Origin of the sequence: Rhodococcus sp. MEB064 (assembly GCF_000834565.1) — a bacterium.
Taxonomy (GTDB): domain Bacteria; phylum Actinomycetota; class Actinomycetes; order Mycobacteriales; family Mycobacteriaceae; genus Rhodococcoides.
In genome coordinates this window covers 115,344-156,822 of sequence record NZ_JXQS01000016.1, presented here as the reverse complement: position 1 = coordinate 156,822, position 41,479 = coordinate 115,344, and the positions used below count along the sequence as shown (strand labels likewise).

The window sequence follows — 41,479 nt, the reverse complement described above, 5'->3', positions numbered from 1 at the left end:
ACATCTGACGCCGCCCTTCATCGGGCAGGGGATGGGTGCCGGCCTCCGCGACGCCTACAACCTGACGTGGAAGGTGGCCGGTGTGCTCGGCGGCACGTTGCCCGACGCCGCGCTGGACACGTATGAACAGGAGCGACGCCCGCACGCGCAGGCCATGATTCGACAGGCTGTCTCCGTCGGGTGGGCGATGAACGGCGGCGGTGACCGGACCGCCGCCCTTCGCCGCCGAGCGTTCCCGGTGCTGACCCACGTTCCGGGTCTCAGTTCGACGGTGACCGACAGTGCCACACCGCGATTGCATCGATCGTTGTTCGTCCGCGGTGGGTCGGTGGCGCCGTGGCGACTCGAAGGAACCCTCTGCCCGAATGCGACGACCGACGACGGAACGCGGTTCGACCGAGTGGCGCCGTTCCGATTCACGGTCGTGACCACGGATCTTCCCGAACGGGCGCAGAGGCAGGAGATCACGCGTCGAGGCGCGGAAGTCCTGCTGGTGACCCCGGGTTCGGAGCACGGCAGATGGTTGCGTCGCGGCCGAGCGAGCGCAGCGATCGTCCGTCCCGATCGGACCGTCATGGCCACCGGGCGATCACTGTCGGCGCTGCACACCCTTGTCCCCGCGCTCGGCCCCTCCGATCTGGACCGGTGATACGACGATGACTCCCGACTCCTCCATACCTCGCTACGAGCCCGACATCTACTCCACCGCAGCCATTCTCGATCCGCACCCGCACTATGCGGAGTTGCGGGCACTGGGTCCTGTCGTGTGGCTCTCTCGTCAGAAGGTCTACGCGATCACGCGATACGCCGACTGCAAAGCGGTGCTGCTCGACGACAACACGTTCATCTCCGGTGACGGCGTGGCCCTCAACCCCGTCGCCAACAGGCTCGGTCGGGGAACGACGCTGAACAGCGACGGGGACGAACACGCGCTCAAGCGGTCGGTGCTCGCTCATCGCCTCACTCCGAAGGCGTTGCGGACGATGACGGCAGCGGTGCAGGACAAGGCCGAACAGATCGTGGAGGCAGCCGTCGAGAAGCGGTGGGTCGACGGCGTCGAGGACCTCGCAACGGCACTTCCGTCGTCGATCGTCCCCGATCTGGTGGGATGGCCCGAGGACGGGCGCGAGAATCTGTTGCGCTGGGCAGGAGCAACATTCGACTCGCTGGGACCGCTCAACCGACACGCGGTCGGTGCAACGAGGGCGGCAGCGGAGATGATGGCGTTCTCGAAGCGCGTCGTCCGCGAGCGTTCGGTGCTCCCGGGCAGTATGGGGTCGGACGTTCTGGTCGCCGCGGACGAGAACCGGATCGAACGGTCGCAGTGTCCCGCACTCATGATCGACTATCTGGCCCCCTCGCTCGACACGACGATCGGGGCGATCTCCGGTGCGCTGCAGCTGTTCTCGACTCACCAGGATCAGTGGGACGTGATCCGCAACGATCCCGGTCTCATTCCCAATGCCGTCAACGAGGTCGTGCGCTTCGAATCGCCGCTTCGCGCGTTCTCCCGTCGTGCCGTACGGGAAGTCGAGGTCGGTGGTTCGGTCGTCCCGCGTGACGCGCGCGTGCTCGTGGTGTACGCGTCCGCGAACCGCGATCCCCGCGAATGGCACGATCCCGACACCTTCGACATCACCCGCGATGCCACCCGTCAACTCGGTTTCGGCTCGGGTGTGCACGGGTGCGCCGGCCAGGGACTCGCTCGCCTCGAAACCCAGACGATCCTCCGCGCCCTGGCCGAACGTGTGGTCCGTATCGAACCGGCCGGCGTCCCCGGCCGGGCCGTGAACAACATCATCCACCGATTCGACCGGCTCCCACTGGAACTGGTCACCACCGAGAGGACAGAGTCATGATCGTCGACGTCGACTGGGACCGTTGCGAGGGACACGGCATCTGCGCCGAGCAGGCGCCCGATGTGTTCAGCCTCGACGACGACGGCGAACTGCACCACGCCTTCGACGGCGCCGATCTTCCCGGTGAACTCGAGGCCGGCGCACGCGCTGCCGTGGGGGTCTGTCCGGTCGCTGCGCTGCGCGAGCGCACATGAGCGAGACCGCACCGCGGATCGTCATCGTCGGCGACTCCATCGCGGGCTGTACCGCCGCGCGGGAGCTCCGCGCGTTGAACCACGACGGTCCGATCACCATGATCGGCGGCGACCCGGACGGGTGCTACGCGCGACCACCGCTGTCCAAACGTGTTCTCGCCGAGGGGCTCGAGACATCGGACGCGTGGGATCTCTCCGACCTGGACGTGACCGTCGTGAACGCCCGCGCTACCGGGGTGGACCCGGATCGCGAGCTGGTCGTGCTCGCCGACGGGGACCCGGTGCCCTACGACGCACTCGTCGTCGCCACCGGAGCCGATGCGCGACGCCTCGCGACGCCCGGTCAGCGCGGAGAAACGGTGGTGCGCACCCTGGCCGACGCGCGCGCACTGCGGACGCGGCTCGAGACCGCGACGTCCGCGATCGTCGTCGGTGCGGGCTTCCTGGGCATGGAGATCGCGAGTGCCTGTGCAGCACGCGGTATCCCGGTCACCGTCGTCGATGTGGACGCGCCTCTGATGCGCATTCTCGGACCGTTCCTGTCCGAGGCGATCACGCGACGGGCAGCCTCGACATCGGTCGACATCCGCCGTGCGAAGGAACCTGTGGAGCTGATCGGCGATCCGGTGGGTGGGGTCCGGATCGACGGCAGTGAGCTCACCGCGGACCTCGTCGTGACGTGCGCAGGAGAAGTGCCGGCCACCGGGTGGCTCGAGACCAGCGGGATCGGCGACAGTCGCGGTGTCGCCGTCGACGACCTGTGTGCGACGTCCGTCACCGGGGTCTACGCCGCCGGCGACGTGACCTATGTCCGTACCGCCGACGACCGTCGACCGCGAACGCCGTTCTGGTCCGCGGCTATCGCGCAGGGCAAGGTGGCCGCCGCGTCGGCGCTCCGGGTCACTCCGCGCTGCGAGCCGTACGACGACTACTTCTGGACCGAGGTGTTGGGGGTCTCGATCAAGGTCGTCGGTCCGCTGCCGTTGTCGGGGGCTCCCACAGTGCTCGACGGATCGGTCGAGGACGGCGCCGCACTCCTGTCCTGGACACACGACGACGGTCGCAGGACCGTCGTGGCGTACGGCATGAAGAAAGCGGTGGGGGCTCTGCGGCGTCTGGCCGCCGCGGAGTGACGCCGAGCGATTAGGGGACGAGGGTGCCGATCTTCGCGGAGACGGTGGACTGGAGCACCTTGGCCACCACGATCGCGAGACCGGGAACGACGGCGTCGAAACCGATCGTGTAGTCGAGTGACGTGCCGCCGTCGGCGGTGGGAGTGAGTCGCTGGGTACCCCAGTGTCCGCGCAGCGGTGAGCCCTTGGTGATCTTGTACTCGATCAACGTGTTGGGCTCCGCCACCGTGGTGGTCTCGTGGAACGCGGGCAGGGGACCGAGTTTCAGGGACCGCGTGGATCCGACGCCGTTGCGCGAGGTGTCCCCGTCACGCACCCGGGTGATGTTCGCACCGAACATCGGCCCGAGGTTCTCGTGTTCGGACAACGCCGCGAACACGACGTCCGGGGACGAGGTGAAGGTGTGGGTGACGTGAACGCGCGTGGGTGCAGCCATGGGGACGACTCCTCTTCGACGGGAGACACGATCATGTCAGCATGGTCGGCGAGCGTGCTCCGGTGTACCCCGCGTGTCAGCGCCGCCAGTGCTCGACAGCCTCGGCGAGTGTCAGGACGTCGGCGTACTTCGCACGGAGGTCCAGCAGATTGGACTCGTGCATGCCCGGTTCCCGATCGCCGCACGCGTCGGCCACGACCAGCGGCCGGAAGCCGTGCTGCAGCGCGTCGGTAGCACTCGCACGGATACAGCCGCTGGTCGTCAGGCCACAGATGTACAGCGTGTCGATGCCCTGTGCCGTCAGAGTCGCGGCGAGGGACGTTCCGAAGAACGCGCTCGCGTACTGCTTGGTCACCACCGTCTCGCCGTCGAGCGGCCGTGGCTCGGGCGGGAAATCGCCGAGCGGAGAGCCCTCCTCGAACACCGTGAGAGCCGGAATCTTCTGCAGGAACAAACCTCCGTCGGCACCACCGGGCCGGTAGCTGACGCGGGTGAAGACCACCGGAACGCCGCTCTCGCGCGCCGCTGCGACCAGGGACGCGGCGGCGGCGACGGCGCGCTCGACAGGAGCGCGGAGCGGAGAGGAGTCGACGAGGTAGGCCTGCACGACGTCGACGACCAGCACCGCCGCGCTCCTGCCGGGGCCGAGATCGCCGGCGAAGCCCGACGCCTTGTACGAGCCGAGGGTATCGCTCACGCGCGCACTGCCTTCCGCACGTTCACGGGCGGGCGGGGAGCCGGCAGCCCTGTCTCCTCCTCGCATCGTTCGAGGATGACGTCGAGCGACGGGCCCTTGTCGAAGACGGTGATCTCGCCCCGCTCGTCGGACATCGACGCGCGCAGACTCGTCGAGTCCCCGACGTTCACGGCGCCCGCGTCGTCGAGAACGACGCCGTACCCGGTGCGCGCGCCCTCCGCGCTCACCAGACCGCGGCGCACCTCCAGGGCGACGAGTTCGGAATCGCGTGCGAGCGGGTCACCCCACCCGCCGCCACCCCAGGTGACGAAGTGCAGGACGTCGCCGCGCCGTACCTCGACGTCGTGGATCTTGCTGGGTAGTACCTCGGTCTCGCCGGTCGCCCGGACGATCCACTTCGTCCCCCGCGCACCGGGTTTGCCGCCGTTGACACCCCACGGGTAGGTGAGCCAGCGATCGTCGTGAATGGCGATGGTGCCCGGCTCCTCGAAGTAGTACGTGACGTCGACGCCGTTACCGCCGCGGTGCAGACCGGCGCCTCCGGTATCGGTGACGGTCTCCCACCGTTCGATGCGCAGCGGGTAGTACGACTCGAGGTACTCGCAGGGGATGTTGACGAACGACGGCCACAGCGAGTGCCCGTCGGGTCCGTCACCCATCGGCCGACCGGGGATGCCCCCGAATCCGATGGAGTACAGCTGGAACCACTCGCCGTCGCGTGCGCCACCGTCGTAGTGACCGGAATACATGAAGTGTGGCGACGACGAGAAGCCGGCGGCATTGAGGATCTCGGGGTTGTTCTTGCCGAGCAGTCCGCCGAAGAGGTCGAACACCCGGCCGATGCCGTGGTTGCGGCCATTGAGTGCCGCGGGATAGCGCGGCTTCCAGAACGAGTCCTCGGGAATGGTGACGTCGATGAGCGGATAGAACCCGTCGTTCCACAGAATCTGCGGATCGGCCACGGTGATGACGTAGATACCGAAGAACATCCGGACGAGATTCTCGTTGATGAAGTAGTTGATCGGCCCGACCGCCTGGGGGGCGGCCTTACTGAAGTCGAGGTGGATCTTCTCCCCGTGACGGGTCAGGGTGATCGCGAGTTCGTACGGCCCGTAACCACATCCGTCATCGCAGATAAAATCGCTGAATTCGATGGTCTCCCCGTCCACGAACAGCATGGCGAGAAGAACCTTCATGGCCTGGTAGTTGCGCTCGAGCAGAGCATCGAGCGCCGATAGGTAGACGTCGACACCGAACCGGTCGCACAATTCGACGATGCGCCGCGATGCCGTCGTGCAGGCGGCGACCAGACCGTTCAGGTCCGCTCGGTTCCAGTCGGGCTTGCGTACCTGATTGAGGATGATGTCGAGGGCTGTCTCGTTCAGCTGCCCTTCGCTGTAGAGCTTGAAGGGCGGAATGATGACGCCCTCCTCGAAGATGGTGTGCGCGTCCGTCGGCATCGACGACGGCGTCTTGCCGCCCACGTCGGACATGTGGCCGAACATCGACGACCAGCCGACGACGCGGCCGCTGTGGAAGATCGGCAGCACGATGAGCCAGTCGTTGGCGTGGCTGATCGCGGCGCCGCAGGCATAGGGATCGGACGTGAGCAGGATGTCGCCCTCACCGACGGTGCCGTTGAAATTGTCGAGGAAGTCGGGCACGGACAATCCGAACTGCCCGACGACCATCTTGCCGCTGGGATCGGCGATGAGCGGGAACTCGTCGTGTTGCTCGCGGATACCGGGGGACAATGCGGTGCGGAAAAGCACCTCGTCCATCTCCGCGCGGGCGTTGCGGAGCGCGTTCTCGATGATGTCGAGCGTGATCGGGTCGACCGGCACCGTGGTGAACGGAGTCGTCGAGGTCTCGATGATGGTGGCCATCAGTTCTCCTGCGTTCGAGGGTGTTCGGGGGTTACGACTGGACGGGCGCGATGAGCAGGCACGCGCTGGGGTGCACCGTGGCGGCGTGCCCGGAGAGCACCAACGTCGTCGAGTCCATCTCGGTGATGACCGCGGGACCGACGACGACGTTGCCGGCAGTCAACTTGGAGCGGTCGTAGATTCCGGCCGGCGCGTACTTGCCGTCCATCCACACCTCGTTCGTCGACACGAGAGCGGCCGACGGATCCTCGGTGCCGACGTCGAGGGCTTGGAACGCGACGTCCGGCCGAGGACCGCTGACGGTCACTCGGAGGTTGATCACTTCGCGCTCGTTCTTCAGCAGGAACGAGAACAGTCGCTGATGTTCCTCGTCGAACGCAGTTCCGAGCGTGGAGAGCAGGTCTCCCGAGTCGAGGGCTGTCGCGTCCAGGTCGACCGGAATCTCGAACCCCTGGCCCTGGTAGCGGAGGTCCACCTGGTACTTCGCCGTCTGCTGATCGGCGGGTACGCCCTCGGTGGTCAGGCGGGCGGCGGCCGACTCCGCGAGTTCGGCCAGCGCGGTGCGTAATTCGGCGTCGTCGATGTCGGAGAACGCGCGGATCATGGTTCGTGCGCTCTCGTCTCGCAGGCACGTGGTCGCGTCGCCGTACGCGCACAGCACGCCAGGAGACGGAGGCACGATCACCGGCCACGAACCGGTCAGTCGACCGAGGGCATTGGCGTGGAGGGGGCCGGCTCCACCGAACGACACCAGGGCGAAATCGCGGGGATCGAACCCCTGCTGCACACTGACCAGGCGCAGCGCGCCGAACATGTTCTCGTTGACGATGTCCACGATTCCCGACGCCGCTTCCTCGGGGCTCCCCAGACCGATGGCATCGGCCACGGTGGCGACGGCCTTGCGGCTCGCGTCGACGTCGAGCGTCACCTCGCCGCCGGCCAGGGCGGCAGGCAGGTAGCCGAGCACCACGTTGGCGTCGGTCACGGTCGGCTCGGTTCCGCCCTTCCCGTAGGCCGCCGGACCGGGATCGGCTCCTGCGGATTGGGGCCCGACCCGCAGTGCACGGGTCAATTCCGGGACGTGGGCGATGGATCCGCCGCCCGCTCCGACCGTCCGCACATCGACGCTCGTCGCGCGGACGGCGAGATCGCCGACCTTGGTCTCGCGTCCGATGCGGGGTTCTCCACCGAGCACCAGGGCCACGTCGGTCGACGTGCCGCCCATGTCGAAGGTCAGGAAATCCGTGAAGCCCGCCTGCTCGGCGAACCACACGGCGCCGGTCACGCCACCTGCGGGACCCGACAGCAACAGCGACACCGGCGATTCGGCGGCCTTTGCCGACTGGACGAGCCCGCCGTCGCTCCGCAGGATCGACAGGGGAGCGGTGATCCCTTTCTCCTGCAACGAGTTGTCGAGGTTGCGGACGTACCGTGACACCTCCGGCTGAACGTAGCTGTTCGCGACCGTGGTCAACGTCCGCTCGTACTCGCGCATCTCGGGCAGGACATGGCTCGAGATGGAAATCGGAATGCCGGGCAGCTCTTCCTCGGCCCAGGCCGCGACCTGCGTCTCGTGAACGTCGTTCGCGTAGGAGTTGATCAACGAGACGGTGAGGGCCTCGATGCCGGCTCCGGCCAGACGGCGCAGTTGTCCACGGGCCTGCTCCTCGTCGAGCGCCCGTATCTCGGAGCCGTCCGCGCCGATACGACCGACGATCTCGACGGTGTTCTCGAGTGCCGCGAGGGGTTCGGGTTTGGGCCAGATGATCCAGCCGGCAAGACCACCCGGGACGTACGAGCGTGCGATCTGCAGGACCTGCCGGAAGCCGTCCGTCGTCACCAGGCCGACGCGGGCTCCGCGTCCCTGCAGGATCGCGTTGGTAGCGACGGTGGTGCCGTGCAGCACCTGGCCGATGTCCGACGGGTCGATGTCCGCCTCGGCACACACTTTCGCGATTCCGTTGAGAACTCCGACGGACTGGTCCGCTGGTGTCGACGGTGTCTTCGCTCGGTAGGTGGTTCCGGTCGTCTCCTCGAGTAGCAGCACGTCGGTGAAAGTTCCGCCGACGTCGACGCCGAGTCGATAGCGCATGGTGTTCTCCCGTGATGTGAGGGTGAGAGGAGCGAGGGTCAGATGATGCCGCGCTCCGCGAGCGCCACCCGGTCGGATTCGGTGACTCCGAGCAGACCGCCGTAGATGTCGGCGTTGTGTTCTCCCAGTTCGGGTCCCGCGTGATGAACGGATCCTGGACTGTCACTCAGCTTGGGTACGACTCCGGCCATCGGGATCTCCCCGAAATCGGGGTGTGCGAGCCGCACGATGGCCTCGCGCGCCGCGAAGTGCGGATCGTCGAACATGTCCCGCGCCGTGTAGATGCGTCCGGCCGGAACCCCTGCCTCGTGCAGGACGTCGAGCACGGTGTCGGTGTCGAAGGCCGATGTCCAGGCTCCGACGATGTCGTCGAGCTCGGTCATGTTCTTCCCTCGCGCCTCGTGGTCGCGGTAGCGGGGGTCCTCGATCAGGTCGGTGCGGTCCATCGCCGTGACCAGGCGTCCGAACACCGAGTCCTGGTTTGCGGCAACGAGAATCATCTCCCCACCCTTCGTGGGGTACACGTTGCTCGGCGCGATGTTGGGGAGTACCGATCCGGTGCGTTCGCGCTGGTAGCCACCGATCTCGTATTCCGGCAGCAGCGATTCCATCATGGCCAGGACGGCTTCGTAGATGGCCGAGTCGACCAACTGCCCTCGACCCGTCCGCTCCCGATGGTGCACCGCGGTCAGGACACCGATGGTGGCGAACACCGCGGCGAGGGAATCGCCCAACGAGATGCCGCTTCGCGACGGCGGCATGTCCGCATTGCCCGTCACGTAGCGAATTCCGCCCATCGCCTCGCCGATCGAACCGAATCCTGCACGGGGAGAATAGGGTCCGTTCTGGCCGTAGCCGGTCACCCGCGCCATGATGAGTCGCGGGTTGATCTCGCGCATCTCCTCGAATCCGAGGCCCCACCGTTCGAGTGTGCCCGGCCGGAAATTCTCGACCACGATGTCGGCGTCGGCAATGATTCTGCGGGCCAGTGCCTGCCCTTCCTCGCTGCGGAGGTTACACGTCACCGACTTCTTGCCCCGCGCGACGACGGGCCACCACAGTGACTTGCCGTGCGGCTTCTCGCGGCCCCACTGACGCATCGGGTCGCCGGTGCCGGGTGGTTCCAGTTTGATCACCTCGGCGCCGAAGTCGGCGAGCAGCTGCCCGCAGAACGGCCCTGCCAGCAGTTGGCCCATCTCGACCACCCTGAGGTCGGACAGTGGTCCGGCGGTGGCTTCGCTCATTCGTCAGTCCTTCGAGTCGTCGGCAGTCAGTGATTGCAGCAGAACGTGTTTGGCGGCGCGGACGTGCGCGCGCATGACGGAGTCGGCCCATGTCTCGTCACCGGCGCGGAGGGCGGCGACCAGATCTCGGTGATGCGCGTGGCTCCGGGCGAGGTCCACCGGCGCGTAGCGGTGGAAGGTGCGCATCACGAGGGGCAGTTGGATGACCGCGCCGAGCATCGACATCAATCGCGTGCTGGCCGCTGCCGTGCGCACGATGGCGTGGAACTCGTCGTTGAGCTGAGCCATCAGGTCGAGCTGCTGCGCGGCGCCGTCCCTGGCGGCGGTCTCCATCAGGTCGCACAGCTCGCTCAGACGGTCGACGTCCTTGTCGTCGATGCGTGACGCGGCACGAGCGGCGGCCATGGCCTCCAGTGTCATGCGCAGGTCGTAGATCTCGTCCAGATCGTCGGCCGTCCACTGGTAGACGCGGGCGCCCTTGTGCGGCAGGACTTCGACGAGGCCCTCCATCTCGAGTTGCCTCAACGCCTCGCGGACCGGTGTTCGACTGGTGTCGGTGATCTCGGCCAACTCCACTTCGCCCAGCCGAGCACCGGGCGCATAGGTCCCTGCCACGATGGCCTCCCGGATGTGGGAGTACACGCGGTCCACAGCCCTGGTCATGGGCGACCCCGATCTGTTGCCGGATGAATTGTTCACAATGTAAGCCTGGATTCGGTTTCTGTCTCGATGTTTCGGATTAATTCGGTGTTACGGGTCTGCTATTGCATACAACGGGGCGCGGGTAGAGGATGGGCCGATGAGCCAGGTGCACCTTGTCGAGGTAGGCCCGCGTGACGGGCTTCAGAACGAGCAGACCCTGCTGTCGGTGGAGCAGAAGCTCGACTTGATCCACCGGAGCGTCGCGGCGGGCGTCCGACGGATCGAGGCCGTCAGCTTCGTCAACCCGAAGCGAGTCCCGCAGATGGCCGGCGCGGAAGAGGTCATGGCCGGCGTCGATCGCTCCGACGAGGTCTCCTACATCGGGCTGGTTCTGAACCGGCGAGGCCTCGACCGTGCACTCGCAGCACGCGTCGACGAGGTCAACGTGGTCGTCGTGGCATCCGAGGAATTCAGCCAGCGGAACCAGGGCTGCTCGGTGGACGAGGCCATCGCCGCCGCCCGCGACGTGATCCGCGAGGCCAGGGCAGCAGACGTCGCGGCCACCGTCACCATCGCCGCATCGTTCGGCTGCCCGTTCAGCGGCGAGGTCGACCCTGCATTCGTCGGGTCGATCATCGCGCAGCTCGCGGATTCGGGGCTGTCCGAGATCGCCCTTGCCGACACCATCGGCGTCGGTGTCCCCGCGCAGGTCCGTCGGTTGGCAGAAGTCGCGTCGACGAATGCACCCGGAATTCCTCAGCGGTGGCATTTCCACAACACCCGGAACACGGGCTACGCGAACGCTCTGACCGCCCTCGAGACCGGCGCGCACGCCCTCGACGCCAGCATCGGCGGCTTCGGTGGCTGCCCCTTCGCTCCTGCGGCGACAGGCAACATCGCCTCGGAGGACCTGGTCTACGCCCTCGACCGCTCAGGGGTCGAGACCGGCGTCGACATGCAGACGCTCATCGACGCGGCAGCGTGGCTGGGTACCGCCCTGGCCGAGGACGTGCCCGCGTTGCTGGGGCGTGCGGGTGGTTTCCCTTCGCGGTGAAGAGGTGGTCCCGCGGACGATCACTGTTTCCGCGGACGTTCCGTGTTCCCGCGGATGCTGCAACACCTACGGGAACAGGAAGTGTCAGCGGGAACGATCGGCCACGTCGACCGAGCGTGGCCTGACAGCGACGGCGAGGACAAGCAGAGCTGCTGCCGCGATTCCGCCGACGAGGAAACCCGTACCGGGGGTTCGGGAGTCGACCACCAGGCCGATGCCCGCGGCGGCGAGTGCTGCCCCGGCATTGACCGCGGTGTTGATCCAGCTCGACGCCTCGGTACGGACATCGGCTGTGGTGAGGTGATCGGAGAGCAGGTATCCGGTGACCAGTGCCGGCGCGATGCAGAAGCCCAGCAGGAACAGGCCGATGTGCAGCGTCGGAGCAGTCGAGAGCGGTGACAGCACGGTTGTCAGGACGGCCATGATCAGCACGGTGGTCAGTAGTCGACGGGTCAGCGAGCTTGCCCACTCGCGACGTCCGTACAGCAGGCCACCGCACACGCTTCCGGCTCCGAGCGCAGCCAGAAGTGTTCCGGCGGAACCGATGGAGCCACGGGCGTCGGCGAACGCCGTGGCAGCGACCTCCACAGTTCCGAGTACGACGCCGACCGCGGTCATCGCCGTGAGAACTCCGAGGAACCCGGCTCGTCGTAAGGGGCGGGACGACGGTGGAGCGGCGGTCACGCGAGGCCCGTGGCCACGCGAATGCGCACTCGTCGTCATGCCCACCGTGCCGATGATCGCGATGCATCCCGTGGTGACGAGAGCTGTCGACGGGGACATCGTGGTCACGAGCATGGCGCCGATGAGCGGTCCGATGGTGAACATCGACTCTTCACTCACCGCGTCGAGGCTGTAGGCACGTGTGCGAGTCGGGCCCGGAGGCGTCAGGGAACTCCAGACCACACGCATCGATGCGCCGAGCGGGGGAGGGAACAAGCCGACGGCGGCGCTGCCGGCGACGAGTGCCCACGATGCCGCCTCGGTCGCGGTCAGGATCGCGAGAACGACCAGGGCAGTAGCGAATCCGAGCGACAAGGCGAGTAGGGCGCGTCGCTGACCAGCGCGATCGACCAGGCGTGCGCGCCGGGGTAACGCGATGACGTTGGCCACTCCGAACGCTCCGGTGGCGGCGCCCGCGACGGCGAAGGATTTCGTGGCGTCCTGTATCGCGAGCAGGATGACGAGGCTGACCATCGCGAAGGCCAGCCGTCCGAGCAGTGCGGGGACGAAGACGCGTGCGGCACCGGGCAGTCGGACGATAGCGATGTAGCCGAGCGAGTCCACCGACGGAACGTCAGCGTGCGGTGGGCGCGCCGGCGGCCATCATGACGAAGACGGCATCGAGCTGGGCGCGGCCCTCGTCGACGTCGTGGTGCCGCTCGGCAATGTGGTTGAGCAGGGCACGCTGGAAGATACCGTCGAGCGTGATGTAGGTCGTGGCAGGCGTGAGAACCGGTGTGACACCGACCAGTTCGCAGTACCGCGCGACCACTCGCCAGATCATGTCTTCACGACGCTGTTCGATGTCGAGCACGTCGGAGCGGAAGGAGGAGTCGAACAGGCTCTGGTTCCTGAGGTCGTACCAGAGTCGGTGCACCCCGGCGTCGGCGACGAGAGTGCCGAAGAACATGTCGGCGAACGACGTCCGGAGTTCTTCGGCGGTGTCCGATCCCGAGACCACCTCGTCGTAGCGGGTGACGCAGACTTCCTCGTACTGCCGCACGGCGTGCGCGATGAGGTCGAGCTTGTCGGTGAAGTAGTAGTGCAGGACGCCGTGGGAGAACTCGGAGTTCTGGGCGATCTCGCGCAGGCTCGTCCGCGCGTAACCCAGCTCCGCGAGCGTCGCCAGAGTCGCGCGCGCCAGCTCGCCGCGGCGCGCCTCGAACTTGTCTCGAGAGCGCTCCTCCACGCGGCTACGGGGGTCTGCGGTCTGGGTCACAGCGTCAGCATACCGCTGCCCGGGACCACTTTGGACGACTGTCAAGATTTTCCTTGACGACTGTCAAGACTTGCTCCTAGTGTTGCGTGCATCACACCGCCCGGCGCTGTGATTCACGGTGACAACGCTTCGAACAAGGAGAGCGGACAATGACGAGTTACGACCTGACCGGACGAACGGCGCTGGTCACAGGCGGTGCGCAGGGCCTCGGTGCCGGTATGGCGCAGGCGCTCGCAGCAGCGGGAGCCTCCGTCGCCATCGCCGACATCAATGCCGCCGGCGGTCAGGAGACGGTCGAGGCACTGCGCGCAACGGGCGCCAAAGCGGAATTCGTCCAGCTCGACGTCACGGACGACGCCGCCTGGGAAGCGGCCGTCGAATCGACGATCGGTGCTCTCGGCGGACTCGACATCGTCGTGAACAACGCGGGCATCGAGGTCACCAGTCTGATCGCCGATCTCGACGCGGAGGCGGCCTCGGCGATGCTGCAGGTGAACGTCATCGGTACCGCACTCGGTGTGAAGCACGCGTTCCGCGCGATGCGGCCCGGCGGGAAGGCCGGCAAGGGCGGCTCGGTGGTCAACATCGCGTCGGTTGCCGCCACTATCGCGTTCCCCGGCATCAGCCTCTACTCGGCCACCAAATCGGGCATCGACCGGCTGACCCGGGTCGCGGCCGCCGAATCGGGAAAGCTCGGCTACGGCGTTCGCGTCAACTGCATCTACCCGGCACTGACACCGACCGCCATGGGCAACAAGCTGGCCGTCGACACGGCAGAGCTGGGGTTGTTCCCATCGGTGGAGGCAGCGGTCCAGACCGTCGTGGAGCTGACCCCGCTGGGTCGCCTCGGCCAGGTCGACGACATGGCCGACGCGGTCGTGTTCCTGTCCTCGGACGCCGCCAAGTTCATCACCGGTGCAGGCCTCCCCGTCGACGGCGGCATGGGCATGTAGCCCACGTCCCCAGCATCGACTCTCGCCCACCCCATACATCGAACGAGGAGATCAACCATGCCCACTGACAAGCGCGTCGTCGTCTACGGAGCGTCCGGCTACACCGGACGTCTCATCTGTGAATACCTGCGCGAGTACAACATTCCGTTCCTGGCCGCGGGCCGAGATCACGCCCGCCTGAAGGACGCGGTCAGCGCGGTGCCCGGGATCGACACCGTCGAGTACGACATCGTCGAGGTCGAGCACACGGTCGAGGCGTTGACGGACGCTTTCCGCGGTGCGTCCGTGGTGCTGAACACGGTGGGGCCCTTCGCCCGATACGGGCACGAGGTCGCCGAAGCGTGTCTCGCGATCGGCGCGCACTACACCGACACCAACGGTGAGCAGAACTGGATGATCGACGCGGAAGCGAAGTACGGCACCGAATTCGCCTCGCAGGGACTCGTTCTCACGCCCGGCCTGGCGCAGATGTATTCCATCGGTGAGATCGCGGCCAACATCTGCCTCGAGAACCCGGGTCTGAACAGTCTCGACATCCAGGTGTTCTGGAAGGGGCACCCTACGGTGGCGTCGACCAACACCATTCTCACCAACGCCGCATTCTCCAAGGCCTACTACCTGGAGGAGAACGAGTACGTGGAATGGCCGGCAGACGAGGGTCTCTACACCGTGAGCGTTCCGGGACAGCACGAACTGGGTCTCGCCTTGCCCTGGGGCGGTACGTCGCACCCCGTGTGGTTCAAGAACGACCCCCGCGTGACGACGGCCAAGGCGCTGGGTGGCGTGTTCAATCCGCCGCTGATGAAGGCAGTTCCGCTGTTGGTGGCGGCCGCTCTGGAACAGATGGAGGGCAAGTCGGACGAGGAGAAGTACCGCATCATCGACGAGCAGTCGTCGGCAATTCGTAGCGAGATGCCCCCGCGCGAGAATCCGCGTCTGAACACCTCCCTCGACTCGGTGTATGCGTCGGGTCCGCTGGGCCGCGCGCACTGCGTGATCCACGGCAACTCGAACTACAAGCAGACGGCGTTGCTCAACGCGCACGGTGCCGCTGCACTGCTGCAGGGAACTCCCCGCAAGGTGGGATTCGCCTCGAGCTGCGAGGCTTTCGGACACCGAGAATTGTTGGGAACGCTGCGGGCATTCGGTCTGGTGCTCGACCCGATCGTGTCCGTTCACCGCTGAGATGCGACTGTCGGACTATCTCGACAAAGGTGTCTCGATGGGCCGTGAGGCGCCGTGCCTCACGGCCGGCGGGGTGACCTCGACCTACGGGGAAGTCCACGACCGCTCCGTCGAGATCGCGAGTGCCCTGCAGCACGACGGGATCCGGACCGGGGAGCGCGTGGCGATCCTGTCGGGCAACGACCCACTTGCGCTCACCTGCGTGTTCGGTATCTCCCGTGCGGGCGCGGTGTGGTGTCCGGTGAACCCTCGGAACGAAGCCGACGAGAACCGGCAGTTGTTCGACCTGTTCGGCTGCCGGTTGCTGTTCTTCCAGTCGAAGTTCTCGGGGTTGGTCGACCGTATCCGCGGCGACCTTCCCCAGTTGGCCCGGCTGGTCTGCCTCGACGGAGAAATCGAGTGGGCGGTGCCCTTCGAGGCTTGGCTCGGCGAACACCGGGGTGAGTTGGACGTCGATCGGCATCCGGATCGGGGACTCTGCATGCTTGCCGGGACGGGAGGTACGACGGGAAAGCCGAAGGGAGTCAGGCTGACCGAGGACAACATGATGACCTCGACGGCGCTGGCGTTGATGAGCTACCCCTTCGGCGTGCGCCCACGCTATCTAGCGCTCGCGCCGCTCACCCACTCCGCCGGCGTGCTGACCTTCCCGATTCTGAGTCTCGGTGGGGAAGTGGTGATCATGCCTGCGCCCGACATCGGTCAGTTCCTCGAGCTGATCGACAGGCACCGGATCACGCACGCCTTCCTCCCTCCGACTGTCATCTACGGCGTGCTCGACCATCCGGATCTGGACAGTCGGGACCTGTCGTCTCTGCGATGCCTCTGGTACGGCGCCGCCCCGATGTCCCCGACGCGACTCGAGGAAGCGCTGACGCGCATCGGTCCGGTGCTGGGGCAGTTGTTCGGACAGACCGAGGCGCCGAACATGATCGCCACGCTGGCACCGGCGGATCACTTCCGGGCCGACGGTTCGGTGGCGACGGAGCGTCTGACATCGGCCGGTCGGCCCACCCCGTTGACGACGGTGGCGATCATGGCCGAGAGCGGTGAGCTGCTGAGCACGGGTGAGCGCGGGGAGATCGTCGTCAGGGGCCCGCTGGTCATGGACGGCTACCACGACAATCCCTCGGCGACAGCGGAAGTCGGTGCGCACGGGTGGCACCACACCGGTGACATCGGCTACCTCGACGACGAGGGCTTCCTCTACGTCGTGGACCGCGCGAAGGACATGATCATCACCGGCGGCTTCAACGTCTACTCGGCCGAAGTCGAGCAGGCCCTGCTCGCTCACCCGGCAGTGAAGGAGTCGGCGGTGGTGGGTCTCCCCGACGAGAAGTGGGGCGAACGGGTGGTGGCGGCCGTCGAACTGCGCGTCGGGCAGGAGGTGGATCCCGCCGCGCTGATCGCCTTCGTCAAAGAGCGCATCGGCAGCGTGAAGGCGCCGAAGGACATCGAGGTCTGGGATGTTCTGCCCCGGTCGAAGGTCGGAAAGATCCTGAAGAACGAGGTCAGGTACACCATGACGATGTAGTGCGTAAGGCGGGCGAGCCGGTTCCCGCGGTCGTTTCGTGTTGCCGCGGGCACTGCAACCGGCGCGGTACGACGGAACTCCCGCGGGAAGCGCCCCGCGCGAATGTGGCTCGACCTCTGTACACGGCGGAAGGCCGGGTCTACCGTAAACGGACCGAACGGTACGTTCAACCAGGAGGTCCACCATGTCTCGTCGAATCACCCGCACACTCGTCGGTGCCACCGTGGCAGGCGCCGGAGCCGCTGCCATCGTGTTGTCCGGCGGGGCAACGGCGTCCGCAGCACCGTCGATCGGCCCGCTCTACTTCCAGAGCTTCGGCGAGTTCTACTTCCCGCCCGCAAAGAATTGCCAGCAGACGGCAGCGGAATACCGGGAGCGAGGCGACAGCATCCTCGTGAACTGTGCTCCCGGCTTCGCCTTCGGCACGTACCAACTCGTCGGCATCCGCGCAGGCTTCGCTAGCTGAGCCCGAGCCCACCGGCGCAGTCGCTACGGTGGGCGGATGCCACTGTCGCCGCGAGTCCCGGACCTCGGAGCTCTCGATGTGATGGTGTCCGTTGCCCGGTTGGGAAGCATGACGGCAGCGGGCCGGGAACACGGGTTGAGTCAGCAGGCGGTCAGCGCGCGAGTGCGTGCGGCGGAGCGGGACATCGGTGTCCGCATCTTCGATCGCGGGACGAGCGGTGTCGCCCTGACCCCCGAGGGCGTAGCGGTCATGGAGTGGGCGGGCGGCATTCTCGACTCGGCCGAGAAGTTCGCGACCGGAGTGACATCGCTTCTGCACGAGGGCAATGCGACGCTGACCATCGCCGCCAGTATGACCGTCGCCGAGCACCTCGTGCCGGCGTGGATGTTGTCGATGCGCAGACAGTCGCCCGACGTCCAGGTGCAGATGCGACTGATGAACTCGGCGGACGTCGCCGAGCAGGTGCTGGACGGGCGCGCGGACATCGGCTTCGTCGAAGGGCCCGACGTGCCGGCCGGGCTCGGGGTCGCCGTCGTCGCGCATGACGAGTTGGTCATCGTCACCGGACCGGCCCACCCTTGGGCCGCCAGCCGCGAGGCCTCGGTGGAGCTGCTGCAGTCGACGGCTCTGGTGCAGCGCGAGCCGGGGTCGGGAACCCGCACCACGTACGAGAGTGCCGTCCGCCCGACGGTGCCGCCGCTCATCGAGCTCAACTCCGTCACCGCCGTGAAGTCTGCTGCCATATCGGCGAATGCACCGGCGGTGGTGTCGTCTCTCGCAGTGGAGGGGGAGCTTCGGAGTGGCGCGTTGGTGCGCATCGACGTTCCCGCTCTTTCGATGACGCGTGAGCTGCGCGCGGTCTGGAGCCTGTCTGCAGCACTGCGCGGTCCACGTCGCGACTTCCTCGACATCGCCCGGCAGTAGCCACAACCCGCGGTTGTGGGGTGACAAGAGCACGACCACTACTGATCGTCGCCGTCCCGGCGCACTGTGAAGGCATGACGACCTTCCGGACCGCGACATCGCACGGGCTGCTCCGCGATCTGGACTCGCCCGGCAGCGTGATCGAGCACATCACGCCGAACTGGTTCGCGTCGGTGATGGGGACCGGAATCGTCGCCACTGCCGCCGCGACGCTGCCTGTGCAGAATGTCGTGCTCCACGTGGCAGCCGTCGTCATGTGGCTGCTCGCCTCGACTGTCCTCGTCGTCGTGTCGACCCTGTTCGCCGCACACTGGCTCGCGCACCGCCGCGTCGCGCTGGCCCACGCGGCCCACCCCGTGATGATGCAGTTCTACGGCGCGCCGCCCATGGCTCTGCTCACCGTCGGTGCCGGTACGAGCCTCCTGGGTGCGGACATCCTCGGGCAGAGCCTGGCCACCTCGATCTTCGTCGTCCTCTGGACGGTGGGTACTGCCCTCGGACTCGCGACCAGCGTCGTCGTCCCGTACGTGATGATCACCCGCCGCCGCAGCGCCGACACGGTCGCGCTCCCGGCATGGCTGATGCCCGTGGTGCCGCCGATGGTCTCGGCATCCACCGGTGCACTTCTACTCCCACACATCGCCGACGGGCAGTGGCGGCTCGCGATGCTCGTCGGCTGCTACGCGCTGTTCGGATTGGCACTCGTGACCGGGCTGATGGTGACGACCGCGGTTCTCGGTCGACTGCTGCACGGCGCCGTCCTCCCGGTCCAGGCTGCACCGACGATATGGATCACCCTCGGCGTCATCGGCCAGTCCGTCACCGCCGCCAACCTCCTGGGCGCCGACGCGGCACTGGTGTTCACCGGTGATCGGAGCGAGGTGGCGGTGGTCCTGCGTGCGGCGGGCATCCTCTTCGGAACGGTGATGGGCGGCTTCGGAGCGTTGATGTTCGCCCTGGCCACGACGCTGACCGTGCACGCTGCGCGCCGAGGTCTGCGCTTCTCGTTGGCATGGTGGTCGTTCACCTTCCCCGTCGGAACATGCGTGACCGGTGCGGCGGCGTTGGGGCGCGCGCTGGAGTCGTCAGTCGTCGAGGCACTGGCGGTCGTGCTGTTCGCCGTGCTGGTGACGGCGTGGACGACGGTGGCGACGAGGACGGTGCGCGAGGCGTACCGCGGCCGGGTGTTTCTTCCGGCGTGAGAGTCGCACGACGGCGAAGTGGGCACACTGGAGGCATGGAGATCATCGGCCACCTCGACGAGGAGCAGTTCTGGACTCAGCAGCGCGCGATCGAGGATCAGATCCGCGCCGAGGCCACGACCTTTCCCACGTACGCCGTCACCACGTGGGACGGTCCGCGCGTACTGGGGCCGTGGGAGCGTGAGAACGACGTCCTCACCAGCGTCACGTTGCGCCACGGAGAGGTCGACTGGGACGGCGGCGACGTCGACACGCCCTTCGTGGAGGTCACGACGACGATGAAGGATCCGCACCGCAAGGCCCTGGCAGCGATGCTGTCCGCCATCGGCCTGACGCCGATGTCACCGGAGTACAAACGACGCCGCGAGGCGATCGCCGCCACGGACGCGCAGCGGGTGACCGTTCCCGTCGACGGCGTCGACGTGGACTTCGAGCTGCACGGTGGGGCCGAGCGGTGGTGGGCGTCCGCGCAGCTCGACGAGCACGGTGTGGTGATCGAGGGGCGTCGTCACGCCGTCGACGACGTCGTCTTGGCGTCCGAGTCGGACATGGAGCCGTACCTCGAGGGACTCCGCACGCGGATCCGCGCAGCGCGGGGCGAGTGATGGCCCTGCCGTCCCACGGTCGTTTCCCGTATTCGCCGATCACCGACCGTCCCCACCTCGAGTGGCCGGACGGAGCGTCGCTGGCCGTGTACGTGGCGGTCAACTGCGAACACTTCCCGTACGACGACGGATCTCCCGGCATCGGTTACACGCCGGCGATGGACCAGCCGAATTCGTACAACTGGGGGTGGCGTGAGTACGGCAACCGCGTCGGAGGCTTCGCGCTGGCTGACACGTTGCGGGACAACGGCATTCGGCCGACACTGCTGGTGAACTCGGAGATCTACGATCACGCCCCGGACCTGGTGGCGGCCTATCGCGCTCTGGGCGCCGACGTCGTGGCGCACGGGCGCACCAACGCCGAGCAACCCAACCAGCAGGATCCCGACGCGGAGCGCCGCTCCATCGCCCATGTTCGCCGCACCATCGAGATGAACGAGGGAACGCCACCGCGCGGGTGGATGAGCCCCGGTGCGAATCCCAGCCGCGTCACCGAAGACCTTCTGGCGGAACACGGATTCGAGTACACGCTGGACTGGCCGATCGACGACCAACCGGTATGGATGACGACGACCAGCGGGCCTTTGCTCGCGGTGCCCTATCCGCACGAGGTGAACGACCTACCGGTGTTCGTCCATCACCACGCGTCGGCCGCAGATTTCGAGTCGATCATCGTCGACTCGTTCGACGAGTTGAAGGAGCAGTCCCGTCGCGGTGCACGAGTTCTCGCGATATCGACACACACGTTCCTGACGGGACAACCCCACCGTCTCAGGCGTTTCCGTCGGGCGTTGGAGCACATGACGGCGAATGCCGACGGCGTCTGGTTCACCACCGCCGGCGACATCGCCGAGCACTATCGCAGGGTCACTCCGCCGTCCGAGTGATGTAGTCCTGCAGTTGCTCCTCGGTCAGGTTCGCCTCGGTCAACGCGGACAAGGCGTCGGGGTCCAGATTCTCCGAACTGCCGTCGGCGAATCGTCGGGCTCCCTCCGCGGTGACGCCGCGGGCGCGGAGTTCGGCGAACACGTCGTCGGTACTCATACGCCGGCCGGGAGCGCGCGTGCCGACACTCCTGCTCCCATGTTGTAGCCGAGGTGTCCGCCCAACGCACCTCCCAGGCCCGCCACCGCGAATCCCGCGAGTGCCAGCGCCTTCGACGTCGTGTCCGGCGGCGATGCGACCGGGTCCTTCGCGCGACGCTTGTACGACGCGGCGAAAAGTGTCAACGCCACAGCATTGGTGCCGGCGTGTACCAATCCGACTCGGCGCTGCTGCTCGTTGAGCGTCGACCACGTCGCCCACCCCGTCACCAACGCGGTCGGGGCTGTCACCAGACCGGCTCCGATGAGTCGTCGGGACGCGGCGCCGTTCCCGCCCGTGAGGTCGAGAAAGACCGCGCTGCTCCACAATCCGACCGACGAATACGCCATGATCGGGTGCATGGGGTGGCCGACGAACGTGCCGCGCAGCAGGCCGTCCACCGGAGTTCCCTCGAGGACCGATCGCAGTCGACCAGAGACCGCGTCGCTGACGGGATCGAGGAACGACGCCTTCTCGAACGGCTGGAACAGCGCTGTGAGGTTCATACCCTCGGGGATACCCGCCCGTCACCTGCGTAACCGCGGCGAACGGTGCGCTCCAGAATCCCCAGCGTGGCACGCAGCGAGGAACCCGAGACGACCGGGAAGATGTCCCGCTGACGCCAGTCGGGGTGGATGTCGGACCAGTCGTAGTAGGACGTGACGGTGGTTCCCTCGGTGCCGTCGTCGAACGTGTGCGGCGCCAGGGCGTAGCCGTAGCGGTGCCCGATGGGCGGACGCATGGTTCCGACGATGGTCCACGAGATGTCGCGGTCCTGCTCGAACGAGGCGATGGTGACCTCGACGTCGTAGGTGCCCATCGGGATGTCGCCGAGTGCCTCACGGTCCATGTGGACGGTGAAGGTGTCGCCGGCCGCCTGGACGGGCGAGCCGTCGGCGCCCATCAGCATGCCGGACCCGTCGATCGCCACGTGGCCCTGCGGGTCGCACAGCACTGCGAAGATGTCGGCGGCCGGAAGGGCCATCACTCGCCGGAATTCGATGCATTCGTCGGTCATGACCCCAGTCTGCACACCCGGCGGTCTGCACAACTGCAGTTCGGGGTTGCGCAGGTCGTCATTGAACCCGGCGGCGATGCAGCACACACTCGTGAGCATGACGGACCTCACAGGACGATCGGCGCTCGTGACCGGCGGCGCCAGCGGAATCGGTGCGGCGGTAGCCCGCCGTCTGGCCGGGAACGGTGCCACGGTCACCGTCGCCGACCTCGACGGGGACGCCGCTGCGGCGCTCGCGGACGAGATCGGTGGACGGCCGTGGCAGGTCGACCTGTCCGACGTCGACGCACTCGCCGACCTCACGCTCGAGACGGACATCCTGGTGAACAATGCGGGCATCCAGCACGTCTCGCCCATCGAGGACTTCGACCCGCTGATGTTCCGGCGAATCCTGACGTTGATGGTGGAAGCGCCCTTCCTGCTGGTGCGGGCGTCACTGCTCCACATGTACGAGTCGGGGTACGGCCGCATCGTGAACATGTCGTCGGTGCACGGGCTCCGAGCATCTGCCAACAAGTCCGCCTACGTGACCGCGAAGCACGCGATGGAGGGACTATCGAAGGTGACGGCCCTCGAGGGCGCGGAGCGGGGTGTGCGCAGCAACTGCGTCAACCCCGGCTACGTGCGAACTCCGTTGGTGGAGAAGCAGATCGCTGATCAGGCGCGCGTGCACGGCATTCCGGAATCCGAAGTTCTGGAGAAAGTGCTGCTCACGGAGAGTGCGATCAAGAGGATGGTCGAGCCCGCCGAGGTGGCCGCGCTGGTGGCGTTCCTCGTCGGCGACGACGCGTCGATGATCACGGGAGCGTCCTACACGATGGACGGCGGGTGGAGCGCGAGTTAGCCTCCGCTGGAAACCTTCTCGACGAACTCACGAGCGATGTCGCGCAGTTTGCGGTTGGTGCGCTGCGATTCGGAGGACAGCATTCTGAATGCGGCGTCACTGTCCACACCGTGCAGCGCCATCAGAATTCCCTTGGCCTGCTCGATGGGTGCACGGTGCTCGAGCGCATCCTGCAGCCCCGCGGCTACCTCACGTGCGGACCGCACGCGGGCATAGTCGCCGATAGCCGTCGACACCGTCGACGTGAGCAACGACAGAATCGACTCGTCCAGGGAATCGAAGGCCGCCGGTTCGGTGCCGTACAGATTGAACGACCCCAGCTTCAGGTCCTGTGTGTGCAGGGGCGCTGCCAGGAACGAGCGCACCCCTTCCTCGCGCGCCAGTCGGGCGAACTCGGGCCACCGCTGTTCGGCCGCGTCGACGTCGATACGAACGATCTCCCCGGTGCGCGCCGCCTCGATGCACGGTCCGTCGCCGACCGCGTACTGGTGTTCGTCGACTTCGAGGGTGAGTTCGTCCGTATGGACCGCGGTGTACGTCAGGCCGCCGAACAGGATGCTGACACCGCAACTCGATGCTCCGTCGATGGCCTCGTGCGCGATCTCGGCGGTCCGCTTCAGCAGGGCGGCCAGATGGTCGTCGTCGCGGACGCTGCCGCCGACGGCGGTGAGCATGGCGGCGAGTCTGCGCGGAGGAACGGACCCGGCGGCCACCTCGGTGACCAGGGCCGCGGCACGCGACGTCGACTCGTCTGCACCCGTGTGCATCGAGTCGGCTGTCGAGCCGGCCTCGGAATCCGTTGTGTCCACGATGGAGAATCATCTCACGAACCCAGCCCACCAGCACCGTGTCCGGTTGAGTTCACCGCCCAGCGGGTACCGCCCCTCATAGGTTCCCGTGTTGTCCGGACATCACGAGGCACCAGAGCCGTCAGGTGAAGAAGCCCGCCGATGACTCGGAAGACCCCACCTCGTGCCTGCGCACGGGGTGGGGTCTTTCGTGCGTCATAGTTGCGGTCATGAGTTCTGTGATGGAGCGGCTGCTGGACATCGCGCCGATCTGGGTCTTCCTGATCGTGTTCCTCCTCGTGTTCCTCGAGGACGCGATCTTCGTCGGCTTCGTCATTCCGGGTGAGACGGCGGCCGTCATCGGCGGGGTGGCGGCGAGTCAGGACCACCTCCACGTCGCCGCGATGGCGGCGGTGGTCGTGGCGGCAGCGATTCTCGGCGACTCCGTCGGATTCGAGATCGGCAAGCACTTCGGTCCGCGGCTGCTGGCGATGAAGGTGTTGGACTCACGGCGCGACAAGCTCGACAAGGCCCGCGACCTTCTCGCTCGGAAGGGTGGGTCCGCCGTCTTCCTCGGTCGTTTCGTGGCCTTCTTCCGCGCCGTGATGCCGGCACTGGCGGGCATGTCACGGATGCCCTATCCGAAGTTCCTGGCTTTCAACGCGATCGGCGGCCTGGTCTGGGGGATCGGCTTCGTCATGCTCGGGTTCGTGGCGGGCAACTCGTACGAGAAGGTCGCGAAGACGGTCGGGCGCGACGCCGCACTGATCGTCGTGGTGCTCGTCGTCGTGGCGATCATCGTGTGGCGTGTGCGCGCCCACCGGTCCGAGAAGAAGACGGGCTACGACCCCAGCGCCAGTACCGACAGCAGCTCGTAGGCGACGTGGGCGGCGGCGATGCCGGTGATCTCCGCGTGGTCGTACGCGGGCGCCACCTCGACGATGTCGGCGCCGACGATGTTCGCCCCCACCAGCCCACGCAACGTGTTCAGCAGTTCGCGGGATGTCATGCCCCCTGCCTCGGGCGTACCCGTTCCGGGGGCGTGCGCAGGATCGAGCACGTCGATGTCCACCGAGACGTAGACGGGCCCCGTGTCGAGACGTCGCCGCATGCGCTCGACGATGGACGCCACCCCGTCCGTCTCGTAGTCGTCGGAGCGGATGATCTGGAACCCGAGAACGGCGTCGTCCTCGAGGTCCTTCTTGCCGTAGAGCGGGCCGCGGATGCCGATGTGCTGCGAACGCTCGAGGTCGATCAACCCCTCCTCGCTGGCCCGCCGGAACGGCGTCCCGTGGGTGAACGGCGCCCCGAAGTAGGTGTCCCACGTGTCCAGGTGGGCGTCGAAGTGCAGGACGGCGATCGGCCCGTGGTCGCGGTGCAGCGCGCGCAGGATGGGCAGGGCGATGGTGTGGTCTCCGCCGAGTGTCAGCACCGTGCTGCCGTCCTTGCGTAGGTCGGTGATCGCGTGCTCGACGGTGGTGAGGGCCTCGGTGATGTCGAAAGGATTGACCCCGATGTCTCCGGCGTCGGCCACCTGGCGCTGCGCGAACGGTGACACGTCGAGCGCCGGGTTGTACGGCCGCAACAACTTCGACGACGCCCTGATGTGGGCCGGTCCGAAGCGCGCACCCGGCCGGTAGCTGACGCCGGAGTCGAAAGGAACGCCGAGAATGCTGACGTCGGCTCGCGACACCTGATCGAGTCGAGGGAGCCGCGCGAAGGTCGACGGCTCGGTGAAGCGGGGGTGCTTGGAAGCGTCGAGCGGGCCTCGGATCTCGGTCATGTGCAGGGATGTTTCCTCAACGGGCCCTGACAGTCAACACTTGTTTCCTGATGCTCGGCGAGGCATGATCCTTAGTCGTGTCCTCCACCGGTGCCCGACTTCGCGCGGCGCGAGCTGCCCGTCGGCTCACCCTCGATGCTCTCGCCGAGACTGTCGGAGTGACCAAGGGCTATCTGTCCAAGGTCGAGAACGACCGCGCCACGGCGTCGGTGGCCGTGCTGGTGAGACTCTGCGACGCGCTGTCCGTGCCGATGGGCTCGCTCTTCGACGACGTGCCGCCCGGCGACGTCGTGCGTGCCGACGCGTATCCGCCCATCGCCTTCGGCGGCGAGTCCCAGGTCGAGTACCTGCTGACTCCGCCGGGCGAGCAGCGGCTGCAGGTGATCCGTGGTGAGATCGCGTCCGGGGGAGGAAGCGGCGACGAGTCCTACGAGCTCCCGGCCGACGTGGGCTTCGTGCTCGTGCTGTCCGGCAGCCTCTCGGTGACGGTCGACGATCGGACCGTCCGCCTCGGCGACGGTGACGCGTTCACGTTCCCGCCGCATCGGCGACACAGCTTCCGCGCCGAGGCTCGTTCCACGGTGCTGTGGGTCCTCACCCCGTCACTTCCTTCCAGACACGAGAGCACCGGAAACGAGAAGGCCCCATGACAACGCCCGTCACTCCCGATAGCACCACCACGGAGGACCGCGAACCTCCCGTCACGATGTTCGGCCCCGACTTCCCGTTCGCGTACGACGATTACGTGTCCCACCCGGCAGGGCTGGGCTCGGTTCCGGCGGAGCGCCTCGGAACACGCGTCGCGATCGTCGGAGCCGGGCTGGCCGGCACCGTCGCGGCTCGGGAGCTGCTGCGCATGGGTCTCGAACCCGTCGTCTACGAGGCGGGCCGGCTCGGCGGCCGCATGCATTCGGTGTCCTTCGACGGCCACCCCGACATCGTCGCGGAGATGGGGGCGATGAGGTTTCCTCCGTCGTCGACCGCGCTGTTCCACTATCTCGATCACCTCGGCATCGAGACGACAGCGTTCCCCAACCCGCTTGCCGACGCGACGAGCAGCACGGTCATCGATCTCAAGGGCACCAGCCACTACGCACGACACCTGACGGATCTGCCCGACGAGTACGCGGAGGTCGCACAGGCGTGGCAGAAGACGCTCGAGGAGCAGTCCGAACTGGTGGCGCTGCAGCGCGCCATTCGGCTGCGCGACGTGGACGCGGTCAAGCGGATCTGGAACGACCTCGTGGTCCGACTGGACGACACCACGTTCTACGGATTCCTGGTCGACTCTCCCCACTTCGCCTCGTTCGCTCGGCGAGAGTTGTTCGGCCAGGTCGGTTTCGGGACCGGGGGCTGGGACACCGACTTCCCCAACTCCATCCTCGAGATCCTCCGCGTGGTGGCCACGGCCGCTGACGACCACCACCGCGGAATCGTGGGCGGCTCCACCCGGTTGCCGGCGGGGCTGTGGTCCGAGCAGGTGGAGGATGCGGCTCACTGGCCGGCCGGGACATCGGTCGAGTCCCTGCACGGCGGCGCAACTCGTCCGGGTGTGACGGAGATACGGCGTCGAGGTGAGCGGTACGCCGTGACCGACGAGGCCGGTGCCACCGAGGAGTTCGACGCCGTCGTCGTCACCGCGCAGAGCTGGATGCTGCTCAACACGATCGACACCGACGACGACCTGCTGCCCATCGACCACTGGACGGCCGTCGAGCGAACCCACTACATGGGGTCGACCAAGGTGTTCGTTCTCGTCGACAGACCGTTCTGGAAGGACGTCGACCCCGACACCGGTCGCGATCTGGTGAGCATGACGCTCACCGACCGGCTCAGTCGCGGGACCTATCTGCTCGATCACGGCGACGATCGACCCGGCGTGATCTGCTTGTCCTACACATGGAGCGACGACTCGTTGAAGCTGCTCCCGTTGTCGCCGGACGAGCGTCTGACGTTGATGTTGGGGTCGCTCGAGGAGATCTATCCGGGCGTCGATTTCCGGAGCCACATCATCTCGGATCCGGTGACGTTGTCCTGGGAGACCGAGCGCCATTTCATGGGTGCGTTCAAGGCCAATCTGCCCGGTCACTACCGGTATCAGGAGCGGTTGTTCTCGCACTTCGTCCAGCACGATCTGGACCCTCGTCACCGAGGGATCTTTCTCGCCGGCGACGACATTTCGTGGACTGCAGGATGGGCGGAAGGGGCCATCCAGACTGCCCTCAACGCGGTGTGGGGAGTGATGAACCATCTCGGCGGTGCGTCGCATCCGGACAACCCCGGTCCCGGCGACGTCTACGACCGGATCGCACCGATCAGGCTCGACGACTCGAATCGCCCCGTCCCGCGGAGCTGAACACTGCGGATCGGGACCGGCGAAGGAGCACGCCCGGTAGCGTCACCAGCGTGGTTCAGTTGCTCACACGCAGGCGCGATGCCGATACGGAGACCGCCCCGGCGACGGTCCCGGTGCGCACCGTGTCGCTGCAAGCTCTGGCCATCGTCCTGGTGTTGGCCGTCGCCGTACTCGTGTTCCAGCTGACGAGGCCGACGCCGGAGTCCGCGCCGCCCTCCGCGCCGCCCTCCGCGGCGTCCGTGCCGGCCGCGGACCTGCGTCCGACGTTCCTGACCGAGCCGGACCGGAACCTCGGCCCGCTGCGGCAGATCGCCAAGGCCAACCGCGCGACGGCCGAGGAGGAGTACGCGGCCGCCGTCGCCGTGCTCACGTCGGCAGCGAGTGCCGAAGAGAAGGATCGGCGGCTCTACGAACTGCCGCCGGCCGTCATCGGCGCGCGCATCGGCAACTACGCGCTGCCGGCCAAGGGCGCGTACACATCCGGGTTCGGGCCGAGGTGGGGAACTACGCACAACGGGATCGACATCGCCGGACCGATCGGAACCCCGATCCTCTCCGTGGCCGACGGCCAGGTCATCGAGGCGGGACCCGCCAGCGGATTCGGATTGTGGGTCCGCGTGCGTCACGACGACGGCACCGTGACCATCTATGGCCACGTGGACACCATTATCGCCGTCGCAGGGCAACGGGTTGCCGCGGGTCAGCAGATCGCGACGATGGGCAACCGGGGCGACTCGACGGGACCGCACCTGCACTTCGAGACCATCGTCGCCGACAAGCATGTCGACCCGGAACTGTGGCTCATCGGTCGCGGCATCTCGCTGGGGCCCACCAGCGACTGAGGCCACATCTGTCACTCCAGTAACATCGTCGGTATGAAACGGGCGATGATGGTGGCCGCACTCGCAGTGGCGGCATGTGCGGTGCCCGTCCACGCCGACGCGGAACCGGCGTCGTGTTCACCCTCGGGCGCCCATCCGCGCCCCGTCGTTCTCGTCCACGGCACCTGGGTCGACGGACCCGACACGTGGTCGACCCTGGCTCCCCAGCTCGGCGCCGAGGGCTACTGCGTGTTCACCCTCGAATACGGCTACCGCGCCGACCCTGGCTCCAACCTCCTGCAGACCTACGGCGGCGACGACATCGCCGCGTCGTCACGCGAATTGGCTACCTTCGTCGACGACGTCCGCGCCCGGACCGGCGCGGAACAGGTCGACATCGTCGGTCATTCGCAGGGCGGCGTCGTCGCGCGGCAGTACCTGAAGTTCGACGGGGGAGCCGGCGCGGTGCACACCCTGGTCACCCTGGGTGCGACCAACCACGGCACCACCTTCTCCGCAGGGCAGCTCATCGGATCACTCGCGGAGCAGTTCGGCCTTCCGGTCGGCGAAGTCGCCGCGGCAGCGGTCGGACCGTCGTTCGTGCAGCAGATGGTCGGATCGAACTTCCTCGGCGCTCTCAACGCGGACGGGGACACGGTTCCGGGTGTCGCCTACACCGTGATCGCCACGCGCTCCGACACTGTGTCCACGCCTCCCGAGAACACCTTCCTCACCGCGGGCCCCGGCGCGAGCGTCGACAACGTCTGGGTCCAGGACGGCTGTCCGCAGAACACGGCAACCCACATGGAGCTCACCAGCGATCCGCGAGCGGTGTGGATGATCCAGCGCGGCCTGGACCGTTCCTACGCCGATCGAGTGCCCAGCCCCTGCTGAGTGCTGGGGGTGCGCGGCTGGGGTGCCTGGCTGGCTGGCTGCAAGGGGTGTGCACACGGCTGGCGTGAAGTGAGCACCCGTTGCTGCAGGCTGCAGGGTGTGTGCGGTTGACGCAGGGGGTGTGCACTCGGCTGGCTGCACCTCGCCGCGGCGCCCGGCTGCAAGGGGTGTGCACACGGCTGGCGTGGAGTGAGCACCCGTTGCTGCAGGCTGCAGGGTGTGTGCGGTTCACGCAGGGGGTGTGCACTCGGATTTGCTGCACCCTTGCGTCGCAGTGCCGGCTGAAAAGAGTCCGCGCACAGCCGACTGCACCTCGCGCTGCTGCGCCCGGCTGCAAGGTGTGTGCACACGGCTGGCGTGAAGTGAGCACCCGTTGCTGCAGGTTGCAGGGTGGCACGCTTCACACGAGGGGTGTGCGCACGGGTTCCTGCACCCGGGAGCGCCGCGGTGCCGGCTGCAGGGGGTGTGCACACGGGTTCCTGCACCTCGCAGCGCCGCGGTGCCGGCTGCAGGGGGTGTGCACACAGCTCGCTGCACCCGACACCCCGCCGATTCTCACGTTCCGCCACCCTCACGCGTTTACTGATCGTGATGCTTCCGTTCGAGACTGTCGTGCAGACCCACGGCGCCGTGGTGCTGCGGGTGTGCCGCGCCGCGGTGGGTCCCGTCGATGCCGACGACGCGTGGTCGGAGACATTCCTGTCAGCTCTGCGCGCCTACCCGGACCTGCCGGCGGATGCGAATGTCCAGGCGTGGTTGGTGACCATCGCGCACCGCAAGGCGATCGACATGCACCGCGCGGCCGCGAGGCGGGCAGTGCCCACCGCCGAAGTGCCCGACCGTCACCTGACGGTCCCGGACGAGAACCATGCGTTGTGGGCCGCTGTCGCTGCACTGCCCGACACCCAGCGGCTGGCCGTCGCGTATCACCACATCGGCGGATTGCCGCACGCGGATGTTGCTGCGCTGCTGGGCAATTCGACCGCCGCGGCTCGGCGCGCCTGTGCCGACGGTATCGCCACCCTGAGAAGGACCACCACGAGGAGTGAGTTGCTGTGACTGCCCCGACGGACCTGACGGCTCTGCACGACCGACTTCTGCGTAGCGCCGAGAGGGAGGGCCTGCTGGACGTCGCCTACCGGACCATGGATTCACCCGTCGGCACGTTGCTGCTCGCGGCGACCGATGTCGGAGTGGTGCGCGTGGCGTTCGACGTCGAGGGCCACGACAGCGTCCTCGCGATGTTGGCGACGCGCATCAGCCCCAGGATCTTGAAGGCTCACGGGAGGCTGGACCCGGTCGCGCGCAGCCTCGACGCCTACTTCGCGGGTACGGGTCGACGCATGGACTTCGCCGTCGATCTGCAGCTCGCCTCCGGTTTCCGACGCGATGTCCTGGGCCGGCTGCAGCAGATTCCGTACGGGTCGACGCGCAGTTACGCCGCGATCGCCGCCGAGACCGCGAGTCCCGGCGCTGTCCGCGCTGTCGGGTCCGCGTGCGCGCACAACCCGTTGCCGCTGGTCATCCCCTGTCACCGCGTCGTCCGATCGGACGGGTCGCCCGGTCGCTATGTCGGGGGAGAGGACGCGAAGCTGGCATTGTTGGCACTCGAATCCTCGCCGCGGTGACCGGTATTACTCTCGGGGTATGTCCTCTGCTGCCGAAGTACCCGCGAATCTGATCCTGTCGCGTCGTGATCTCGAATTCCTGCTGTACGAATGGCTCGATGTCGAGTCCCTGACCGAGCGCAAGCGGTTCTCCGACCATTCCCGTGAGACGTTCGACGCGGTCATGGAGCTCAGTGAGCAGATCGCGGTGAAGCACTTCGCGCCGCACAACAAGAAGGCCGACGCGAACGAGCCGCACGTCGGCGACGACGGCAAGGTCGTCCTCATCCCCGAGGTCGAGCGGGCGCTGAAGGTGTTCAACGACGCAGGTCTGATCTCCGGGCAGTTCGACGACTCGCTCGGCGGGTTGCAGTTGCCGACGACGGTGTCGAAGGCGTCGCTCGCCTGGTTCCAGGCCGCGAACACCGGTACCGCCACGTACCCGTTCCTCACCATCGGCAACGCGAACCTGCTGATCGAGTACGGCGGCGAGGCGCTGGTGGACAAGTACGTGCGCCCGATGCTCGAGGGCCGTTTCCACGGCACGATGTGTCTGTCCGAGCCAGGAGCCGGATCGTCGCTCGCCTACATCACGACGAAAGCTGTCCCGCAGGATGACGGAACGTACGCGGTCAGCGGGACGAAGATGTGGATCTCGGGTGGCGAACACGAGCTGGGTGAGAACATCGTGCACCTCGTGCTGGCGAAGATCCCGGGCGGCCCGGCCGGCGTCAAGGGCATTTCGCTGTTCGTGGTCCCCAAGACGCTGGTGAACGAGGACGGCTCGCTCGGCGAACGCAACGACGTGAACCTGGTCGGCTTGAACCACAAGATGGGCTACCGCGGAACCACCAACACCCTGCTCGCTTTCGGTGAGAAAGGCGGCGCCACCGGATATCTGGTCGGCGAGCCGCACAAGGGCCTGTCGTACATGTTCAAGATGATGAACGAGGCCCGTATCGGTGTCGGCATGGGAGCGACCGCACTCGGATACACCGGGTACCTGCACTCGGTGGCCTACGCTCGCGATCGCGCACAGGGTCGCCCGGTGGGGGACAAGGATCCGGCCGCACCACAGGTGCCGATCATCGACCACGCCGACGTGCGCCGGATGCTGCTCGCCCAGAAGTCCTATGTCGAGGGCGGTCTGGCGTTGGGTCTGTACTGCTCGCGATTGGTCGACGAGCAGATCACCGGTGACCAGGAGGCTGCCGAGCGCGCGGGCTTCCTGCTCGACGTGCTCACCCCGATCGCCAAGGCATGGCCGTCGCAGTGGTGCCTCGAGGCCAACAATCTGGCCATCCAGGTGCACGGTGGCTACGGCTACACGCGCGACTACAACGTCGAGCAGTTCTACCGGGACAACCGACTGAACCCGATCCACGAGGGCACCAACGGAATTCAGGGCCTCGATCTGCTGGGGCGCAAGGTGGTCGCACAGGGCGGCCGAGGTCTGCAGCTGCTTGTCGACGCCGTGACGGCCACCATCGATGCGGCGTCGGGTGAGTACGCCGAGGCGTTGAAGGCGGCTCTCGATCGACTCGTCTCCGTCACCGGAACCGTGTGGGGACAGGGTGATCCGGAGGTCGCGCTCGCGAACTCCAGCGCCTACCTCGATGCGGCCGGTCACCTCGTCGTGGCGTGGTTGTGGCTCGATCAGCTCAACGCGGTGGGCGACAAGGAGGGTGCGTTCTACGACGGCAAACGAGTTGCCGCGCAGTACTTCTTCCGCTACGAGTTGCCCAAGACGGGGCCGATGTTCGATCTGCTGGTCTCCCTCGATCGCACGACTCTGGATCTCGACACGACGGTTCTGTGATCGGTCCGTCAGTCCCTGGCGCTCGCCAGGGCTGACGGCCACCAGATCTTCTTGCCGATGTCGTAGGACAGGGCCGGTACCAGGATGCTGCGGACGATGACGGTGTCCAGTAGAACTCCGAAGGCCACGGCGAACCCGAGTTCGGCGAGGAACACCAGCGGCAGCACGCCGAGCACGGCGAACGTCGCCGCCAGCACGACACCGGCGGAGGTGATGACGCCGCCGGTGACGGCTAGCCCGGTCAGGATGCCCTGGTGCGTACCGTGTTTCAGAGTTTCTTCGCGGACGCGTGTCATCAGGAAGATGTTGTAGTCGATTCCCAGCGCCACGAGGAACACGAAGGCGAACAGCGGGAACGACTGATCCGCACCGGCGAAGCCGAGCACGTGCTCGAACACCAGGCCGCACACTCCGAGTGTCGCCGCGAAGGACAGCACGACGGTGAGTATCAGGATGAGCGGAGCGACGATCGCTCGCAGCAGCGCGGCGAGCACCACGAAGATGACCACCAACACGATCGGGATGATGAGGTTCCGATCGTGGATCGACGCGTCCCGCACATCGACGGTGACGGCGGAACTTCCGCCCACGCGGACGTCCGCGTCGGGAAGGGCGTGCAGCGTCGCGCGCAGGGTCTGCACCGTGGACAGCGCTGCATCCGAGTCGTAGGGATCGGCGAGGACGGCGTTGATCATGATGCGTCCGTCGATGGGCTGGACCTGCAGATTCGCCGGGGCACACCCGGATTGGGCGGCTGCTGCCAGAGCGTCGGGTCCGAGTGTCCTGATCAGATCCTGGATCTTTGCGAAGTTGACCTGCACGCACACCGATCCCGGCGCCGTGGCGACGCCGGGCACCGCCGATGCTGCCGCGATCACGTCGTCCGTCGCCGAGGCGCGAGCGGTGATGACGGCGGGCGCTCCGGTGCCGGGGCCGAACTTCGCGTCGTAGAGTTCCTGGCCGGCCACGGCCGGCGGGCGATTCGTGAACGATTCGGTCGTGGTGATGCCGCCCGTGTCGAGGCCGGTGAATCCGACGATGCACAGCAGCAACAGCACGCTGGCGCCGATCCACGCCGGGCGGTGACGTCGGCCGATCGTGTCGGCGATCCGGCCCCATGCGCCGTGGGTGGCGATGCCCGACGCCTGATCCACGCGGGGTGTGCGAGGCCAGAAGACCCACCGACCGGCCAACGCCAAGGCCACCGGGAGGAACGTCATCATGACGAGAAGCGTCGCGGCGATGCCGATGGCGGCGACCGGCCCGAGGCTCTTGTTCGAGTTGAGTTCGGAGAAGCTCAGGCACAGCAGTCCGATGATCACCGTGGCCGCCGATGCCACGATGGCGGGTGCCGACTCCTTCCACGCGCGGATCATCGCGTCGAAGCGGCTGTCGTAATGGTGCAGCTCTTCCCGGTACCGCGAGATGAGCAGCAAGGCGTAGTCCGTTCCGGCCCCGAGGACCAGGACCGACTGGATGCCCTGGCTCTGGCCGGTGAGGGTCAGCAGATCCGCCTTGGCCAGGAAGTAGACGACGACCGAGGACAGGCCCAGGGCCAGCAGCGCCGACAGGATGGGGAAGAACCACAGCACCGGTGAGCGGTAGACCACCAGCAGGATCAGCACGACCACCAGCAGAGCTGCCCCCAGAAGGGCGCCGTCGAGGCCTTCGAACGCGTCGATGAACGCGACCAGGAGTCCGCCGGGGCCGGCGGGGAGGACGTCGAGCTTCTCCCCGGCTGCTGTCGTCGCGGTGTCGAGAACCTCCTGCTCGGTGGCGGCCAGTTCGTCTCCCGCAACCTCCGCACCGTCCTTGTTCGCCACCAGTGGGACGTAGAGCGCGGCGGTGCGACCGTCCTCGGAGTACTGCGGCGGAGTCATGGCCGTCGCATCGACGCCCTCGACTTCGGTGAGCGCCTGCCTCGCGGCCAGGACCGTGGCTCGGTCGTCGTCCGTGAGGGGATCGGGGCTGTCGAACATGACGAACCCGGGGATGGTCTGTACCGACAGGAACCCTGCACTCTCGGTATTCACGCGGGTCGATTCGGCCGACCCGGGCAGGTACGACGCGTTGTCGTTCTTCTGCACCTCGGAGAGTTTTCCTTGAAAAGGTCCACCGATCAGTCCGCCCAGGAACACCAGTACGGCGACGATCACGACGGAGATGACGGGGCGACACGCAGAGGCCATGGACGAGTACACCACCGCAAGCTCGTGATGGCGAGCACAGTGTACGAATCGAACTGACGCGCGGGAACGGCCCGAGTTTGTTTCACTATCGCTGTGACTCACCACATACATCGGGGCCGTATTTTCCACATCGCCGGTCAGCCGGTGGTGACAGGTGCTCGAGAAGCACTGGTCTTCGTGGACGACGGTGCTCTCGTCCTCGACCCCGACGGACTCGTCGCCTGGTGCGGGGAGCACTCGCAGTTGCCGACCGAGTACGAGTCGGCCACGGTGACCGACCACCGGCCGGCCTTCGTGCTGCCGGGTTTCGTGGACACCCACATCCACTTCCCGCAGACCTATGCCGGCGATTCCTACGGCGGTGGGCAGCTGCTGGAGTGGCTCGAGCGGTGCATCTTCCCGTCCGAGTCGAAGTTCGAGGACCCCGAGTTCGGACGCGCCGCGGCAGTCGAGTTCACGAACCAGCGTGTGCGGGCGGGCACCACCGCCGCCATGGTGTTCGGCTCGGCCTTCCCGGCGGCACAGGACGCGTTGTTCGAGGAGACCAGGCGCCGCGGCCTGCGCATCGTGAGCGGTCGCGGGATCCAGACGCGGGGCCCCGACTCCGCCGGACCTCTCTGCACCAGCGAGCAGGCCGCACTCGACCTGACGGCCGCGGAGGTCGAGAAGTGGCACGCGGCGGACACCGGCGACGTGGACACCGCGTTGTTGCACGTCGCTCTGGTACCCCGGTTCTCGCTCTCGGTGACCACCGAGACGCTTGCGGGCCTCGGCGACATGTACAGCGATCTGCGTGGTCGCGGCGTGTACGTGCACACCCACCTCAACGAGAACAATCGCCCCGGCACCGGTGAGGTCGACGCCACGAAGGCCGACTACCAGGTCGACTCCTACCTGGACACGTACGACGGAAAGTTCCTGCCCGGGTCGCGGATCGGCGGTGAAACCCTGCTGGGCCGGCGCACGATCATGGCGCACGCGGTGCACTGTCAGGACGGCGAGCTGGCGCGCATGGCCGAGACGGGTACGTCGATCTCCCACTGCCCGGTGTCACAACTGTTCCTCGGTTCGGGGACCATGCCGTGGAAGCGCACCGTGGCGTCCGGGGTCAATATCTCGCTCGGGACCGACCACGGAGGTGGCGACGAGTGGTTGATCTCCCGAGTCGCGAACGATGCCTTCAAGGTGCACATCACCGAACCGGGTGACGACGGTGTGTCCATGCACCCCGCGGAGATGTTGTTCGTGGCAACCCTCGGCGGTGCTCGCGCTCTCGACATGGAGAACCGATTCGGCAACTTCGACGTCGGCAAGGAAGCCGACTTCGTGGTGATCGATCCCGAGCGCTGGCCTGCCCTGAACAATGCGGTCACGCACGGCGCTCGTGCCGACGACGCAGAGATGGCGCGGGATCAGACGTTGTTCGCCCTGCTGATGCAATTGCGCGAACCGGCTGTCGCGCACGTGTACGTGCAGGGCCGGAAGATCGACGCGTAGAACAGTGAGCACTGCAACGGTTCTGGTGGTCTGTCACCCCACGTCGGTCGACGAGATGCGCGCCTGGGCCACGGAGGTCGAGGCCGTTGCGGCGTCCTCAGCGGGGTTCGTCGGACTCCATCTGGCGCAGGAGGGTGCTTCGGCAGTGGTGCTGCGGTTCGACGGTGCCGACCGGCTGACGTCGTTCCTCGACTCCCCGAAATGGACGCGACTGGTCGAAGCCGGTGCCGCGCACGGGGTGTTGCGCAGGTTCGGTGACGTGGTGATCGTCGACGGGGGTGCACCCCCGTCCGGAGTCGAGGTCTTCGTCCACGACGTGGCAACGCCTTCCCGAGACGAATTCCTCGCAGCTCAGCGTCATCTGACGACGCTGGGAGCCGACGCGTCCGGGCACGAGTTCTCGCTGGTATACGGCCCGGATGCGCTGCCCGGTGGAACGGAGGCATGGCTATCCGTCGTGAAGTTCCGCACCGATGCCCAGCTCGCGACGTGGTTGAGCTCCGCCGATCGGGGCTCCGCGTTGTCCATGGTGCGACCGCATCTCACGCGGGACTTCTCGACCTCCGCCGATATCGATCGCTTCGGATCGATCGTGCGCGTGCGGGACGGCGAATCCGAGGTCACGCCGAACTGGAAATCGGCCATGATGGTGCTCCTCGTGCTCTACCCGACGGTGATGCTGCTCTCGCGTTTCCTCGGCCCGCACCTCGACGCCGTGGGGATCGACCCGTGGCTGTCCATGTGGCTGAGCCAGATCGTGTCCGTCGGCGCCATGACGTGGTTCCTGATGCCGTGGGCGACCCGCGGCTTCGCCTGGTGGCTCGACCCGGAGCGCGGGGCCGGCCGACGCGTGTCGGTTCTCGGTGCGCTGGTGGTCGCCGGTGTGTACGCGGTGACGCTGGCGCTCTTCGCCTCGGTGCAGTGGCTGCAGTTCTGGGATTACGTCTGACTCGACTGTGTGGTCGGCCACTCCGGGGTGGTCGACCAGGACGGACACTGCTTAGATACAAGACGTGCGCAACACAGACGCAACCGTCTCGTCGTCCGATCGGGCGTACGCGACGGTCAAGGAACTCATCGTCTCCGGCGAGCTGCCGGGTGGTGAGCTGATCAGCGAGGGGCAGATCGCCGAGCGCACCGGCACCAGCCGCACCCCCGTCCGCGAAGCGTTCCTGCGACTCGCGGCCGAAGGATGGATGCGGCTCTACCCCAAACGCGGAGCCCTGGTCGTTCCGGTGGCACCGGACGAAGCGACGCACCTGGTCGCCGCTCGACGACTGGTCGAGACCGGATCACTCGAGGCATTCGCCCAGGACGCGGGGAGCCGAGCCTCCGCCACCGCGCAGATGCGGGAGAGTCTCGACCGGCAGCGCGTGCTCGCCGACTCGGGTGACTCTCTCGGCTTCGCCGCGGAGGACGCAGACTTCCACACCGTCGTCGTCACGCACGGGGACAACCCCCTGCTGTCGACCTTCTACTCAGGATTGCGTGACCGGCAGCGCCGCATGACCGCGAACTCCGTGGCACGTAACCCGGACGTGTTGTCGTCGATCATCGACGACCACACACGTCTCACCGCACTCGTCGAGCAGGGAGACGTCGCCGGTTACGACGCCGCCCTCGTCGACCACATGGCCGCAACGCATTCTCTGGCGTCGCGGCGGACAAGGACAGAATCCCGATGACCGTTCTGGATCGCGGAACCACCACTCGCACATGGCTGCCCGTCGCCTTGGGCATGCTCGCCGTCGCGTGGGGTGGCAACGAATTCACGCCGCTGCTCGTCATGTACCGCGAGGGCCACGGCTTCTCGCCCGTCATCGTCGACGTGTTCCTCTTCGCCTACGTCGTCGGCATCGTCCCGGCGCTGCTGATCGGCGGCCCGCTCTCCGATCGCTACGGTCGACGCCCCCTGATGCTCCCCGCGCCGGCCATCGCGGCGGCCGGGTCGATCATCATCGCCCTCGGATCGCACACCGCCCCGCTTCTGGCCACGGGCCGCGTGCTCAGCGGTGTCGCTCTCGGGTTGGGCATGGCGGTCGGCGGGAGCTGGCTCAAAGAACTGTCCGCCGACACGGTCGGAGCGGGTGCCCGCCGCGCCGCGATGTCGCTGACCGGCGGATTCGCCGTCGGCGCCGGTGTCGCCGGAGTGCTGGCGCAGTGGGCGCCGTGGCCCGAAGTGCTGCCGTACCTGGTGCACGTCGCTCTCGCGGCGATCGCCACAGCCGCCCTGATCGGTGTCCCGGAAACGCGGATGCGCAGCGAGAACGCCGGTTCGCTGATCGACGACCTGAAGATCCCGTCGGCGGGTCACCGCCGCTTCGTCACCGTGGTTCTCCCCACAGCGCCCTGGGTCTTCACCGCGGCCAGTGTCGCGTACGCGGTCCTGCCGGGCCTGATGGCGGACCATTCAGGATCGTTCCCCATCGCGTTCTCCGCACTGCTCGGTGTCGTCGCCCTGTCGTCCGGCTTCGCGATCCAGGCAGTGGGCCGACGGATCGACACCCCGCACAATGCACGGGCGATCATGGTCGCGCTCGCGATCATCGTGGTCGGCATGACCCTGGTCTCCGTCGCGGCGGACGTTCTCACCGTGCCGATGGCGCTGCTCGCTGCGGCGGTGCTCGGATGCGGGTACGGCATGGCGATGGTGTCGGGACTGCAGGAGGTCCAGCGCATCGCCGGACCGAACGACCTGGCCGGACTGACCGCCGTGTTCTACTCCGTCACGTATCTCGGCTTCGCCGTCCCGGCGATCCTGGCGGTGGTGGTCGAGCAGTTCCCCGGTTCGGTCACCTACCCGGAACTCTTCGTCGCCGGTGCAATTCTGGCGGCGTTGACCCTGGTGTTCGTGGGTCTGAAGGACGCCAGCTGGAGAAAGGCGCGCTGATCGGGGTCGACCCCGGTCAGGGCAGGCGGGGAAGCCGCTTCTTCCGCAGCCACGACTCCCAGAAGTCGTCGTCGCTGCCGTACTTCTTCGCCAGAGCGACGAAGTCGGCAGTGGCCACCGTCGAGTGCCGGAACGTGGTGGTCCACTCACGCAGCAGATCGAAGAACGGTCCGTCGCCGAGAGTGCGACGAAGAGCATGCAGCGCAAGGGCTCCGCGCTTGTAGACACGGTCGTCGAACATGTCGTCCGGTGTCGGATCCGCCAGGACGAGGTCCTGCGGAAGCGACGACAGCCGACTGTGCGCTCGCGTGGCTTCCTGATGCGCGGACGGACCGTTCGAGTTCTCGGACCAGATCCACTCGGAGTAGCAGGCGAATCCCTCGTGCAGCCAGATGTCGCTCCACCGACCGATGGTGAGGCTGTTGCCGAACCACTGGTGCGCGAGCTCGTGCGCGACCAGACGTTCGTACCCGCGGTCACCGGCGCAGTGGTTGGCGCCGAAGATCGACAAGGTCTGTGCCTCGATGGGGATTTCGAGTTCGTCGTCGGTGACGACGACGGCGTAGGAGTCGAACGGATACGGCCCGAACGACTCGACGAACGTCTCCATCATCTGCTGCTGGCGACCGAAGTCGTGGTCGAAGTTGCGCCGCAGACGCGCGGGCAGGACGGCGTCGACGGGAACCGGTGTGCTGCAGACCCGATGCCTCTCGTACAGGCCGATCTGCACCGTGGCCAGGTAGGTCGCCATCGGCTCCGGCTGCTCGTAGACCCACGTGGTGCGCGAGGACTTCACGTACGTGTGCGTCAGAGTTCCGTTGGATACGACGTGGTACGGCGAATCGGTCGTGACCGAGATGGTGTATGCCGCTTTGGAACTCGGGTGATCGTCGCACGGGAACCACGACGCGGCGCCGTTCGGCTGACTCGCGACGATGGCACCGTCGGTCAGTTCCTCCCAGCCGACCTCGCCCCAGACGCCCTTGATGGGTGCCGGGTTGCCGCTGTAGGCCACGGTGAGAACGAACGGGGTGCCCTCGGCGATCGGTCGCTGCGCCTTGACGGTGAGCTTCGCGCCGCGGTGGGTGAAGCGCACACCGCGCATTCCCGCGATACCGACCTTCGACGGCGACAACGCCGGACCCATGTCCAGGGAGAACTCGGAGATCTGTCGAGTGGTCACCGCGTGGACGACGGCTTTGCCCGACAGGCGGTTCGAGTGCACCTTGTATTCGAGGGACAGCTCGTAGCGATCGACGGAGTAGCCCCGGTTGCCGTTCTGCGGCAAGTACGGGTCGATCGGGGAATCGCGTGCCGCGCCGACGTCCTGGGTCATTTCTCGGTCCAGGGCGCGATGGGGTTGCCCTGCCACCGGCTGGACTCCGGCACGGTGTCACCGCGCATGACCAACGACGCCGGACCGACGGTCGCTCCTGCGCCGATTCCTGCCGCGGGGAGTGCGACGCAATGCGGGCCCAGAGTGGCGCCCGCCCCCAACGTGACCGTGTCCATGCTCATGATCCGATCATGGAACAGATGTGTCTGCACGACGCACCCTCTGTTGACGGTCGCGCCGTCGCCGAGTGTGATGAGGTCCGCCTCGGGCAACCAGTAGGTCTCACACCAGACTCCCTTCCCGATGTGTGCGCCGAGCCAACGGAGCCACAGGTTCAGAACCGGTGTTCCCTCCGCCGCCCGAGCGAACCACGGCGCCGCGACGACCTCCACGAATGTGTCGGCAACTTCGTTGCGCCACACGAACGAGCTCCACAGCGGGTGTTCCACCGCACCGATCCGACCGACCAGTGACCACTTCGCGGCGGCCGAGACGATCGCGGCGAC

At 67.0% G+C, this 41,479-nt stretch carries 42 protein-coding genes (1 of these 42 running past the window's edge); 26 read left to right on the top strand and 16 right to left on the bottom strand.

Translation table 11 applies throughout. The features are described from left to right. From RU01_RS09400 to RU01_RS09385, 4 genes are all read left to right on the top strand, one after another. Positions 1-649 (top strand): FAD-dependent monooxygenase (locus tag RU01_RS09400; RefSeq protein WP_042574292.1); only part of this gene is annotated, 649 nt, incomplete at its 5' end. A gap of 7 nt (positions 650-656) precedes the next feature. Next, positions 657-1,859: a cytochrome P450 gene (locus RU01_RS09395; RefSeq protein ID WP_042574255.1), complete on the top strand. Its 1,203-nt coding sequence runs from the start codon at positions 657-659 to the stop codon at positions 1,857-1,859. After that, entirely contained in the window at positions 1,856-2,053 is a 198-nt protein-coding gene (locus tag RU01_RS09390; protein ID WP_042574254.1) for a ferredoxin, read from the top strand. Before RU01_RS09395 ends, RU01_RS09390 begins: the two co-directional genes overlap by 4 nt. Beyond that, the gene (locus RU01_RS09385) at positions 2,050-3,186 is read left to right on the top strand and encodes an NAD(P)/FAD-dependent oxidoreductase (protein WP_042574253.1); all 1,137 of its coding nucleotides are present in this window, start codon (positions 2,050-2,052) and stop codon (positions 3,184-3,186) included. The genes RU01_RS09390 and RU01_RS09385 overlap by 4 nt, the downstream gene beginning before the upstream one ends. A gap of 10 nt (positions 3,187-3,196) precedes the next feature. On the opposite strand, the gene RU01_RS09380 is transcribed toward RU01_RS09385, so the two are convergent. The 6 genes from RU01_RS09380 to RU01_RS09355 form a co-directional block, all read right to left on the bottom strand. After that, complete coding sequence (locus RU01_RS09380; RefSeq protein ID WP_042574252.1) at positions 3,197-3,622, bottom strand: SRPBCC family protein; 426 nt, start codon at positions 3,620-3,622, stop codon at positions 3,197-3,199. A 76-nt stretch (positions 3,623-3,698) separates the two neighbouring features. Then, positions 3,699-4,319, bottom strand: a complete 621-nt coding sequence (locus RU01_RS09375; protein WP_042574251.1) for an isochorismatase family protein — start codon at positions 4,317-4,319, stop codon at positions 3,699-3,701. Further along, positions 4,316-6,205 (bottom strand): hydantoinase B/oxoprolinase family protein, encoded by a 1,890-nt coding sequence (locus RU01_RS09370; RefSeq protein ID WP_042574250.1) that lies wholly within the window; start codon positions 6,203-6,205, stop codon positions 4,316-4,318. The genes RU01_RS09375 and RU01_RS09370 overlap by 4 nt, the downstream gene beginning before the upstream one ends. Before the next feature lie 31 nt (positions 6,206-6,236). Beyond that, positions 6,237-8,297, bottom strand: coding sequence for a hydantoinase/oxoprolinase family protein (locus RU01_RS09365; RefSeq protein WP_042574249.1), 2,061 nt, complete (start codon positions 8,295-8,297; stop codon positions 6,237-6,239). Positions 8,298-8,335: 38 nt separating this feature from the next. Beyond that, on the bottom strand, positions 8,336-9,541 hold the full coding sequence (locus tag RU01_RS09360; protein WP_042574248.1) for a CaiB/BaiF CoA transferase family protein: 1,206 nt from the start codon (positions 9,539-9,541) through the stop codon (positions 8,336-8,338). A 3-nt stretch (positions 9,542-9,544) separates the two neighbouring features. Next, complete coding sequence (locus RU01_RS09355) at positions 9,545-10,204, bottom strand: GntR family transcriptional regulator (RefSeq protein WP_042574247.1); 660 nt, start codon at positions 10,202-10,204, stop codon at positions 9,545-9,547. Between the two features lie 136 nt (positions 10,205-10,340). On the opposite strand from RU01_RS09355, the gene RU01_RS09350 reads away from it, so the two are divergent. Further along, entirely contained in the window at positions 10,341-11,237 is an 897-nt protein-coding gene (locus RU01_RS09350; RefSeq protein ID WP_042574246.1) for a hydroxymethylglutaryl-CoA lyase, read from the top strand. Positions 11,238-11,321: 84 nt separating this feature from the next. Here the strand turns inward: RU01_RS09350 and RU01_RS09345 are convergent, their stop codons facing one another. After that, the gene (locus RU01_RS09345; protein ID WP_052493195.1) at positions 11,322-12,524 is read right to left on the bottom strand and encodes an MFS transporter; all 1,203 of its coding nucleotides are present in this window, start codon (positions 12,522-12,524) and stop codon (positions 11,322-11,324) included. 10 nt (positions 12,525-12,534) lie between these two features. Then, positions 12,535-13,179: a TetR/AcrR family transcriptional regulator gene (locus RU01_RS09340; RefSeq protein ID WP_042574245.1), complete on the bottom strand. Its 645-nt coding sequence runs from the start codon at positions 13,177-13,179 to the stop codon at positions 12,535-12,537. Between the two features lie 149 nt (positions 13,180-13,328). Here RU01_RS09340 and RU01_RS09335 point away from each other — a divergent pair, with 149 nt between their 5' ends. The 8 genes from RU01_RS09335 to RU01_RS09300 all read left to right on the top strand — a co-directional run bounded on the left by RU01_RS09335 (position 13,329) and on the right by RU01_RS09300 (position 20,935). Beyond that, complete coding sequence (locus RU01_RS09335) at positions 13,329-14,132, top strand: SDR family NAD(P)-dependent oxidoreductase (protein WP_042574244.1); 804 nt, start codon at positions 13,329-13,331, stop codon at positions 14,130-14,132. Between the two features lie 57 nt (positions 14,133-14,189). Next, positions 14,190-15,317 (top strand): DUF5938 domain-containing protein, encoded by a 1,128-nt coding sequence (locus tag RU01_RS09330; protein ID WP_042574243.1) that lies wholly within the window; start codon positions 14,190-14,192, stop codon positions 15,315-15,317. 1 nt (position 15,318) lies between these two features. Continuing rightward, positions 15,319-16,851 (top strand): acyl-CoA synthetase, encoded by a 1,533-nt coding sequence (locus tag RU01_RS09325; RefSeq protein WP_042574242.1) that lies wholly within the window; start codon positions 15,319-15,321, stop codon positions 16,849-16,851. A 184-nt stretch (positions 16,852-17,035) separates the two neighbouring features. After that, positions 17,036-17,317: a hypothetical protein gene (locus tag RU01_RS09320; RefSeq protein WP_042574241.1), complete on the top strand. Its 282-nt coding sequence runs from the start codon at positions 17,036-17,038 to the stop codon at positions 17,315-17,317. A 36-nt stretch (positions 17,318-17,353) separates the two neighbouring features. Further along, positions 17,354-18,241, top strand: a complete 888-nt coding sequence (locus RU01_RS09315) for a LysR family transcriptional regulator (RefSeq protein ID WP_042574240.1) — start codon at positions 17,354-17,356, stop codon at positions 18,239-18,241. Between the two features lie 74 nt (positions 18,242-18,315). Next, positions 18,316-19,443 (top strand): TDT family transporter, encoded by a 1,128-nt coding sequence (locus RU01_RS09310; RefSeq protein WP_042574239.1) that lies wholly within the window; start codon positions 18,316-18,318, stop codon positions 19,441-19,443. Positions 19,444-19,478: 35 nt separating this feature from the next. Next, complete coding sequence (locus RU01_RS09305) at positions 19,479-20,048, top strand: hypothetical protein (RefSeq protein ID WP_042574238.1); 570 nt, start codon at positions 19,479-19,481, stop codon at positions 20,046-20,048. Beyond that, positions 20,048-20,935: a polysaccharide deacetylase family protein gene (locus tag RU01_RS09300; protein WP_042574290.1), complete on the top strand. Its 888-nt coding sequence runs from the start codon at positions 20,048-20,050 to the stop codon at positions 20,933-20,935. Before RU01_RS09305 ends, RU01_RS09300 begins: the two co-directional genes overlap by 1 nt. Here the strand turns inward: RU01_RS09300 and RU01_RS22815 are convergent. From RU01_RS22815 to RU01_RS09290, 3 genes are read right to left on the bottom strand one after another with little or no spacing between them, the layout of a single operon-like run. After that, positions 20,916-21,092: a hypothetical protein gene (locus RU01_RS22815; RefSeq protein ID WP_156148850.1), complete on the bottom strand. Its 177-nt coding sequence runs from the start codon at positions 21,090-21,092 to the stop codon at positions 20,916-20,918. The two genes, RU01_RS09300 and RU01_RS22815, sit on opposite strands and share 20 nt — an antisense overlap. After that, positions 21,089-21,637 carry a DUF2231 domain-containing protein gene (locus RU01_RS09295; protein ID WP_042574237.1) on the bottom strand — a complete coding sequence of 183 codons (549 nt, stop codon included), beginning with the start codon at positions 21,635-21,637 and terminating at the stop codon, positions 21,089-21,091. Before RU01_RS09295 ends, RU01_RS22815 begins: the two co-directional genes overlap by 4 nt. Beyond that, complete coding sequence (locus RU01_RS09290; RefSeq protein ID WP_042574289.1) at positions 21,634-22,149, bottom strand: polyketide cyclase; 516 nt, start codon at positions 22,147-22,149, stop codon at positions 21,634-21,636. Before RU01_RS09290 ends, RU01_RS09295 begins: the two co-directional genes overlap by 4 nt. 97 nt (positions 22,150-22,246) lie before the next feature. On the opposite strand from RU01_RS09290, the gene RU01_RS09285 reads away from it, so the two are divergent. After that, positions 22,247-22,993, top strand: coding sequence for a 3-hydroxybutyrate dehydrogenase (locus RU01_RS09285; RefSeq protein ID WP_042574236.1), 747 nt, complete (start codon positions 22,247-22,249; stop codon positions 22,991-22,993). On the opposite strand, the gene RU01_RS09280 is transcribed toward RU01_RS09285, so the two are convergent. Then, entirely contained in the window at positions 22,990-23,802 is an 813-nt protein-coding gene (locus tag RU01_RS09280; protein ID WP_231568651.1) for a GAF and ANTAR domain-containing protein, read from the bottom strand. The genes RU01_RS09285 and RU01_RS09280 overlap by 4 nt on opposite strands. Positions 23,803-24,011: 209 nt before the next feature. On the opposite strand from RU01_RS09280, the gene RU01_RS09275 reads away from it, so the two are divergent. Further along, the gene (locus RU01_RS09275) at positions 24,012-24,659 is read left to right on the top strand and encodes a DedA family protein (protein WP_042574235.1); all 648 of its coding nucleotides are present in this window, start codon (positions 24,012-24,014) and stop codon (positions 24,657-24,659) included. Here the strand turns inward: RU01_RS09275 and speB are convergent. Continuing rightward, a complete protein-coding gene (speB, locus tag RU01_RS09270; RefSeq protein WP_042574234.1) occupies positions 24,623-25,564 on the bottom strand; it encodes an agmatinase in 942 nt (313 codons plus the stop codon). The genes RU01_RS09275 and speB overlap by 37 nt on opposite strands. A 77-nt stretch (positions 25,565-25,641) precedes the next feature. Here speB and RU01_RS09265 point away from each other — a divergent pair, with 77 nt between their 5' ends. The 7 genes from RU01_RS09265 (at position 25,642) to RU01_RS09235 (ending at position 33,061) form a co-directional block, all read left to right on the top strand. Then, a complete protein-coding gene (locus RU01_RS09265) occupies positions 25,642-26,214 on the top strand; it encodes a helix-turn-helix domain-containing protein (protein ID WP_042574233.1) in 573 nt (190 codons plus the stop codon). After that, positions 26,211-27,920 (top strand): flavin monoamine oxidase family protein, encoded by a 1,710-nt coding sequence (locus RU01_RS09260; protein WP_042574232.1) that lies wholly within the window; start codon positions 26,211-26,213, stop codon positions 27,918-27,920. Before RU01_RS09265 ends, RU01_RS09260 begins: the two co-directional genes overlap by 4 nt. 50 nt (positions 27,921-27,970) lie before the next feature. Then, entirely contained in the window at positions 27,971-28,762 is a 792-nt protein-coding gene (locus RU01_RS22445; protein WP_197074724.1) for a M23 family metallopeptidase, read from the top strand. Positions 28,763-28,795: 33 nt separating this feature from the next. Continuing rightward, positions 28,796-29,635, top strand: a complete 840-nt coding sequence (locus RU01_RS09250) for an esterase/lipase family protein (RefSeq protein ID WP_042574231.1) — start codon at positions 28,796-28,798, stop codon at positions 29,633-29,635. Positions 29,636-30,226: 591 nt separating this feature from the next. Further along, on the top strand, positions 30,227-30,694 hold the full coding sequence (locus RU01_RS09245) for an RNA polymerase sigma factor (protein ID WP_042574230.1): 468 nt from the start codon (positions 30,227-30,229) through the stop codon (positions 30,692-30,694). After that, the gene (locus RU01_RS09240) at positions 30,691-31,263 is read left to right on the top strand and encodes a methylated-DNA--[protein]-cysteine S-methyltransferase (RefSeq protein WP_042574229.1); all 573 of its coding nucleotides are present in this window, start codon (positions 30,691-30,693) and stop codon (positions 31,261-31,263) included. Before RU01_RS09245 ends, RU01_RS09240 begins: the two co-directional genes overlap by 4 nt. Before the next feature lie 19 nt (positions 31,264-31,282). After that, complete coding sequence (locus RU01_RS09235) at positions 31,283-33,061, top strand: acyl-CoA dehydrogenase (RefSeq protein ID WP_042574228.1); 1,779 nt, start codon at positions 31,283-31,285, stop codon at positions 33,059-33,061. An 8-nt stretch (positions 33,062-33,069) separates the two neighbouring features. On the opposite strand, the gene RU01_RS09230 is transcribed toward RU01_RS09235, so the two are convergent. Further along, a complete protein-coding gene (locus RU01_RS09230) occupies positions 33,070-35,250 on the bottom strand; it encodes an MMPL family transporter (protein ID WP_042574286.1) in 2,181 nt (726 codons plus the stop codon). A 93-nt stretch (positions 35,251-35,343) separates the two neighbouring features. Here RU01_RS09230 and RU01_RS09225 point away from each other — a divergent pair, with 93 nt between their 5' ends. The 4 genes from RU01_RS09225 (at position 35,344) to RU01_RS09210 (ending at position 39,637) form a co-directional block, all read left to right on the top strand. Further along, positions 35,344-36,747 carry a guanine deaminase gene (locus tag RU01_RS09225; protein ID WP_042574227.1) on the top strand — a complete coding sequence of 468 codons (1,404 nt, stop codon included), beginning with the start codon at positions 35,344-35,346 and terminating at the stop codon, positions 36,745-36,747. Positions 36,748-36,751: 4 nt separating this feature from the next. Continuing rightward, entirely contained in the window at positions 36,752-37,696 is a 945-nt protein-coding gene (locus RU01_RS09220; protein ID WP_052493194.1) for a hypothetical protein, read from the top strand. Positions 37,697-37,760: 64 nt separating this feature from the next. Continuing rightward, entirely contained in the window at positions 37,761-38,432 is a 672-nt protein-coding gene (locus RU01_RS09215; RefSeq protein ID WP_042574226.1) for a GntR family transcriptional regulator, read from the top strand. Continuing rightward, positions 38,429-39,637 (top strand): MFS transporter, encoded by a 1,209-nt coding sequence (locus RU01_RS09210; RefSeq protein WP_042574225.1) that lies wholly within the window; start codon positions 38,429-38,431, stop codon positions 39,635-39,637. The genes RU01_RS09215 and RU01_RS09210 overlap by 4 nt, the downstream gene beginning before the upstream one ends. Before the next feature lie 16 nt (positions 39,638-39,653). Here RU01_RS09210 and RU01_RS09205 read toward each other — a convergent pair whose 3' ends face one another. Next, complete coding sequence (locus tag RU01_RS09205; protein ID WP_042574224.1) at positions 39,654-40,973, bottom strand: M1 family metallopeptidase; 1,320 nt, start codon at positions 40,971-40,973, stop codon at positions 39,654-39,656. Beyond that, positions 40,970-41,479: the end of a Pls/PosA family non-ribosomal peptide synthetase gene (locus RU01_RS09200; protein ID WP_156148853.1), read on the bottom strand. The gene runs 3,351 nt beyond the window's last position; only the last 510 of its 3,861 coding nucleotides appear in the window; its start codon lies beyond the right edge, outside the window; it ends in the stop codon at positions 40,970-40,972. Before RU01_RS09200 ends, RU01_RS09205 begins: the two co-directional genes overlap by 4 nt.

What these genes read in the sequence shown, in the direction of transcription:
- RU01_RS09335 (WP_042574244.1), top strand. Translation starts at nt 13,329, where the DNA reads ATGACGAGTTACGACCTGACCGGACGAACGGCGCTGGTCACAGGCGGT.
- RU01_RS09310 (WP_042574239.1), top strand. Translation starts at nt 18,316, where the DNA reads ATGACGACCTTCCGGACCGCGACATCGCACGGGCTGCTCCGCGATCTG.
- RU01_RS09385 (WP_042574253.1), top strand. Translation starts at nt 2,050, where the DNA reads ATGAGCGAGACCGCACCGCGGATCGTCATCGTCGGCGACTCCATCGCG.
- RU01_RS09260 (WP_042574232.1), top strand. Translation starts at nt 26,211, where the DNA reads ATGACAACGCCCGTCACTCCCGATAGCACCACCACGGAGGACCGCGAA.
- RU01_RS09390 (WP_042574254.1), top strand. Translation starts at nt 1,856, where the DNA reads ATGATCGTCGACGTCGACTGGGACCGTTGCGAGGGACACGGCATCTGC.
- speB (WP_042574234.1), bottom strand. Translation starts at nt 25,564, where the DNA reads ATGACCGAGATCCGAGGCCCGCTCGACGCTTCCAAGCACCCCCGCTTC.
- RU01_RS09380 (WP_042574252.1), bottom strand. Translation starts at nt 3,622, where the DNA reads ATGGCTGCACCCACGCGCGTTCACGTCACCCACACCTTCACCTCGTCC.
- RU01_RS09205 (WP_042574224.1), bottom strand. Translation starts at nt 40,973, where the DNA reads ATGACCCAGGACGTCGGCGCGGCACGCGATTCCCCGATCGACCCGTAC.
- RU01_RS09355 (WP_042574247.1), bottom strand. Translation starts at nt 10,204, where the DNA reads ATGACCAGGGCTGTGGACCGCGTGTACTCCCACATCCGGGAGGCCATC.
- RU01_RS09250 (WP_042574231.1), top strand. Translation starts at nt 28,796, where the DNA reads ATGAAACGGGCGATGATGGTGGCCGCACTCGCAGTGGCGGCATGTGCG.
- RU01_RS22815 (WP_156148850.1), bottom strand. Translation starts at nt 21,092, where the DNA reads ATGAGTACCGACGACGTGTTCGCCGAACTCCGCGCCCGCGGCGTCACC.
- RU01_RS09350 (WP_042574246.1), top strand. Translation starts at nt 10,341, where the DNA reads ATGAGCCAGGTGCACCTTGTCGAGGTAGGCCCGCGTGACGGGCTTCAG.
- RU01_RS09275 (WP_042574235.1), top strand. Translation starts at nt 24,012, where the DNA reads ATGAGTTCTGTGATGGAGCGGCTGCTGGACATCGCGCCGATCTGGGTC.
- RU01_RS09300 (WP_042574290.1), top strand. Translation starts at nt 20,048, where the DNA reads ATGGCCCTGCCGTCCCACGGTCGTTTCCCGTATTCGCCGATCACCGAC.
- RU01_RS09245 (WP_042574230.1), top strand. Translation starts at nt 30,227, where the DNA reads ATGCTTCCGTTCGAGACTGTCGTGCAGACCCACGGCGCCGTGGTGCTG.
- RU01_RS09235 (WP_042574228.1), top strand. Translation starts at nt 31,283, where the DNA reads ATGTCCTCTGCTGCCGAAGTACCCGCGAATCTGATCCTGTCGCGTCGT.
- RU01_RS09325 (WP_042574242.1), top strand. Translation starts at nt 15,319, where the DNA reads ATGCGACTGTCGGACTATCTCGACAAAGGTGTCTCGATGGGCCGTGAG.
- RU01_RS09315 (WP_042574240.1), top strand. Translation starts at nt 17,354, where the DNA reads ATGCCACTGTCGCCGCGAGTCCCGGACCTCGGAGCTCTCGATGTGATG.
- RU01_RS09230 (WP_042574286.1), bottom strand. Translation starts at nt 35,250, where the DNA reads ATGGCCTCTGCGTGTCGCCCCGTCATCTCCGTCGTGATCGTCGCCGTA.
- RU01_RS09360 (WP_042574248.1), bottom strand. Translation starts at nt 9,541, where the DNA reads ATGAGCGAAGCCACCGCCGGACCACTGTCCGACCTCAGGGTGGTCGAG.
- RU01_RS09395 (WP_042574255.1), top strand. Translation starts at nt 657, where the DNA reads ATGACTCCCGACTCCTCCATACCTCGCTACGAGCCCGACATCTACTCC.
- RU01_RS09330 (WP_042574243.1), top strand. Translation starts at nt 14,190, where the DNA reads ATGCCCACTGACAAGCGCGTCGTCGTCTACGGAGCGTCCGGCTACACC.
- RU01_RS09320 (WP_042574241.1), top strand. Translation starts at nt 17,036, where the DNA reads ATGTCTCGTCGAATCACCCGCACACTCGTCGGTGCCACCGTGGCAGGC.
- RU01_RS09210 (WP_042574225.1), top strand. Translation starts at nt 38,429, where the DNA reads ATGACCGTTCTGGATCGCGGAACCACCACTCGCACATGGCTGCCCGTC.
- RU01_RS09305 (WP_042574238.1), top strand. Translation starts at nt 19,479, where the DNA reads ATGGAGATCATCGGCCACCTCGACGAGGAGCAGTTCTGGACTCAGCAG.
- RU01_RS09365 (WP_042574249.1), bottom strand. Translation starts at nt 8,297, where the DNA reads ATGCGCTATCGACTCGGCGTCGACGTCGGCGGAACTTTCACCGACGTG.
- RU01_RS09295 (WP_042574237.1), bottom strand. Translation starts at nt 21,637, where the DNA reads ATGAACCTCACAGCGCTGTTCCAGCCGTTCGAGAAGGCGTCGTTCCTC.
- RU01_RS09370 (WP_042574250.1), bottom strand. Translation starts at nt 6,205, where the DNA reads ATGGCCACCATCATCGAGACCTCGACGACTCCGTTCACCACGGTGCCG.
- RU01_RS09290 (WP_042574289.1), bottom strand. Translation starts at nt 22,149, where the DNA reads ATGACCGACGAATGCATCGAATTCCGGCGAGTGATGGCCCTTCCGGCC.
- RU01_RS09285 (WP_042574236.1), top strand. Translation starts at nt 22,247, where the DNA reads ATGACGGACCTCACAGGACGATCGGCGCTCGTGACCGGCGGCGCCAGC.